Origin of the sequence: Streptomyces sp. NPDC059718 (genome assembly GCF_042733315.1) — a bacterium.
GTDB lineage: Bacteria > Actinomycetota > Actinomycetes > Streptomycetales > Streptomycetaceae > Actinacidiphila.
The window spans coordinates 1-50260 of record NZ_JBHWGA010000014.1 but is presented as its reverse complement, the minus strand read 5'-3'; the positions used below and the strand labels follow the sequence as shown (position 1 = coordinate 50260).

Annotated in this window: 48 protein-coding genes, 5 tRNA genes and 1 pseudogene; 12 read left to right on the top strand and 42 right to left on the bottom strand. The window is 72.4% G+C overall.

The window, feature by feature from the left end; genetic code table 11:
- Nucleotides 1–73: 73 nt before the first annotated feature.
- Together ACFV3E_RS17820 and proS are read right to left on the bottom strand one after the other, a co-directional pair.
- Complete coding sequence (locus ACFV3E_RS17820) at nucleotides 74–697, bottom strand: hypothetical protein (RefSeq protein WP_500535477.1); 624 nt, start codon at nucleotides 695–697, stop codon at nucleotides 74–76.
- 190 nt (nucleotides 698–887) lie between these two features.
- Nucleotides 888–2300, bottom strand: coding sequence for a proline--tRNA ligase (gene proS, locus ACFV3E_RS17815; RefSeq protein WP_500535476.1), 1413 nt, complete (start codon nucleotides 2298–2300; stop codon nucleotides 888–890).
- 216 nt (nucleotides 2301–2516) lie between these two features.
- On the opposite strand from proS, the gene ACFV3E_RS17810 reads away from it, so the two are divergent.
- Nucleotides 2517–3347: a methyltransferase domain-containing protein gene (locus ACFV3E_RS17810; RefSeq protein WP_500535475.1), complete on the top strand. Its 831-nt coding sequence runs from the start codon at nucleotides 2517–2519 to the stop codon at nucleotides 3345–3347.
- 30 nt (nucleotides 3348–3377) lie between these two features.
- On the opposite strand, the gene ftsH is transcribed toward ACFV3E_RS17810, so the two are convergent.
- The 7 genes from ftsH to nsdA all read right to left on the bottom strand — a co-directional run bounded on the left by ftsH (nucleotide 3378) and on the right by nsdA (nucleotide 13739).
- On the bottom strand, nucleotides 3378–5312 hold the full coding sequence (gene ftsH, locus ACFV3E_RS17805) for an ATP-dependent zinc metalloprotease FtsH (RefSeq protein ID WP_500535474.1): 1935 nt from the start codon (nucleotides 5310–5312) through the stop codon (nucleotides 3378–3380).
- 36 nt (nucleotides 5313–5348) lie between these two features.
- Nucleotides 5349–5864 (bottom strand): GNAT family N-acetyltransferase, encoded by a 516-nt coding sequence (locus ACFV3E_RS17800; protein WP_500333387.1) that lies wholly within the window; start codon nucleotides 5862–5864, stop codon nucleotides 5349–5351.
- 74 nt (nucleotides 5865–5938) lie between these two features.
- Nucleotides 5939–7480 (bottom strand): signal recognition particle protein, encoded by a 1542-nt coding sequence (gene ffh / locus ACFV3E_RS17795; RefSeq protein ID WP_500366016.1) that lies wholly within the window; start codon nucleotides 7478–7480, stop codon nucleotides 5939–5941.
- A gap of 84 nt (nucleotides 7481–7564) precedes the next feature.
- Entirely contained in the window at nucleotides 7565–10045 is a 2481-nt protein-coding gene (locus ACFV3E_RS17790; protein ID WP_500535473.1) for a [protein-PII] uridylyltransferase, read from the bottom strand.
- Between the two features lie 92 nt (nucleotides 10046–10137).
- Nucleotides 10138–10476 (bottom strand): P-II family nitrogen regulator, encoded by a 339-nt coding sequence (locus tag ACFV3E_RS17785; protein ID WP_018562967.1) that lies wholly within the window; start codon nucleotides 10474–10476, stop codon nucleotides 10138–10140.
- Nucleotides 10473–11831 carry an ammonium transporter gene (locus ACFV3E_RS17780; RefSeq protein WP_499514217.1) on the bottom strand — a complete coding sequence of 453 codons (1359 nt, stop codon included), beginning with the start codon at nucleotides 11829–11831 and terminating at the stop codon, nucleotides 10473–10475. The genes ACFV3E_RS17785 and ACFV3E_RS17780 overlap by 4 nt, the downstream gene beginning before the upstream one ends.
- 393 nt (nucleotides 11832–12224) lie before the next feature.
- Nucleotides 12225–13739: a transcriptional repressor NsdA gene (gene nsdA / locus ACFV3E_RS17775; RefSeq protein ID WP_500535472.1), complete on the bottom strand. Its 1515-nt coding sequence runs from the start codon at nucleotides 13737–13739 to the stop codon at nucleotides 12225–12227.
- A 233-nt stretch (nucleotides 13740–13972) separates the two neighbouring features.
- On the opposite strand from nsdA, the gene ACFV3E_RS17770 reads away from it, so the two are divergent.
- Nucleotides 13973–14647 (top strand): bifunctional DNA primase/polymerase, encoded by a 675-nt coding sequence (locus ACFV3E_RS17770; protein ID WP_500535471.1) that lies wholly within the window; start codon nucleotides 13973–13975, stop codon nucleotides 14645–14647.
- Between the two features lie 73 nt (nucleotides 14648–14720).
- Here ACFV3E_RS17770 and ftsY read toward each other — a convergent pair whose 3' ends face one another.
- Nucleotides 14721–15947 carry a signal recognition particle-docking protein FtsY gene (gene ftsY, locus ACFV3E_RS17765; RefSeq protein WP_500366021.1) on the bottom strand — a complete coding sequence of 409 codons (1227 nt, stop codon included), beginning with the start codon at nucleotides 15945–15947 and terminating at the stop codon, nucleotides 14721–14723.
- 100 nt (nucleotides 15948–16047) lie between these two features.
- Here ftsY and ACFV3E_RS17760 point away from each other — a divergent pair, with 100 nt between their 5' ends.
- Nucleotides 16048–17037, top strand: coding sequence for an LLM class flavin-dependent oxidoreductase (locus ACFV3E_RS17760; RefSeq protein ID WP_500535470.1), 990 nt, complete (start codon nucleotides 16048–16050; stop codon nucleotides 17035–17037).
- 246 nt (nucleotides 17038–17283) lie between these two features.
- Here ACFV3E_RS17760 and smc read toward each other — a convergent pair whose 3' ends face one another.
- The 3 genes from smc to ACFV3E_RS17745 all read right to left on the bottom strand — a co-directional run bounded on the left by smc (nucleotide 17284) and on the right by ACFV3E_RS17745 (nucleotide 21899).
- On the bottom strand, nucleotides 17284–20841 hold the full coding sequence (gene smc / locus ACFV3E_RS17755; RefSeq protein WP_500535469.1) for a chromosome segregation protein SMC: 3558 nt from the start codon (nucleotides 20839–20841) through the stop codon (nucleotides 17284–17286).
- Nucleotides 20842–21016: 175 nt separating this feature from the next.
- Nucleotides 21017–21205: a hypothetical protein gene (locus ACFV3E_RS17750; RefSeq protein ID WP_319131640.1), complete on the bottom strand. Its 189-nt coding sequence runs from the start codon at nucleotides 21203–21205 to the stop codon at nucleotides 21017–21019.
- A 412-nt stretch (nucleotides 21206–21617) separates the two neighbouring features.
- Nucleotides 21618–21899: an acylphosphatase gene (locus tag ACFV3E_RS17745; protein WP_500325655.1), complete on the bottom strand. Its 282-nt coding sequence runs from the start codon at nucleotides 21897–21899 to the stop codon at nucleotides 21618–21620.
- Between the two features lie 124 nt (nucleotides 21900–22023).
- On the opposite strand from ACFV3E_RS17745, the gene ACFV3E_RS17740 reads away from it, so the two are divergent.
- The gene (locus ACFV3E_RS17740; RefSeq protein ID WP_500535468.1) at nucleotides 22024–22932 is read left to right on the top strand and encodes a CAP domain-containing protein; all 909 of its coding nucleotides are present in this window, start codon (nucleotides 22024–22026) and stop codon (nucleotides 22930–22932) included.
- Nucleotides 22933–23138: 206 nt separating this feature from the next.
- On the opposite strand, the gene ACFV3E_RS17735 is transcribed toward ACFV3E_RS17740, so the two are convergent.
- Entirely contained in the window at nucleotides 23139–24017 is an 879-nt protein-coding gene (locus ACFV3E_RS17735) for a phosphotransferase (protein WP_500535467.1), read from the bottom strand.
- A 111-nt stretch (nucleotides 24018–24128) separates the two neighbouring features.
- Here ACFV3E_RS17735 and ACFV3E_RS17730 point away from each other — a divergent pair, with 111 nt between their 5' ends.
- Nucleotides 24129–24587, top strand: a complete 459-nt coding sequence (locus tag ACFV3E_RS17730) for a winged helix-turn-helix transcriptional regulator (protein WP_500535466.1) — start codon at nucleotides 24129–24131, stop codon at nucleotides 24585–24587.
- Here the strand turns inward: ACFV3E_RS17730 and mutM are convergent.
- From mutM to ACFV3E_RS17680, 10 genes are all read right to left on the bottom strand, one after another.
- Nucleotides 24530–25429 (bottom strand): bifunctional DNA-formamidopyrimidine glycosylase/DNA-(apurinic or apyrimidinic site) lyase, encoded by a 900-nt coding sequence (gene mutM, locus ACFV3E_RS17725; protein ID WP_500535465.1) that lies wholly within the window; start codon nucleotides 25427–25429, stop codon nucleotides 24530–24532. The genes ACFV3E_RS17730 and mutM overlap by 58 nt on opposite strands.
- A gap of 94 nt (nucleotides 25430–25523) precedes the next feature.
- Nucleotides 25524–26273 carry a ribonuclease III family protein gene (rnc, locus tag ACFV3E_RS17720; RefSeq protein ID WP_499514205.1) on the bottom strand — a complete coding sequence of 250 codons (750 nt, stop codon included), beginning with the start codon at nucleotides 26271–26273 and terminating at the stop codon, nucleotides 25524–25526.
- A 19-nt stretch (nucleotides 26274–26292) separates the two neighbouring features.
- Nucleotides 26293–26466, bottom strand: a complete 174-nt coding sequence (rpmF, locus tag ACFV3E_RS17715; RefSeq protein ID WP_026251550.1) for a 50S ribosomal protein L32 — start codon at nucleotides 26464–26466, stop codon at nucleotides 26293–26295.
- Nucleotides 26467–26468: 2 nt separating this feature from the next.
- Nucleotides 26469–27047 carry a YceD family protein gene (locus ACFV3E_RS17710; RefSeq protein WP_500535464.1) on the bottom strand — a complete coding sequence of 193 codons (579 nt, stop codon included), beginning with the start codon at nucleotides 27045–27047 and terminating at the stop codon, nucleotides 26469–26471.
- Between the two features lie 139 nt (nucleotides 27048–27186).
- Nucleotides 27187–28284 carry an ATP synthase subunit B family protein gene (locus ACFV3E_RS17705; RefSeq protein ID WP_500535463.1) on the bottom strand — a complete coding sequence of 366 codons (1098 nt, stop codon included), beginning with the start codon at nucleotides 28282–28284 and terminating at the stop codon, nucleotides 27187–27189.
- Between the two features lie 10 nt (nucleotides 28285–28294).
- Nucleotides 28295–28774 carry a pantetheine-phosphate adenylyltransferase gene (gene coaD / locus ACFV3E_RS17700; RefSeq protein ID WP_499514202.1) on the bottom strand — a complete coding sequence of 160 codons (480 nt, stop codon included), beginning with the start codon at nucleotides 28772–28774 and terminating at the stop codon, nucleotides 28295–28297.
- Between the two features lie 35 nt (nucleotides 28775–28809).
- Nucleotides 28810–29391, bottom strand: a complete 582-nt coding sequence (gene rsmD, locus ACFV3E_RS17695) for a 16S rRNA (guanine(966)-N(2))-methyltransferase RsmD (RefSeq protein ID WP_500535462.1) — start codon at nucleotides 29389–29391, stop codon at nucleotides 28810–28812.
- Nucleotides 29392–29460: 69 nt separating this feature from the next.
- Complete coding sequence (locus tag ACFV3E_RS17690; protein WP_500366037.1) at nucleotides 29461–29979, bottom strand: hypothetical protein; 519 nt, start codon at nucleotides 29977–29979, stop codon at nucleotides 29461–29463.
- Between the two features lie 95 nt (nucleotides 29980–30074).
- Nucleotides 30075–32273, bottom strand: coding sequence for an ATP-dependent DNA helicase RecG (gene recG, locus ACFV3E_RS17685; RefSeq protein WP_500535461.1), 2199 nt, complete (start codon nucleotides 32271–32273; stop codon nucleotides 30075–30077).
- Nucleotides 32274–32954: 681 nt separating this feature from the next.
- Entirely contained in the window at nucleotides 32955–34631 is a 1677-nt protein-coding gene (locus ACFV3E_RS17680) for a DAK2 domain-containing protein (protein WP_500535460.1), read from the bottom strand.
- Nucleotides 34632–34900: 269 nt separating this feature from the next.
- On the opposite strand from ACFV3E_RS17680, the gene rpmB reads away from it, so the two are divergent.
- Nucleotides 34901–35086: a 50S ribosomal protein L28 gene (gene rpmB / locus ACFV3E_RS17675; RefSeq protein ID WP_014628431.1), complete on the top strand. Its 186-nt coding sequence runs from the start codon at nucleotides 34901–34903 to the stop codon at nucleotides 35084–35086.
- A gap of 94 nt (nucleotides 35087–35180) precedes the next feature.
- Here the strand turns inward: rpmB and thiD are convergent, their stop codons facing one another.
- Both thiD and ACFV3E_RS17665 read right to left on the bottom strand, forming a co-directional pair.
- Nucleotides 35181–35969, bottom strand: coding sequence for a bifunctional hydroxymethylpyrimidine kinase/phosphomethylpyrimidine kinase (gene thiD, locus ACFV3E_RS17670; protein ID WP_500535459.1), 789 nt, complete (start codon nucleotides 35967–35969; stop codon nucleotides 35181–35183).
- A 23-nt stretch (nucleotides 35970–35992) separates the two neighbouring features.
- A complete protein-coding gene (locus ACFV3E_RS17665) occupies nucleotides 35993–36952 on the bottom strand; it encodes a thiamine-phosphate kinase (protein WP_500535458.1) in 960 nt (319 codons plus the stop codon).
- A 155-nt stretch (nucleotides 36953–37107) separates the two neighbouring features.
- Here ACFV3E_RS17665 and ACFV3E_RS17660 point away from each other — a divergent pair, with 155 nt between their 5' ends.
- Both ACFV3E_RS17660 and ACFV3E_RS17655 read left to right on the top strand, forming a co-directional pair.
- Nucleotides 37108–37341 carry an Lrp/AsnC family transcriptional regulator gene (locus ACFV3E_RS17660; RefSeq protein WP_018562083.1) on the top strand — a complete coding sequence of 78 codons (234 nt, stop codon included), beginning with the start codon at nucleotides 37108–37110 and terminating at the stop codon, nucleotides 37339–37341.
- 23 nt (nucleotides 37342–37364) lie between these two features.
- Nucleotides 37365–37856 (top strand): DUF3515 domain-containing protein, encoded by a 492-nt coding sequence (locus ACFV3E_RS17655; protein ID WP_500535564.1) that lies wholly within the window; start codon nucleotides 37365–37367, stop codon nucleotides 37854–37856.
- Between the two features lie 24 nt (nucleotides 37857–37880).
- Here ACFV3E_RS17655 and ACFV3E_RS17650 read toward each other — a convergent pair whose 3' ends face one another.
- Genes ACFV3E_RS17650 through ACFV3E_RS17640 form a run of 3 tightly spaced genes read right to left on the bottom strand, consistent with a single transcriptional unit; the run spans nucleotide 37881 to nucleotide 40768 of the window.
- On the bottom strand, nucleotides 37881–39017 hold the full coding sequence (locus ACFV3E_RS17650) for a D-alanine--D-alanine ligase family protein (RefSeq protein ID WP_500333379.1): 1137 nt from the start codon (nucleotides 39015–39017) through the stop codon (nucleotides 37881–37883).
- 27 nt (nucleotides 39018–39044) lie between these two features.
- Nucleotides 39045–39992: an NAD(P)H-dependent glycerol-3-phosphate dehydrogenase gene (locus ACFV3E_RS17645; protein ID WP_500535563.1), complete on the bottom strand. Its 948-nt coding sequence runs from the start codon at nucleotides 39990–39992 to the stop codon at nucleotides 39045–39047.
- 50 nt (nucleotides 39993–40042) lie between these two features.
- On the bottom strand, nucleotides 40043–40768 hold the full coding sequence (locus ACFV3E_RS17640) for a lysophospholipid acyltransferase family protein (RefSeq protein WP_500325632.1): 726 nt from the start codon (nucleotides 40766–40768) through the stop codon (nucleotides 40043–40045).
- A 289-nt stretch (nucleotides 40769–41057) separates the two neighbouring features.
- Between ACFV3E_RS17640 and cofC the strand changes: the two genes are divergently transcribed.
- Together cofC and ACFV3E_RS17630 are read left to right on the top strand one after the other, a co-directional pair.
- A complete protein-coding gene (gene cofC, locus ACFV3E_RS17635; RefSeq protein WP_500535562.1) occupies nucleotides 41058–41771 on the top strand; it encodes a 2-phospho-L-lactate guanylyltransferase in 714 nt (237 codons plus the stop codon).
- Nucleotides 41772–41781: 10 nt separating this feature from the next.
- Nucleotides 41782–42000 (top strand): hypothetical protein, encoded by a 219-nt coding sequence (locus tag ACFV3E_RS17630; protein WP_018562077.1) that lies wholly within the window; start codon nucleotides 41782–41784, stop codon nucleotides 41998–42000.
- A gap of 76 nt (nucleotides 42001–42076) precedes the next feature.
- On the opposite strand, the gene ACFV3E_RS17625 is transcribed toward ACFV3E_RS17630, so the two are convergent.
- The 4 genes from ACFV3E_RS17625 to leuC form a co-directional block, all read right to left on the bottom strand.
- The gene (locus ACFV3E_RS17625; protein WP_500366044.1) at nucleotides 42077–42688 is read right to left on the bottom strand and encodes an HU family DNA-binding protein; all 612 of its coding nucleotides are present in this window, start codon (nucleotides 42686–42688) and stop codon (nucleotides 42077–42079) included.
- Between the two features lie 123 nt (nucleotides 42689–42811).
- On the bottom strand, nucleotides 42812–43045 hold the full coding sequence (locus ACFV3E_RS17620) for an SCO5555 family protein (RefSeq protein ID WP_018562075.1): 234 nt from the start codon (nucleotides 43043–43045) through the stop codon (nucleotides 42812–42814).
- A gap of 132 nt (nucleotides 43046–43177) precedes the next feature.
- Nucleotides 43178–43771: a 3-isopropylmalate dehydratase small subunit gene (gene leuD / locus ACFV3E_RS17615; protein ID WP_500535457.1), complete on the bottom strand. Its 594-nt coding sequence runs from the start codon at nucleotides 43769–43771 to the stop codon at nucleotides 43178–43180.
- Between the two features lie 5 nt (nucleotides 43772–43776).
- A complete protein-coding gene (leuC, locus tag ACFV3E_RS17610; RefSeq protein WP_500366047.1) occupies nucleotides 43777–45198 on the bottom strand; it encodes a 3-isopropylmalate dehydratase large subunit in 1422 nt (473 codons plus the stop codon).
- A gap of 161 nt (nucleotides 45199–45359) precedes the next feature.
- Between leuC and ndgR the strand changes: the two genes are divergently transcribed.
- A complete protein-coding gene (gene ndgR, locus ACFV3E_RS17605; protein ID WP_499514189.1) occupies nucleotides 45360–46076 on the top strand; it encodes an IclR family transcriptional regulator in 717 nt (238 codons plus the stop codon).
- 16 nt (nucleotides 46077–46092) lie between these two features.
- Here ndgR and ACFV3E_RS17600 read toward each other — a convergent pair whose 3' ends face one another.
- The gene (locus tag ACFV3E_RS17600) at nucleotides 46093–46593 is read right to left on the bottom strand and encodes a DUF4188 domain-containing protein (RefSeq protein WP_500535456.1); all 501 of its coding nucleotides are present in this window, start codon (nucleotides 46591–46593) and stop codon (nucleotides 46093–46095) included.
- A gap of 82 nt (nucleotides 46594–46675) precedes the next feature.
- On the opposite strand from ACFV3E_RS17600, the gene ACFV3E_RS17595 reads away from it, so the two are divergent.
- Nucleotides 46676–47320 carry a MerR family transcriptional regulator gene (locus tag ACFV3E_RS17595; protein WP_500366051.1) on the top strand — a complete coding sequence of 215 codons (645 nt, stop codon included), beginning with the start codon at nucleotides 46676–46678 and terminating at the stop codon, nucleotides 47318–47320.
- 76 nt (nucleotides 47321–47396) lie between these two features.
- Here the strand turns inward: ACFV3E_RS17595 and ACFV3E_RS17590 are convergent.
- From ACFV3E_RS17590 to ACFV3E_RS17555, 8 genes and pseudogenes are all read right to left on the bottom strand, one after another.
- Nucleotides 47397–47469, bottom strand: a tRNA-Glu gene (locus tag ACFV3E_RS17590).
- Between the two features lie 18 nt (nucleotides 47470–47487).
- A tRNA-Gln gene (locus ACFV3E_RS17585) sits at nucleotides 47488–47559 on the bottom strand.
- Between the two features lie 12 nt (nucleotides 47560–47571).
- Nucleotides 47572–47644 (bottom strand) — tRNA-Glu (locus ACFV3E_RS17580).
- Between the two features lie 27 nt (nucleotides 47645–47671).
- Nucleotides 47672–47744 (bottom strand) — tRNA-Glu (locus ACFV3E_RS17575).
- 17 nt (nucleotides 47745–47761) lie between these two features.
- Nucleotides 47762–47833 (bottom strand) — tRNA-Gln (locus ACFV3E_RS17570).
- Between the two features lie 88 nt (nucleotides 47834–47921).
- Nucleotides 47922–48641 carry an HAD family hydrolase gene (locus ACFV3E_RS17565; protein ID WP_500535455.1) on the bottom strand — a complete coding sequence of 240 codons (720 nt, stop codon included), beginning with the start codon at nucleotides 48639–48641 and terminating at the stop codon, nucleotides 47922–47924.
- A 9-nt stretch (nucleotides 48642–48650) separates the two neighbouring features.
- Entirely contained in the window at nucleotides 48651–49610 is a 960-nt protein-coding gene (locus ACFV3E_RS17560; RefSeq protein ID WP_500535454.1) for a pseudouridine synthase, read from the bottom strand.
- 69 nt (nucleotides 49611–49679) lie between these two features.
- Nucleotides 49680–50260 (bottom strand): annotated as a pseudogene (locus tag ACFV3E_RS17555) (glutamate--tRNA ligase); the annotation flags it as partial.

The following is a 50260-nucleotide window of genomic DNA, read 5'->3' as shown; positions in this document are numbered from 1 at the left end:
TGTGATACGTTTACATTTGGCCCTTCGGGGGGGCAGGCCGCCGCCCGCGGGTGCCCCCACGGGCCCCGCCCCCCTACCGGGCCCCCCCCGGGGCCGGGGGGGGCGCACCCGCCCCCGCCGCGGCCTCCGGAATCCGGAACGGCGTACCGCACGCCCCGCAGACGATCGGCGCCTGCGCGAGGACGGACGGCACGACCCGGACGTTGCGTCCGCAGTCGCAGACCGCCTTCACCCGTACGCCTCCGCCCGAGGACCCGTGCCGGGCGGCGGGCCCGCGGAAACTGCGGGCGGTGTCGGCGGCGGTCGCCACGGTGTGCGCTCTGAGCGCGCGCTGCAGGCGGTCGATCGTCGCCCGGTAGCGCTTCTTGGTGTCCGGGCGCAGCTGGACCAGGGAGAAGCCGCTGCTGGGGTGCGGCTCCTCGGAGTGGTCCAGGCCGAGCTCGTCGGCGATGGCCAGGAATCGACGGTTGTGGTAGCGCCCTGCCCGTGAGGTGTCCCGGACGCCGCGCGCGGCGGCGACTCCGTGGACGGCCTCGTGCAGCAGGCGCTCGAAGGAGAGCTCCGTGCCGCACGCGGACGAGGACTCTCCGATCAGGGACTCGGGGGCGGCCAGGTCGGGCAGTTCGGGATGGTGCCGTTGAATGTCGGCCCATGCGACTGCCAGCTCGGCGGCGAGGACTGGTGGTGTCGTGCTCACGTCGTGACAACGAGCCGGGGGCGCCCTGTGTTCCGATACCGGGCCATCCCAAATATTTTGCACGTACTAGTCAGTTCCGGATGATGCGTACGGCTGAGGGCGGGTGCGGAGGACAGTGGAGAAGTCACGCACCCGCCTCAAGCGTGGACGTACTGCCGATTACGTACGTCGCTTTTCAGTCAGTTGACGGTCAGTATGCCCGCGCGACGATCGCCGCGGTACCCGGCGCGTCGTCCGTTTCCGGAACCTGGCCGTCCTCGGTCAGCAGGCAGCGCACGGACACGCCCTGCTCGGCCAGCCTGGCCTCGCCCTCCGGGCCGAGGTCGGCCCAGGGGATGCGGGCCCAGCCGGTGGCCGAGGCCTCGGCGGCCTCGGCGATCGTCTTGACGTCCACGGTGCGGGACTCGCGGCGCTCCCGGGACTGGCGCAGCAGCGTGGCCTGGTCCTCCTCCAGCGCCTTGGGCACCAGCGCGGTCAGCTCGTCGATCGCCACCGGCTCCTTGCCCCCGGGGATGCGGCGGGCGAGCATCGCGGTGCCGTTCTGCAGGTCGCGCGGGCCGACCTCCACGCGGACGGGGACGCCCTTGAGCTCCCAGTCCACGGCGCGGCGGCCGAACGGGGTGTCGGTGCGCACGTCGACCTGGACGCGCACGCCGGCGGCCTTGAGCCGGTCGCCGATCTCGCGGACCTTGGCGACGACCGCGTCGTCGCCCTTGATCGCCAGGACGACGGCCTGCACCGGCGCCAGCCGCGGCGGCACACGCAGTCCGTTGTCGTCGCCGTGGGACATGATCAGGCCGCCGACCATGCGGGTCGACACGCCCCAGGAGGTCTGCCAGACCAGCTCCTGCTGCCCCTCCTTCGACAGGTAGGAGGTGTTGAAGGCCTTGGCGAAGTTGGTGCCCAGCTCGTGGCTGGTGCCCAGCTGCAGCGCCTTGCCGTCGCCCATCATGCCCTCGAGGGTGAGGGTGTTGATGGCGCCGGCGAAGCGCTCGCGGGCGGTCTTGCGGCCGAGGACCACGTCGATGCCGAGGACGTCGGTCATGAAGTCGCCGTACACGTCGCGGTGGATCATCGCGGCGTAGTCGCGGGCGTCCTCGTAGGTGGCGTGCGCGGTGTGGCCCTCCTGCCACAGGAACTCACTCGTACGGAGGAAGAGCCGCGAGCGCATCTCCCAACGGACCACGTTGGCCCACTGGTTGATGAGCAGGGGCAGGTCGCGGTAGCTCTGCACCCACTTGGAGAAGTACTCGTTGATGATCGTCTCGGAGGTGGGCCGGACGACGACCGGCTCCTCCAGCTCCTTGCCGCCGCCGTGGGTGACCACGGCCAGCTCCGGCGCGAAGCCCTCGACGTGCTCGGCCTCCCGGGTCAGGTAGGACTGCGGGATGAAGAGCGGGAAGTACGCGTTCTGGGCGCCCGCCTCCTTGATCCGCGCGTCCATCTCCTGCTGCATCCGCTCCCACAGCGAGTACCCGTACGGCCGGATGACCATGGTGCCGCGCACCGGGCCGTTGTCGGCCAGCTCGGCCTTGTTGATCAGGTCCTGGTACCAGCGCGGGAAATCGTCCGCCTGGGGTGTGAGTACGGGAGCCTTTGCCATGCCGCAGATGGTACGGGGACAGCGGCACCGGACGTGAATCGGCGGGGTCGGGAATCGGCCCAATCCTCACCTTCAAACCTCTGGACTACGGCCCGGAAGGGGAGTTGGCTGGCTCGGGGGGCATGCGCGGCGTGACGATGACGGTGCGTGGCGTAACCGGGGGGCGTACGAGGAAGGCTTTCGGCGAGACGGCGACGCGGCTGATTGGGGCGCTCGATGACACCTACGCTCGCACGGCACCCACGGACACACCGGACCGACGGCAGGGCGCGTGACTGGGCGGAGATCCAGGAGCGGATGCTCGTACCGCTCTACGAGGCGGTGCACGAGCGGTTGGAGGTCGGCCCCCGCACCCGGCTGCTCGGCATCGGGTGCGGATCGGGACTCGCGCTGCTCATGGCCTCGGCCCGGGGCGCGGCGGTCACGGGTTGCGATCCGGACGAACGGCGCCTCGAACTGGCCCGGCAGCGGCTGCTGCCCGAGCCGCAGTGGGGCGCGCCGGCCCGGTCGCGCGGCGGGCGCACCCGGCTCGTGCCGGGCGGCCCGGAGGAGGTCCGCGTACCGGAGGGGGCGCCGTTCACGATGATCACCGCCCTCGACCCGGGGACGGCACCGGCGGCGCTGGTCCCCGCACTCGGCGCCGCGGCGGGCCTGGCCGAGCGGGGCACCCCGGTCGTGCTGGCCGGCTGGGGGCCGCCCGAGCGCTGCGCCACCGGGCGGGTGCTGCGGGTCGCGGCCCGGCTGGCCGAGCCGCGCGGCACCACCGCCGCGGTCCGGCTCAGCGGCCGGGACGACCTGGAGGAGCTGGCGCGGGAGGCGGGGCTGCGTCCGGACGGCTCGGGGCGGGTGTCCTGCCCGTTCGGCTACCCCGACATGGACAGCGCGGTGCGCGGCCTGGTGTCGACCGGGCTCTTCGACGCCGCCGTGGCGGCCACCGACGAGGACCAGGTGCGCAAGGAGCTGCGCGAGGCGCTGCACGCGTACCGGCGCGGCGACGGTACGGTCCGGATGGAGAACGTGTTCCGTTACCTGGTGGCCCGGGTGTAGCCGCAGCGTTCCCGCGCGGCCGCACGGCGGCTACTCGGCGGCCTTCGCGAGCCGTGGGATGCCCGCCGCCTCGTAGGCCTCGTCCTCCTCCAGCGTCTCGGCCTCCAGCAGCCGCTCCGCGAGGGCGTCCAGTTGCTCGCGGTGCCGGCCCAGCAGCCGGCAGGCCGTCCCGTAGCACTCGTCCACGATCCTGCGCATCTCGGCGTCGATCACGTCGAGGGTGGCGGGGGCCGCGGACAGTCCGTAGGGCTGCTGGGAGTCGGCCGGGATCGCGGAGAGCGGGCCAACCTTCTCGCTCATGCCCCAGCGGCCGACCATGCCCCGGACGACGTTGGTGACCTGCTCCAGGTCGTTCTCGGCGCCGGTGGTGATCACCCCGAAGACGACGTGCTCGGCGGCCATGCCGCCGAGCGCGCCGATGATCCGGCCGCGCAGGTACTCCTCGGTGTACGCGTAGCGGTCGGAGTCGGGGGTGGAGAGGGTGACCCCGAGGGCGCGGCCGCGCGGGACGATGGTGATCTTGCGTACCGGGTCGGCGCCCGGGTGCAGCATCCCGAGCAGGGCGTGCCCGGACTCGTGGTAGGCGGTACGGCGACGCTCCTCGATGGGGATCACGAGCGGGCGTGCCGCACCCAGCTGCACCTTCTCCAGGGCGTCGGAGAGCTCGCCCTGCCCGACGGCGCCCTTGCCGCGCTTGACGGCGAGCAGCGCCGCCTCGTTGGCGAGGTTGGCGAGTTCCGCGCCCGTCATCCCCGGCGTCGCACGGGCCACGGCGGTCAGGTCGATGCCGCCCTCCAGGGGGACCTGGCGCAGGTGGATGCGGAGGATCGCCTCACGGCCCGTACGGTCGGGCGGGCTGACGTGGACGACGCGGTCGAAGCGGCCGGGCCGGGTCAGGGCGGGGTCGAGGACGTCGGGCCGGTTGGTGGCGGCCGTGACGACGACGCCCTCGGAGCCGGAGAAGCCGTCCATCTCGGTGAGGATCTGGTTGAGGGTCTGCTCCCGCTCGTCGTGGCCGCCGATGCCGCCCGCCGCGCCGCGGGCGCGGCCGATGGTGTCGATCTCGTCGATGAAGATGATCGCCGGGGCGACCTTGCGGGCCTCGGCGAACAGCTCGCGCACCCGGCCGGCGCCGACGCCGACGATCATCTCGATGAACTCGGAGGCGGAGGCGGAGAAGAACGGCACGTCGGCCTCGCCGGCCACGGCCCGGGCGAGCAGGGTCTTGCCCGTGCCGGGCGGTCCGGCGAGCAGCACGCCGCGCGGCATCCGCGCCCCGAGCGCCCGGTAGGCCTGCGGGCGCTTGAGGAAGTCGACGACCTCGTTGAGCTCGGCCTCCACCTCGTCGATGCCCGCCACGTCGGCGAAGGTGGTGCGGCGGCCCGCCTCCGGGACGACCGGCGTCGGCGGGGCCCTGCGGCCGAGGCCGCCCAGGCCGCCGAGCCCGCCCGCGAGCTTGCTCATCCGGCGGGAGACGTAGAGCCAGAGCAGGACCAGCAGCAGCACCGGGGCGAGCGAGAGCAGCAGGTTGTAGAGCAGGCCGCGCTGCTGGACCACGGGTTCGGCGGTGACGGTGACCTTGTTCTTCGTCAGGGTCGCCCACAGGTCGTCGTCGGCGAAGACCGGCCGCTGGGTCTTGAACTGCATGTACGTGCCCTCGTCCGCCCCCGGCACGTCCTGCTTCTTCTTGAGCTGCCCCTCGATGGAGTCGCCCTTGGAGTAGATCTTCGAGATGTTGTCCGTGGCCAGCTGCCGGTTGAACTCGGTGTACGAGATCGTGGTCGGCCGGGACCCGGTGAAGAACGAGAGCACCAGGTCGGTGATGAGGAAGACGACGAGCGCCGTCAGGATCATGCCGCCCCAGCCGCCCATGCGGCGCCGTCGCCGGGTGGGCGGCGAGGCTGGCGCGCCCTCCGTCCGCCATGGGTCGTCCGGATTCTGCCGGGGCGGTACGGGATTGCCCATATCCCGACAATAAGGACACTGCCGCTCCGGCGCCCCTCAGACCCCGGGCCACTCCTCGGCGGTGAGCGCGAAGCGCTCGTGGTCGCGCCAGGCGTCGTTCAGGTAGAGCATCCGGGGCGTGAAGCCCTCGTGGCGGAAACCGAGGCGCTTGGCCATGGCGACGGACCGTTCGTTCTCCGGCTGCACGTTGATCTCCAGCCGGTGCAGGCCCAGGCCCCGGGGTTCGGGGGCGAAGCAGCGGTCGACGACCAGCCGCAGGCCCTCGCTCATCCGCCCGGTCCCGGCGAAGGGCACGTAGCTGTCGTAGCCCAGGCTGCCGTTGCGGAAGCGCCCCATGACGATGTTGGCCACGTTGCACTTCCCGACGATCCCGCCGCTCTCCTCGTCGAGGATCAGGAACGTCCGCAGCACGGGCCCCTGGCGCCGCAGCAGTTCGGGCAGCCCGTCCGGTTCGACCGGGTTCCACCGGCCGACGTGCTCGGCGGAGCGCAGCACCGCCTCCCGGTAGGCGGGGGCGTCGGCCGGCTCCGGGGGACGGATGTGTACGCGCATGGGTCCATGATGCACGCGCGGCGGCGGCGCCCCCTGCGCAGGGGACGCCGCCGCCGTACGGACGCGGACCTGGGTCAGCCCATGAACTTCTTGAACTCGTCGGGCAGTTCGAAGTTCTGGCCCTCCTGGCCGGCCGGCAGGCCGAAGGCGCCACCGGCCTGCTGCTGCTCGCGACGGGCGGCGTCGGCCTTCTCCTGCTCGGCGCGCTTGAGCGGGTTGCCGCTCTGCCGCTTGCCCTTGGCCTTCTTCTGCTGCTTCTTCTGACGTGCGCCGCCGCCCATGCCCGGCATGCCGGGCATCCCCGGGATACCGCCCTGGGCCATCCGCGACATCATCTTGCGGGCCTCGAAGAACCGCTCCACCAGGCTCTTCACGGCGCTGACGTCCACACCGGAACCGCGGGCGATGCGGGCGCGGCGGGAGCCGTTGATGATCGTGGGGTCCTGGCGCTCACCCGGGGTCATCGACTTGATGATCGCGGCCGTGCGGTCCACGTCGCGCTCGTCGAGGTTGTTGATCTGGTCCTTGATCTGGCCCATGCCCGGGAGCATGCCGAGCAGCTTGGAGATCGAGCCCATCTTGCGGACCTGCTCCATCTGCTGGAGGAAGTCGTCGAGGGTGAACTCCTTGGGACCCTTGGCCAGCTTCTCGGCCATCTTCTGGGCCTCGGCCTGGCTGAAGGTCTGCTCGGCCTTCTCGATCAGGCTGAGGACGTCACCCATGCCCAGGATGCGCGAGGCCATCCGGTCGGGGTGGAAGGCGTCGAAGTCGTCCAGCTTCTCGCCGTTGGAGGCGAACATGATCTGGCGGCCGGTGACGTGCGCGATGGAGAGCGCCGCACCACCGCGGGCGTCGCCGTCGAGCTTGGAGAGCACCACGCCGTCGAAGCCGACGCCGTCGCGGAAGGCCTCGGCGGTGTTGACCGCGTCCTGGCCGATCATGGCGTCGACGACGAAGAGGATCTCGTCGGGCTGCACGGCGTCGCGGATGTCCGCGGCCTGCTGCATCATCTCGGCGTCGATGCCGAGGCGGCCGGCGGTGTCGACGATGACGACGTCGTACTGCTTGGTACGGGCGTGGTCGAGGGAGTCCTTGGCGACCTGGACCGGATCGCCCACGCCGTTGCCGGGCTCCGGCGCGAAGACCGCGACGCCCGCCCGCTCCGCGACGACCTGGAGCTGGTTGACGGCGTTGGGACGCTGGAGGTCCGCGGCGACCAGCAGCGGGGCGTGGCCCTGGCCCTGCAGCCAGCGGCCGAGCTTGCCGGCCAGCGTCGTCTTGCCGGCACCCTGCAGACCGGCGAGCATGATCACGGTCGGCGGCTGCTTGGCGAACCGCAGCCGGCGGGTCTCACCGCCGAGGATGCCGACGAGCTCGTCGTTGACGATCTTGATGACCTGCTGGGCGGGGTTCAGCGCCTGGGAGACCTCGGCCCCGGACGCCCGCTCCTTGACCTGCTTGATGAAGGCGCGCACCACCGGCAGCGCGACGTCCGCCTCCAGCAGCGCGATGCGGATCTCGCGCGCGGTGGCGTCGATGTCCGCCTCGGAAAGGCGGCCCTTGCCCCGGAGGTTCTTGAACGTCGCTGCGAGGCGGTCGGAAAGGGTGTCGAACACGTCGGTCGCGGATCCTCAGGTCGGGGGCGGGTGATAGGTCGTCCTCAAGGGTATCCGCCCGGGCCGCGAATGGTCTCCACCGCGTCAGCGCAGGGCCCGCTCCACCTCGTCGGCGACCTCGGCCGCCCGTACGTCGGGAAGCGGATCGCCCGCGGTGTCCGTGACGTAGAACGCGTCGACCGCGTTGGCGCCGAGCGTACTGATCCGGGCGGACCTGACGTTCACGCCGGTGGACTCCAGGGCCCGGCCGATGCGGTGCAGCAGCCCCGGGGCGTCGTGGGCGCGGACCTCGATGACGGTCGCGGCGCTGGAGCTGCCGGGGGCGACGGTGACACGGGGCGGAGGGGGCGTGACCCCGCGACGGCGGGGGTACGCGGACTCCCGCTCCGCCAGCCGTGCCTCGATGTCGAGGGAGCCCGCGAAGGCCCGGGCGAAGTCGTTGCGCAGCCGTGCCGCCTCGGGCAGCGAGCCGTACTCGGCGGCCACCCGCCAGCGCAGGAGGGTCACCGGGCCCTGGTGGACGGGGTCGACCGCGCGCAGGTCGGCGGCCCGGACGGTGAGCCGGTGCAGGGCGAGCACGCCCGCCGCCGCCGCCAGCAGCCCGGGCCGGTCGGGGACGGCGAGCAGCAGCTCCACGCCGACGGGCTCGGGTTCGTCGTCCGCGGTCCGCGGGGCGGCCCCGTCGGGGTCGGGCTCGGCGTGGGCGTGCAGCGCGATGACCGGGCCCCCGGTGCGCGCCGCCTCGACCGCCAGACGCTCCTCCTCGGCGGTGGGCTCGGGGTCGGCGGGCCCGGGCACCGCCCCGCTCACCAGCACGGCGGCGACCCGCTTGACCAGGTCGCCGACGAGTGAGGACCGCCAGGCGCTCCAGGCGGCCGGACCGGTGGCGAGGGCGTCCGCCTCGGTCAGCGCGTGGAGCAGCTCCAGCGTCTCGGAGTCGCGGACGGCCTCGGCGACGCTCTGCACGGTGGCGGGGTCGTCCAGGTCGCGCCGGGTCGCGGTCTCGATCAGCAGCAGGTGGTGGCGGACCAGCAGGGCCAGCGTCTCCACGTCGGCGCGGCCGAAGCCGAAGCGGGCCGCGACGTCGCGGGCGATGACCTCGCCGGCCTCGGAGTGGTCGCCGGGCCAGCCCTTGCCGATGTCGTGCAGCAGGGCGGCGATGAGCAGCAGGTCGGGGCGGCCCACCCGGCGGGTCAGGCGCGAGGCGCGCACCGCGCATTCGATGAGGTGCCGGTCGACGGTCCAGATGTGCACGGCGTTGCGCTGCGGGCGGCAGCGGACCCGTTCCCAGTCGGGGAGCAGCCGCGTGATCATGCCCGCGGCCTCCAGTGCCTCCCACACCTGCACGGTGGACTCCCCTGCGCCGAGCAGCGTCACGAGCTGTTCGCGGGCCTCGGCGGGCCACGGCACCGGCAGCGGCCGGGTGGCCTGGGCCACGCTCAGCCGGCGGACCGCGTGCAGCGACAGCGGTACACCGTGCTCGGCGGCGGCCGCGGCGGCGCGCAGCGGCAGCACCGGGTCGCGCTCGGGCCTGGCCGTGAGCGCGAGGACGGCCTCGCCCTCGTGCTCCACGACGCCGTCGGCGAGCGGGGTGCGCTCGGGCGCGTTCGCGCCCTGCTCCGGGCGGGAGCGGCCGAGCAGCCCGCGGCGGCGGGGCCGCATCTGGCGGGAGCGCAGGACCCGCCCGACCTCGCGCCAGGTGACGTCGAAGGCGTAGCCGACGGTCCGGGCGGCCTCGTACACCTGGCGCAGCAGCGCGTCGGCGTCGAGCAGGCCGAGTGCGCCGGCCACCTGGTCCTGCTCCTGAAGGGCCAGCCGGTCGGTGGCGCGGCCGGTCACCAGGTGGAGGGCGTCCCGGGCGTCGAGCAGCCGGGTCCGGGCGTCCTCCAGGCCCTCGCGGGGCGCGTCGGCGAGCCAGGAGGCGGCGACGGCGCGCAGGGCGGTGGCGTCGCGCAGCCCGCCGCGGGCCTCCTTGAGGTCGGGCTCCAGCAGGTACGAGAGCTCGCCGTGGCGCTCGGCGCGCTCCAGGCACAGCTCGTGGAGCGCGGGGAGCCGCTTGGGCGCCTGGTTGCGCCAGTCGGCGAGGACCGCGGTGCGCAGGGAGGCCGTGAGGGCGGCGTCGCCCGCGATGTGGCGGGCGTCGAGGAGGCCGAGCTGGACCTTGAGGTCCTCGGCGGCGGTCTTGCGGGCCTCCGCCGGGGTGCGGACGGAGTGGTCGAGGGCGACGCCCAGGTCCCAGACCGGGTACCAGATCCCGTCGGCGAGGCCGGCGACGTCCGCGGGCCCGGCGGAGCCGTCGTGGAGCAGCAGCAGGTCGAGGTCGCTGCGCGGGGAGAGCTCCCCCCTGCCGTAGCCGCCGACGGCGACCAGCGACCAGCCCCGCGTCCCGGTCCGGTCGGCCGCACCGCGGGCGAGGTCGGCGAGCCAGGCGTCGGTCAGGGAGGCCAGCGCCTTGCGCCGCGGCGGCCCGGACGGACCCTCGCCGTTCAGGAGGGCCAGCCGGGCCGCCGCATAGCCTGCAGGGGCGTGTCCGTCGTGGGCTTTCGCGTCGACGTTCTCCGTCACACTGTCTCCAGTCGCAGGCCGTGCGGTGGAACTGCTCGGGTTCGGTGGTGCGAAAGGGCGCGGCCGGATCACCGGCCGCGCCCCCGCGTCCTTTAGAGCGCGTCCGGGCCGCGCTCCCCGGTCCTGACCCGTACGGCGGTCTCGACCGGGATGCTCCAGACCTTGCCGTCACCGATCTTGCCGGTGCGGGCGGCCTTGACGATGACGTCGATCAGCTGGTCGGCGTCGCCGTCCTCGACGAGCACCTCGATGCGGATCTTGGGCACCAGGTCCACGGTGTACTCGGCACCACGGTAGACCTCGGTGTGGCCCCGCTGACGGCCGTAGCCACTGGCCTCGGTGACCGTCAGGCCCTGGACGCCGAAGGCCTGCAGCGCCTCCTTGATCTCGTCCAGCCGGTGCGGCTTCACGACCGCGGTGATGAGCTTCACGCGTCCACCTTCTTCGACGGGGCGTCGGTCACCTGGGTGCCGCTGCCACTGCTGCTGTCCAGGGAGGAGAGGGCGGAGCGGACCGCGCCGGCCACGCCCGCGAAGTCGTAGCCGGTCTCCGCGTGCTCGGCCTGGTCGATGCCCGCGACCTCGGTGTCCTCGCTGACGGTGAATCCGATCACCAGGTCGATGAGCTTGGCAAGGATCGCCGAGGCGATCAGCGAGTAGAACAGGACCACGCCGACGCCCAGGAACTGCTTCCACAGCTGGTCGAAGCCGCCGCCGTAGAAGACGCCCTTGGCGGTCTGGCCGACCCCGCCGGTGGCGAAGAAGCCGATGAGCAGGGAGCCGACGATGCCGCCGACCATGTGGACGCCGACCACGTCGAGGGAGTCGTCGTAGCCGAACTTGTACTTCAGGCCGACCGCCGCGGCGCAGGCCACACCGGCGATGACACCGACCGCGATCGCGCCGAGCGGGCTGACCGAGCCGCAGGCCGGGGTGATGGCGACCAGACCGGCGACCGCGCCGGAGGCGGCGCCCAGGGTGGTGAAGGAGCCGTGCTTGATCTTCTCGTAGGCGAGCCAGCCGAGCATCGCGGAGGCGGTGGCGACCTGGGTGTTGGTGAAGGCCACGGCCGCGACGCCGTCGGAGGCGAGCCAGGAGCCGGCGTTGAACCCGAACCAGCCGAACCACAGCAGGCCGGCGCCGAGCATGACCAGCGGCAGGTTGTGCGGGCGGAACGGGTCCTTCTTGAAGCCCACGCGCTTGCGGATGACGAGGATCACGCCGAGCGCCGCGGCACCGGCGTTGATGTGCACCGCCGTACCGCCGGCGAAGTCGATCACGCCGCGGGTGAAGAGGAAGCCGTCCGACGCCCAGACCATGTGGGCGACCGGGAAGTACACGACCGTCGCCCACAGGGCCACGAAGAGCGACCAGGCGGTGAACTTCACCCGGTCCGCCAGGGCGCCGCTGATCAGGGCGGGCGTGATGATCGCGAACATCAGCTGGAAGACGGCGAAGACGTAGACCGGGATGGTGTAGCCGTCCCACAGCTGGGAGATCCCGATGTTGCGCATGCCGGCCCAGTCGAAGCCGCCGAAGAAGGCGTTGCCGGAGTCGAATGCGACGGTGAAGCCGTAGAGCGTCCACAGCACGGTGACGATGCCGATGGCGATGAAGCTCATCATCAGCATGTTCAGCACGCTCTTGACCCGCACCATGCCGCCGTAGAAGAAGGCGAGGCCGGGGGTCATCACGAGCACCAACGCTGCGCTCAGCAGCATGAACGCCGTGCTACCGCTGTCGAGCGTGGGCGTATCTGCGGCAAGCGTCAAGAAGCCTGCTGCCATCGGCGTCTCCTCGTCATCCGAACGGCCCGTGCGGGAAGCGGGCTCGATGGGCCGGTTTTCGCCATGAGGTTGTCCCAGCCGGGTTTCCGTCGACGCCATCGGGTGTTTCGGAACCGTGACGAAGAAGTCGTCCGTGTTACGTCGCGATGAACCGCCACCCCAGCGGGCGCCGCCATGACGACGCCGTCACGACTCCATGACCCCTCGGGCGGGCCGACGAGCTGTATACGTGCCGCGCGGGCCGGGGTGTACAAACCTCGCCACGCCGTCGAACGGACGCGTCGGTGAACGAGGACCGGCCGCGGCGGGCCACCCGGTTGACCTGGCATGGGGGAGCCGAGTCGGGCTGTCGGGATGGCCGGCCGCGGCCGGGGTGCGGGGTGGACCGCCGGGTCAGGCGGTCCCGGCGACCTCGGGGAGGTCGGACGCCAGGCGCTCACTGAGCTGGGCGACCTCGGCGACCTTGCCGTAGTCGCGCAGCGCGGTGTCGGCGGTCTTGCGGATGCGGGTGTTCACCCGCTCGGAGCGCACGTGCTTGGCGACGTCGATGGCCTGGACGGTGAGGCCCGCGGCCTCCTCCGGGCTGCGCTGGAGCAGGTGCACGGTGGCCATGCCGATCAGGTTGAGGGCGTAGGCGCGCTGGTGGACGGTGTCCTTGGAGAAGAGCTCGACGGCCCGCTGCATCACCGGGTGGGCCAGCGAGGCGTACGTGGGGCTGCGGCCGGCCACGTACGCGAGGTCGCGGTAGGAGTGGGCGTTCTCGGCGTTGAGCTCGGCCTCGTTGAAGAAGCTGATCCAGTCCGGGTCCTCGGTGGGGCGCGAGTCGGTGTAGGAGTCCTCGGCCATCCGCACGGCGCGGTGGCACTTGCTGACCTGGCCCATGTTGGCGTAGGCGCGGGCCTCCATCGCGTACAGCATCGCCTGGGTGGTGGCGGTCGCGCTGTCCCTGCTGCCGTACTGCGCCAGGTGGATGAGTTCCAGTGCGTCGTCGGGCCGGTCCAGGTGGATCATCTGGCGGCTCATGCTGGACAGGACGAAGGCACCCAGCGGGCGGTCGTCCGCCTCCTTGGCCGCGTGCAGGGCCAGGACCAGGTACTTCTGCGCCGTGGGGTGCAGGCCGACGTCGTACGACATCCAGCCGGCGAGTGCGGCGAGCTCGGCGGTGACGCGGTAGAGCCGCTTGGCGACGGACTGCGGATGGGACTCCTGGAGCAGGTCGGTGACCTCGTGCAGCTGACCCACCACGGCCTTGCGGCGCAGGCCGCCGCCGCACTGGTTGTCCCACTGCCGGAACATCACCGTGGTGGCCTCCAGCAGCTCCAGCTCGGGCTCGGAGAGCCGGACCCTGCCCCCGGACTCGCGCGGCGGGGGGACGTCGGCACCGGACGCGGGGGTGGGCACCAGCCAGCGCTGCATCGGCTCGACGAGGGCGGGGCCGGCGGCCAGCGCCAGGGAGGTCCCGAGGAAGCCGCGGCGGCCGAGCATCAGGTCGCTGCGGGAGAACTCGTTGATCAGCTGGACCGTCTGCGGCCCGGCCCACGGCAGGTCCACGCCGGTCGCGGCGGGCGGCTGGTGGACGGGGCGCAGGCCGAGGTCCTCCACCGGGACGACGGTGCCGAAGCGTTCGGAGAACAGCTCGGACAGGATGCGCGGGATGGGTTCGCGCGGCTGCTCGCCGTCCAGCCAGCGGCGCACCCGTGAGGTGTCCGTGCTGACGTGCAGCGCGCCCATCTGGCGTGCTTTGCGGTTCACCTGCCGGGCGAGTTCGCCCTTGGACCAGCCGCTGCGCACAAACCAAGAGGTCAACTGCGCGTTGGGCTGCTTGTCCTGTGTGCCGCCCACCGTGACGCCCCCATTCCGTCGCCCAACACCTCCGGGGATGAGGGCCGTTGCCTGCCTGGCCCCCATGTGCCTCAGTGTCCTACGAGTCTTGCCTCCGGCATACCCGCCGGCCCGCACACTTCCGGGGCTTGCGAACCGAAAGTAATCCTACGATCACCCATCCGGCGATGCCTCCAGCGAAAACGCCACCATTCGCCACCCCTTCGAATGAACTACATGTGCACACGGCGCGATTCACTTGACACATGCCGATCAGGCACGGGCGTAACCATCGGCAACTACGACCCGTTGGGGGTGTCATGGGCTTCACGATCGGCAGCATGCGGGAGATGCGACACATCCGCTCCGGCGCGCGCCGCCGGACGCACGCCTCGGCGTGCACCACCGTGGCGGAGTACACCGGGTTGTGCGGATGGGCGGTGGCGCCGGGCGCGCGCGCCACGCGCGGGGGCGGGCAGTGCTCCTGCGGTGACCCGGGGTGCAAGGCACCGGGCGCCCACGCACTGGAGTTCGCCGGCGAGGTGCCGGCCGGGGCCACCCTCGAGGAGGCCGTGGCCGCCTGGGAGCGCGTGCCGGGCGCGGCGCTGATGCTCCCCGTGGGCCGCGCCTTCGACGTGATCGACGTGGCGGAACGATCCGGCGTACGCGCCCTGGTGCGCCTGGAGCGCATGGGGCTGCGTCTCGGGCCGGTCATCGCCACCCCGGACGGCAGGGCGCAGTTCTTCGTCGCACCGGGTGCCGCCGCCGAGCTCCCGCACCTGCTGTACCGCATGGGCTGGGACGACGCCGACCTCGACCTGCGCTGCCTCGGGCCGGGCGACCACGTGACCGCCCCGCCCTCCGACCTCGGCGGCCTCGGCCCGGTCCGCTGGCTGCGGCCGCCGGCGCTGGACGCCTCCCGCCAGCCGCCGGAGGCCCGGCTGCTGCTCGGCACGCTGGCGTACGTCTGCCACCGGGACCGCGCGTACGCGTGAACGACGAGCAAGGGGCGCACTCCCACGAGTGCGCCCCTTGTCCACGTGTCCGCTTGTCCACGGACGCCGCCGGCTACGAGCCGATCAGCGCGTCCACGAAGGCCTCGGGCTCGAACGGGGCGAGGTCGTCCGCCCCCTCGCCCAGGCCGATCAGCTTGACCGGAACGCCCAGCTCGCGTTGGACGGCGACGACGATGCCGCCCTTGGCGGTGCCGTCGAGCTTGGTGAGCACGATGCCGGTGATGTCGACGACCTCGGCGAAGACCCGGGCCTGGACCAGTCCGTTCTGACCCGTCGTGGCGTCCAGGACCAGCAGGACCTCGTCCACCGGGCCGTGCTTCTCCACGACGCGCTTGACCTTGCCGAGCTCGTCCATCAGGCCGGTCTTGGTGTGCAGCCGGCCCGCGGTGTCGATGAGCACGACGTCCGCACCCTCGGCGATGCCCTCCTTCACCGCGTCGAAGGCGACCGACGCCGGGTCGCCGCCCTCGGGACCGCGCACGGTGCGGGCGCCGACCCGCTCGCCCCAGGTCTGCAGCTGGTCCGCGGCGGCGGCACGGAAGGTGTCGGCGGCGCCCAGCACGACGCTGCGGCCGTCGGCCACCAGGACACGGGCGAGCTTGCCGGTGGTGGTGGTCTTGCCGGTGCCGTTGACGCCGACGACCATCAGCACGGCCGGCTGGTCGGCCCCGTCCCCGTTCGGCAGCCCGTCCGTGTGGAGCGTGCGGTCCAGATCCGTGCCGATCAGGGCCAGGAGTTCCTCGCGCAGCAGCTGCCGCAGGTCGGCGGGGGTGCGGGTGCCGAGCACCTTCACCCGGGTGCGCAGCCGCTCCACGAGTTCCTGGGTGGGGGCGACCCCGACGTCCGCGGTGAGCAGGGTGTCCTCGACCTCCTCCCACGTGTCCTCGTCGAGGTGCTCGCGCGCGAGCAGCGTGAGCAGCCCCTTGCCGAGCGCGTTCTGCGAGCGCGACAGCCGGGAGCGCAGCCGCACCAGACGGCCGGCGGTGGGCTCGGGCCGCTCGATCTCGGGGGCGGCCGGGCGCTCCTCGACGAGGACGCCGCCGGCGGAGGCGTCTTCCGACTCGGGGAGCTCGACCTCTTCGATGGTCCGGCGGGGTTCGTCCCGCGGGGCCTCCGCCTCGTCGCCGATCTGCGGTTCGGCGGGGGGCGCGGTGATCGTCGGCTGCTCGGTGGGCGGTGCGGGGGGCAGCTGCTTCCTGCGGCGGCTGCCCACCACCAGCCCGCCGGCCGCCAGGATCACGACCAGGGCGATGACTACGGCAAGAATGACGGTTTCCATAACCCGTCCAGTATCGGTCACGCGGCGCGCCCTCCCGGGAGCCACCCGGCCGGCGTCCGCGACTCTGTCCATCTGACGGTTCGTCAGCTAACGTCGGCGCATGCCTGCCACTGTCGTACGTTTCAACCTCGTCGACCCCGCGGCCGCGCCCGGGGCGCTGAGCCACCGCTACCGGGCCGCCCTGGAGATGGCCGCGTACGCCGACGGACACGGCGTCGCCACCCTCCAGACCGAGGAGCACCACGGCTCCCCCGACGGCTGGCTGCCCTCGCCCCTGACCTTCGCGGGGGCCGTCCTCGGCGCGACCCGCCGCATCGCGGTCACCGTCTCCGCGCTGATCGGGCCCCTGTACGACCCGCTGCGGCTGGCGGAGGACCTCGCGGTGCTCGACCACGTCGGCGGCGGCCGGCTGGTCACCGTCGCCGGCATCGGCTACCGCCCGGAGGAGTACGAGGCCCTCGGGGTGGACTGGCACCGGCGCGGCGCCCTCCAGGACGAGCTGCTGGAGACGCTGCTCACGGCGTGGACCGGTGAGCCCTTCGTCTTCCGCGGCCGGACCGTCCGGGTCACGCCCCGTCCCCACAGCTCCCCGCACCCGCTGCTGATCGTCGGCGGCAGCTCGCGCGCCGCGGCGCGCCGGGCGGCGCGGTTCGGCCTGCCGTTCTTCCCCAGCGCCCACCTCCCGGAACTGGAGACGTACTACCGGGAGCAGCTCGCCGAGCACGGCACCGAGGGCTGGTGCCTGATGCCTCCGCCGCAGGTGCCGCTGCTCCACCTGTCGAAGGACCCCGACCGCACCTGGGCCGAGTACGGGCGGCACCTGTTCCACGAGGCCGCCACCTACGCCTCCTGGCAGTCCGCCGGCATCCGCTCGGCGGTGCGCTCCGGCGCGGCCTCCCCGGAGGAACTGCGCCGCGAGGGCGTCTACCGCGTGGTCACCCCCGACGAGTGCGTCGCCTTCGCGGAGGCGAGCACCGACCCGGCCGCCGCCCTCGTGCTGCACCCGTTGTGCGGGGGCATGCCGGTCGAGGAGGGCTGGCGGAGCCTGCGCCTGTTCGCGGAGCAGGTGCTGCCCCGGCTCAAGGACTGACCGGGCCCGGCCGCGAGCGGCCCGGCGCACGACGCCGCCCCGGGCCCGCAGGGGCACCACGGGGGCGGCGCCGCGGAAGCGGGTGGGGCCGGTCAGCCCATCTCCTCCAGGGTCTTGCCCTCCGTCTCCGGGACGAACTTGACGACGAAGGGGATGGAGAGCGCGGCGAAGGCCGCCGGAGCGGCCGTTGGCGCACCGAAGCAGAGGATCCCCCAGGGATCCCCTCTATGCGTTCACAACTTGAAGTCAGTCCTTGAGGCGCTGGCTGATGACCTTCGACACACCGTCGCCCTGCATGGACACGCCGTACAGCGCGTCGGCGACCTCCATGGTCCGCTTCTGGTGGGTGATGACGATCAGCTGCGAGCTCTCCTGCAGCTCACGCATGATGCGGATGAGCCGCTGCAGGTTGGTGTCGTCCAGCGCGGCCTCGACCTCGTCCATCACGTAGAACGGGCTCGGCCGGGCCTTGAAGATCGACACCAGCATCGCCACGGCGGTCAGCGAGCGCTCGCCGCCCGACAGCAGCGACAGCCGCTTGACCTTCTTGCCCGGCGGCCGGGCCTCCACCTCCACACCGGTGGTGAGCATGTTCTCGGGGTCGGTGAGGATCAGCCGGCCCTCGCCGCCGGGGAAGAGCCGGGAGAACACGCCCTCGAACTCGCGCGCCGTGTCGTGGTACGCGGAGGTGAAGACCTGCTCGACCCGCTCGTCCACCTCCTTCACCACCTGGAGCAGGTCGGCCCGGGTCTTCCTCAGGTCCTCCAGCTGTTCCGAGAGGAACTTGTGCCGCTCCTCCAGCGCCGCGAACTCCTCCAGCGCCAGCGGGTTGACCTTGCCCAGCTGCTGGTACGCCCTCTCCGCCGCCTTCAGCCGCTTCTCCTGCTCGCCCCGGTGGTACGGGCGCGGCGTGTTGCGCGGGTGCTCCGGGTCCTCCGGCAGCACCTCGCCCTCGGCGGGCGGGGACGGCGGCACGAGCTGGTCCGGCCCGTACTCCGCGACCAGGCCCTCGGGCTCGACGCCGTACTCCTCCAGCGCCTTGCCCTCCAGCTGCTCGACCCTCATCCGCTTCTCGGCGCCCAGCACCTCGCCCTTGTGGACGGAGTCGGTCAGCCGGTCCCGTTCGGACTTCAGTTCCCGGCCCTGGCGGCGCGCGGTGTCCAGCTCCGCCTCGCGCTCGGCCTTGGCGCGCTCGGCCGCGCCGCGTTCCTCGTCCGCGCGCCCCAGCGAGACCTGGACGCAGGCCAGCAGGCCGTGCGCGCCCTTCAGCACCGCCGAGGCGACCTGCGCCTCGTACTCCAGACGTGCCTTGCGCCGGGCGGCCCGCTGTCTGGCCTCGCGCTCGGCGCGGGCGGCGCGGTCCAGGCCGTCGGCGCGCCCGGCCAGGCCCTTGACCCGCTCCTCGTGGGTACGGACCTGGAGCCGCGCCTCCATCTCGGTCTGACGGGCGTTGGCGCCGTCGGCGGCCAGCCGGTCCCGCACGGAGGTGTCCGGCTCCTCCTCGGCGGGGGCGGCCTCCGCCTCGCTCAGCCGGAACGAGAGCTCCTCGAACTCCTCTATGGCGGCCGCCAGGGACTCCTCGGCGCGGCCCACGGCGGCGGCAGAACGTTCCGCCTCCCCCGCCGCGGCGCGTGCCTGGCCGCCCAGCCGGCCCAGCTGCTGGGCCACGGCCGACTTCTCCTTCTCCGCGGCCCGCCGACGCTGCGTCAGCTCGTCGACCACCCGGGCGGCGGCCGACCGGCGCTCCCTGGCGGCGGCCTGCTCCTCCGCCAGCGCCTCGCAGCGCCCGGCCAGTGCCTCCAGCTCCGCGGCGGCCTCGTCGACGGCGGCCTGCACCTCCAGCAGGCTGGGGGCACCGGCCGAGCCGCCGTGGGCGAAGTGGGCGCCGAGGACGTCGCCTTCCGCGGTCACCGCGGTCAACCGCGGGTGGGCGGCGACCACTGACTCGGCGTCGGCGAGGCTCTCCACGACGACGTAGTCCCGAAGCAGACGGCGCACGGCCGGGAGCAGTTCGTCGGGGCCGCCGACGAGCGCGGCCGCCGCACGCGCGCCCGGGGGCACCTCGGCGGTCTCCTGCGGGGCGGCGTCACCGGCGACCAGCAGCGCCGCGCGTCCCGCGTCGTCCTTGCGCAGCAGCCGCAGCGCCTCGGCGGCGGCGGACGGGCCCGAGACGGCGACCGCGTCGGCGGCGGCGCCCAGCGCGGCCGCGACCGGCACCTCGTGGCCCTGGGCGACGGTGAGGAGTTCGGCGGCGGGGCCGAGCAGCCCGGCCAGGCGGTCGCCCGCGGCGAGCAGGGCACCGGTGCCGTCCTTGCGGCGCAGGCCGAGGGCGAGTGCGTCGTGGCGCGCGGCGAGGGCGGCCCGCCGGCGTTCGGCGGTGGTGGCGGCCTCGCGGGCGGCGGAGTGGGCCTCGTCGGCGCGGGCCTGCTCGTCCTTGGCCGCTTCGAGGCGCTCGTCGAGCTCGGAGTCGTCGGCGTCCAGGTCCTCGACCCGGGCGCGGAGTTCCTCGTACTCCTCCTGCGCGGACTCGGCACGCTCGCGCGCCTCGTCGCGGGCGGCGGTCAGCCGGCCGATCTCGGCCTCGGCGGATCCGGCCTTGGAGCGGGCGGCGTTGACCTGACCCTGCAGCCTGGCCAGGCCCTCGCGGCGGTCGGCGATGGCACGGGCGGCGGCCTTGAGTGCCTTGTCCTCCTCCGCGAGGCGGCGTTCCAGCTCGGCCCGGTGGTCGACCGTGTCGTCCAGGGCGCGCTGGGCGGCCTCCAGGGCGTCGGTGAGCTCCGCCTCCTGTTCGCGGATGCGGGCGGCCTCGCGCTCCATGTCCTCCGGGTCGCGGCCGCGCCGCTCCTCGGCGGGCTGCGCGGTGGCATGACGTACGCGCTGCTCGGCCAGGCCGATGGTGCCGCGCACCCGCTCGGCCAGTTGCGACAGCCCGTACCAGGTGGCCCGGGCGTCGGCGAGCCGCGGCGCGAGGGCCCTGACCTGCTCCTCCAGGCGCGCCTCGCGTTGTACCGCGGCCGCCAGCTCCGACTCGACGGCGTCGCGGCGCTCCTTGAGCGCGGCCTCGTCGGCGACCTCGGCGTGCAACGCCTTCCGCAGGGTGACCAGGTCGTCGGCGAGCAGTCGCAGCCGGGCGTCGCGCAGGTCGGCCTGGATGACCACCGCCCGGCGGGCGACTTGTGCCTGCCGGCCCAGCGGTTTGAGCTGACGGCGCAGCTCACCGGTCAGGTCCTGGACGCGGGCCAGGTTCGCCTGCATGGCGTCCAGCTTGCGCAGCGCCTTTTCCTTGCGCTTGCGGTGCTTGAGGACCCCGGCCGCCTCCTCGATGAAGGCGCGGCGGCCCATCGGATCGGCGTGCAGCACCGAATCCAGTTGTCCCTGGCCGACGATGACGTGCATTTCACGGCCGATACCGGAGTCGGAGAGCAGTTCCTGGATGTCCAGCAACCGGCAGGTGTCGCCGTTGATCTGGTATTCGCTGCCGCCGTTGCGGAACATGATCCGCGTGATGGTGACCTCGGCGTAATCGATCGGGAGGGCACCGTCGCTGTTGTCGATCGTGAGCGACACCTCGGCCCGGCCGAGCGGCGGCCGTCCCGTCGTGCCGGCGAAGATGACGTCCTCCATCTTGCCGCCGCGCAGCGACTTGGCACCCTGTTCGCCCATGACCCAGGACAGCGCGTCCACGACGTTGGACTTGCCGGAACCGTTCGGGCCGACGACACAGGTGATTCCGGGTTCGAATCGCAGGGTCGTCGCCGAGGCGAATGACTTGAACCCGCGCAGGGTCAGGCTCTTGAGGTGCACGCCGCTGGACTCTACCTCCCGCTCCCGGTTTCACCGAGGAATGCGGGGGGCACATGCAATGCAAGGGCGGAGATCATGGGAGGGCGAACGGGGCGGCAAACGACGAAGGGACGCCGGGGCGTCCCTTGCACATTCCCAAACGGAGTCGTTTCCACTGACCGGCCGAAAGGCCGGGTCAGGCGAGAACCGGCTCCGCGTGAGGTACGTCGACGAGCTCGTGCGAGGCAGCGGCCAGCGCATCGTTCTCGGCCTGGATCCGTACGAGCTCGGTTTCCAGGTCCTGGACACGCTGCTGCAGCCTTCGCATCTCGGCGAGGAGTCGAGGGTCGGGGCCGCCGACGTAACCGAGAAGCGCCTTTGCCATGATGGATGGTCCTCCACGCTGAGTGACCGACCGGGGAGCGGTGTGGGTCGTGAGTGAGGGGTTATAGGCACCCGCGCCGTGTGCGCCGAAGCTGCCCTTTGCCATGCCTACAGCTGCGGTGCGCGGGGCTTCCAGCGTCTCACCAAATAGTTAGACGGTCAACACGATCACAGCCCGGTCGTCGGGTGCGCCTAAGAAAACACGGCGCGAGAGGGCGCCGCGGGCGTCCCGCGTGGCGTGGAGGACGGGGCCGTCGACCGCTCCCCGAAGATCACCGCGTCCTCGATGTCGGCAGCCTCGCACGCGGTGCGCGAAATGGCAACCTCCTTGTCGCTCTTGCCAGGTGAGATTGCCGTTGATCTGTCACCTCACCCCTCACCTGCGAGGACGGGGCGGTGTGCGGGTCGGTGGGTCAGCGGATCGCGAAGCCGTCGTAACCGCCGCGCGGCTCGCCCCAGATTTCGGTGACGCCGTCGACGCGTCCGGGCGTGTCGCCGGTCCGCAGCCAGTCGAGCAGACCGTCGCAGCGCGACCGCTCGCCTTCGGCCACGATCTGCACGCGGCCGTCCGAGAGATTGCTCACATACCCGTCGAGTCCGCCGATCTCCAGTGCGTTCACCCGCGTCCACCAGCGGAAACCCACTTGGTGCACACGGCCTCGCACCCAGGCGGTGAGTCGGACAGCGTCGTTCATGAAAGCACGCTAACCCGTCAGTTGCCCAGGGTTCACACCTGCCCCGCCTGTCTTTCGGTACAGTCGCGCCGCAACAGGACTCACCCGTTCGGGTGAACACCGTCGACATAAAGGACTGCACCGGATGGGCCGCCACAGCCGTAAAGCCTTTGAGCCGGCGCCGTTCTCGGAGGAGGCGCCGCGCCACCGCGGGCAGAGCAGCAGGGCCCGGCGGCGCAAGCAGAACCCGGTGCGCACCGGGCTGCTGGCCTCGTCCGCCGCGCTGGCCGTGGGTGCGATCGGCGTCTCCAGCGGGCTGCTGCCCTCGCCGGACGGCTCCGGCGGGTTCTCGTACCACGACGACGCTCCCGGCCAGGTCCAGGCCGCCGGGCTGCCGAACACCGCGAGCCCCCAGGACGTCGGCGCCATCCCCGCAGACCGGGACACCTCCGCACCCGCCAGCCGCGGCAACGCCCGTACGACCGCACCCCCCGCGGCCCCGTCGGCACCGGCGACCATCGCGACGCCGACCCCCTCCGCCTCCACCTCCGCCCCGGACGACGGCGCTGCGACCCCCACCGCTCCGCAGCCCTCCGCGTCCTCCGCGCCGGCCACCGTCCCCTCCCCGCCCGCGGCCACCCTCGTGCCGGGCGGCGGCGACAAGGCTCAGGACGGCGACAGCGTCGCCGAGGTCTCCGTCCTCGCCCTGGTGAACACCGTCCGGGCCACCGCCGGCTGCAAGCCGCTGCGCGACGACAAGAAGCTCTCCGAGCTCGCCTCCGACTTCAGCGCCGACATGGCCGCCCGGGCCTTCTTCGACCACACCGACCCCGACGGCGACGACCCCTGGGACCGCGCCGCGCAGGCCGGCGTCAAGGACCTCGGCGGCGAGAACATCGCCCGCGGCCAGGCCACGGCCCAGGAGGTCATGGACGCCTGGATGAACAGCGAGGGACACCGCGCCAACATCCTCAACTGCGACTACAAGACGATCGGTGTCGGCGCCGTCTTCGGCGACGGCGGCCCCTGGTGGACGCAGGACTTCGGCTACTGAGCCGGCCACCGTCCATCGGCGCTCCGTTGAGCGCCGACGGCTCCGGGCACGTACAGGTGGGCGTGGTCGAGAAGGACACGCCGCCGGAGGGCGGCCCGGCAGCCTCCCGGAGCAGGCAAAACCCGCGATTCACGCGCGGTGCGCGTCCTGCCCGGCCGCAAGCGGGGGCCGGGGGGCGGGAAGGACCGGGCAGCGCTCCCCCCGTCCTAAGGAGCGGTGAGTGCCCCCTCGATCGAGGAGCCGTGGCGCTCCAGCCAGGCCTCGCGGCGTTTGATCTGGTCGCCGACCCCCTCGTGCCACATGCGGGCCCAGCCGCCGCCCTCGGTCTCGGCCATCCCCTTCATGGAGAACCACGCACGGCGGGCCCGGAGCACGGCGACCTCCAGCAGGCGGCCGCGGTCCGTGCCGGACATGCCGTACGCGTCGGCGAGGAGGCGGCAGCGCCGGGGGACGTCCACGTCGCGCAGGTGGGGGTCGGCGTCGGCGGGGTCGCCGATGGGGGCCCAGTAGAGCATCGCGTTGTGGATCTCCTCGACCCTGGGGACCGGCCTGGCCAGGTCGAAGTCGATGAGCGCGGCGGCCCGGCCGGCCCGGAAGACGATGTTGTCGGGCGTGAAGTCCATGTGCCCGATCACCTCGGCGGGATGCGCCGGCGCGGGAGGCATGTCCGGATGCGGGGCGGGACCGGCAGGGGCCCGGACACCGTCGGGTGGGCTGAAGCCGGCGACCGCGTCGTCGTAGGCGCGGACCAGGCGGCCGACCGAGACGAGGCGGTCCTCGTCCGCGATCCAGGCGGGCCGCGGCCGTCCGGCGACCTCCCCCGCCACGTAGGTCAGCACCTCCCGGCCGGCGGCGTCGATGCCGAGGAGGCGCGGCGCACCGGGGAAACCGACGTCCTCCAGGTGACGGAGCAGGGCGTGCACCAGGGGGCTGTGGGCGCCGGCCGGACGGCGGACCGTGTCGCCGACGCGGACGACGCCCTCGGTCACGTCACCGCCGATCAGGGGGATCTCCGGCTGCGGCTCGGCGGTCTCGGCGTACGTGGCGGCGGGGGCGGGCGGAGCGGGCGGGCCGTCGGGAAGCATCCGCCCATTGTGCGCCGTACGGGCCCGGCCACGCCGGGGGTTCGGGGCCATAACTCACCGAGGGAAAGCGCAACCCCACGGGTGGCGCTGTGGACGAGTACGCTCACGCCCATGGAGACGTCCGCCCGTGCCGGCGACGCCACCGGCGGCACCGTTGGTGCCGGGGCGGCGACCCGGGAGTTCGACGTGTTCGCCCGCTCGTGCCCGTCGCGCCCCACGCTGGAGCACGTGACCGGCCGCTGGGGCTCGCTGACGCTGGGCGCGCTGGTCGACGGGGCACTGCGGTTCAACGAGCTGCGCCGCCGCGTCGACGGAGTGAGCGAGAAGATGCTCTCCCAGACCCTGCACGCGCTGGAACGGGACGGGCTGGTGCACCGCGAGGCGCGGCCCACCAACCCGCCGCGGGTGGACTACAGCCTCACACCGCTGGGCCGGGACACGGCCGAACGGCTGCTCGCCCTGATCGGGCTCGTGGAGTCGCGGATGCCGGAGGTACTGGCGGCGCAGCGACGCTACGACGAGCGGACGGTGACGGCGGACGTGCCGCCCGGCCCGCGCGGCGGTCGCTGACAGCGCGGGCAGAAGTAGCTCGACCGGTTCATCCAGGGACGGCGGCGGATCGGGGTGCCGCAGCGGCGGCAGGGCTCGTCCTCGCGGCCGTAGGCGTCCAGGGAGCGGTCGAAGTAGCCGGACTCCCCGTTGACGTTGACGTACAGGCTGTCGAAGCTCGTGCCGCCGGCGGCGAGGGCGTCGGTCATGACCTCGCGGATGTGGGTGAGCAGTTCGGTGGTGACCGGCCGGGTCAGGGTCGCGGTCGGCCGCTCGTAGTGCAGCCTGGTGCGCCACAGCGCCTCGTCCGCGTAGATGTTGCCGACCCCGCTGATCAGCGACTGGTCGAGCAGTGCCCGCTTGATCGTGGTGCGGCGGCGGCGCAGCGCGGTGTGGAAGGCCGCGTCGTCGAAGCGGGGGTCGAGCGGATCGCGGGCGATGTGCGACAGGGGTACCGGCAGCCGCTCGGGGTCGCCGGGCACGCACTCGTGCAGCGACAGGCCGCCGAAGGTGCGCTGGTCGACGAAGCGCAGCTCCGTGCCGAGGTCGTCCTCGAAGCGGATCCGGATCCGCAGGTGGGTCTCGGCGGGCGCGTCCTCCGGCTGGACGAGCAGCTGGCCGCTCATGCCGAGGTGCCCGAGGAGCGCGAGCGGGGAGTCCTGGAGCGGCAGCCACAGGTACTTGCCGCGGCGCAGGGCGGGACCGAAGGTCTGCGCCTCCAGCCGGTCGGCGAAGTCCGCGCCGCCGGCGAGGTGGCGGCGCACGGCACGGGCGTGCAGTACCTCGGCCCGGGCGACGGTGCGGCCGCTGACCCAGCGGTCCAGACCGCGGCGTACGACTTCGACCTCGGGCAGCTCCGGCACGCGGTGCGCTCCTCTCGGAAGGCGGTCCCCCGCCCGGGGAACCGGAAGGCCCGCCCGGTCGGCCTCGGGGGCCGGCCGGACGGGCCTGACGGGTTCAGCTCGCGACAGTGCCGTTCGCGTCGCGCTTGGCGCGGATCCCGCGCCAAGCGGCCTCGGCGGCCTGCTGCTCTGCTTCCTTCTTGCTGCGGCCGGTGCCGGTGCCGTACTCGACACCACCGACGCGGGCGGCAGCCGTGAAGGTCTTCTCGTGGTCCGGTCCGGTCTCGGAGACCACGTACTCCGGGACACCGAGGCCCTCGCCCGCGGTGAGTTCCTGGAGGCTGGTCTTCCAGTCCAGTCCCGCCCCGAGGTTGGAGGACTTCTCGATCAGTGGATCGAAGAGCCGGTGCACCAGCTCCGACGCGGCGTCCAGGCCCTGGTCCAGGTAGACCGCCCCGATCACCGCCTCGAGGGTGTCCGCGAGGATCGACGCCTTGTCCCGGCCTCCCGTGCCCTCCTCGCCCCGGCCGAGGCGGACGAAGCTGCCCAGGTCGAGGCCACGGCCGACGTCGGCCAGGGCTCGGGAGTTGACCACCGCGGCCCGCAGCTTGGCGAGCGTGCCCTCCGGGAGGTCCGGGTGGGTGCGGTAGAGCGTGTCCGTGACCACCAGGCCGAGCACGGAGTCCCCGAGGAACTCCAGACGCTCGTTGGTGGGCAGACCGCCGTTCTCGTACGCGTACGAGCGATGGGTCAGCGCACGCACCAGAAGGGCGGGTTCGAGTGTGTACCCGAGCCGCCCTTCCAGAACCGCGGGGGACGAGGCTGCCTTACCGGCGTCCGTCGACGTTGCGCCGTCTGACGACATGGAGCCCCTCACCCGCCGATCAGACCTCGAGGACCTGACGACGGTTGTAGGTGCCGCAGCTCGGGCACGCGATGTGCTGCTGCTTCGGCTCGTGGCAGCGCTCGCACGCCACCAGGCTCACGGGCGCAGCCTTCCACTGCGAACGGCGGTGGCGCGTGTTGCTGCGCGACATCTTCCGCTTGGGAACAGCCACGGCTACTTCTCCTGGTTCTCGTCGGCGCCGTCCTCGGCACCGCTCAGCTGGATTTCCTGCAGGGCCGCCCAACGGATGTCGGTGACCTCGTGGTGGTGGTCCGGGTCGTCCGCCAGCCGCGCCCCGCAATCGGAGCACAGACCGGGACAGTCGTCCTGGCACACCGGCTGCAGCGGCAGTTCGAGAACCACCGCGTCGCGCAGCACGGGCTCGAGGTCGAACAAGTCGCCCTCGAGGAAGAGAGTGTCCTCCTCCTCGGCGTCGTCACCGGCGTCGGCGGCACCGTGGTGCCCACCGGTCCGGGTGTCGGCGTCGGGGTAGGAGTACAACTCCTGGAACTCCGTCTCGAGCTCGCGCTCGAGCGGCTCCAGACACCTTACGCACTCCCCCGAGAGCGGTGCGCGGGCGGTGCCCGTGACGAGCACCCCCTCCATCACCGACTCCAGGCGGAGGTCCAGCTCGATCTCCGTGCCCTCGCGGACACCGATGACCTCGATGCCCATGTCCTTGGGAGCCGGCACCGAACGGGAGACCTTCTTCATCGCCCCAGGACGACGACCCAGCTCGTGCGTGTCGAACACGAGCGGGTTGCGGTGGTCGAGGCGGGTGTTCAGGGCTCCTGCTTTCTTCGGTTCGGCGCGTGCCCGTCGCCACGACGGCGGGCACGCCAAAGCGCCGGGGATCACACGGCTGAGGGATCAGGATACCGGTCCCCCGGGCTCAGCCCAAACCGCGCTCCTGCTCCAGCTCACGCAGCCGGTTCAGGTCGATCATGCTGGTGTCGAAGAAGCTCGTCTCGTCCAGCGCCGCGCCCTGACCCTGCTGGTGCTGCTGCGGGATGTACTGCTGCTGCTCGTAACCGGTCTGCTGCGGCTGCTGCCAGCCGTAGTTCGGGTCGTAGTACGCCTGCTGCGGCTGGGCGGCGTACGGGTCGGCGTACTGGCCCTGCTGCTGGTACGGATCAGGTTGCCGGCCCTGCTGCTGGTACGGATCGGGTTGCTGGCCCTGCTGCTGGTACGGATCCGGCTGCTGGTAGCCGTAGTCGGGCTGCTGGACAGCGTTCGGGTCGTACTGGTAGTCGCCGGGGGCCACGGGGGCGGCCAGCCCCGCGAGGTACTCGGCGTCGGACTGCCCGGGGACCTGGCCCTCGGGGTCCGCGTCGTGGGCGCCCAGCTCGTCCATGGGGCGGTGGCCGGTCAGCTTCAGGCGGCCCCGTCCGACGGCCTCCAGGGTCTTGCTGAGCACCGCCTCGAAGGCGCCCAGCTTGGCGTCCACGTACTCGTCCGCGCGGCGGCGCAGCGTCTCGGGGTCGGCGCTGCGCTCCGGCGCGTCGTCCTCGTCCGCGTACGGGTAGCCGTTCTCGTCGAGGGCCGGGCCGTGGCCCAGCAGCTTCTCGCGGCCGCGGTCCACCGAGCCGATGGTCTTGGTCAGCACGACCTCGAAGTTGGCGAGCTTGCTGTCGACGTAGTCGTCGGCCTCGGCCCGGATCTCGGTGGCCTCGCGCTGCGCCTCCGTGACGATGCGCTCGGCCTCCTGCTGCGAGCGGCGGGCGATCTCGGTGTCGGAGATCAGCGAACCGCGTTCCGCGTGCGCGGCGCCGATGATCCGGCCGGCCTCGGCCCGGGCCTCCTCGACCATCTGCTCCCGCCCGCCCAGCAGCTGCTGGGCCTGGGAGAGCGAGTCGGGCAGCGCCGACCGTACGTCTTCGAGCATGGCGAGCAACTCGGCACGGTTGACCACGCAGGAGGCCGACATCGGCATGGACCGGGCGGCCTCCACGGCGGCCACGATCTCGTCGAGCTTCTTCTGGACGTCCACGTTCCAGACTCTACTGCTGCGCGAGCTTCTTCTTGAGGGCCTCCAGCACGACGGGGGGCAGCAAGTGCGCGACGTCGCCGCCCCATTGCGCCACCTCCTTGACGAGGCTGGAGGACAGGAAGCTGTAGGTGGGGTTGGTGGGGACGAAAAGGGTCTCCACGCCGGACAGCCCGTTGTTCATCTGGGCCATCTGCAGCTCGTAGTCGAAGTCGCTGACCGCGCGCAGGCCCTTCACGATGGCGGGGATGTCGCGCTGCTTGCAGAAGTCCACCAGCAGGCCGTGGAAGGCCTCCACGCGCACGTTGCCGTACCCGGCGGTGACCTCCTCGATGAGGGCGATGCGCTCCTCGATCGAGAAGAGGCCCTTCTTCGACTTGTTGATCATCACGGCCACGTAGACCTCGTCGTACAGGCGCGAGGCTCGGGCGATGATGTCGAGGTGTCCATTGGTGACGGGGTCGAAGGACCCCGGACAGACTGCGCGGCGCAACGGTGACTCCTCGCTCTGAGGGTTCTGCGGGTGGTTCATGACGCGTCGGTGACGTCGGCGGCGCGACCGTACCAAAGCGTCCCTTCGCCGTACCGCCGGGCCCTGATCCCTTCGTACCCCTCGGGCCAGCGGAATTCCCCGCCTCGGGTGCTCCTCTCCACGGTGGCGACGGCGTCCGCGTCGAGCCAGCCCTGCGTACGGAGTGTGAGCAGGATCTCGCACAGCTCGTCGTCGGTGACGGCGTACGGCGGGTCCAGGAACACCAGGTCGTACGGTTCCGCCGGAGGCGGTCCGGCGACCACCTTCTCGGCCTTTCCGGCCCGCACCTCGGCGCCGGGCAGCCCGAGCACGCGGACGTTCTCCCGGATGACGCGGGCGGCGCGGGGGTCGGACTCGACCAGCAGCACGTGCGCCGCGCCGCGTGAGAGCGCCTCCAGGCCGACGGCGCCCGATCCCCCGTACAGGTCGATGACCCGCGCCCCGTGCAGAACGCCGCGCAGCGACTCCCAGGTGGAGAACAGCCCCTCCTTCGCCCGGTCCGAGGTGGGTCGGGTTCCGTTGCCCGGCGGCACGGCCAGGCGACGGCCACCGGCGGCTCCGGCGATCACGCGGGTCATCTGCGGCTCATTCGTCTCGTGGGCGGGGGAACGGCGCCGGCGCGGCGCCGCTCCCCCACGATACGTAGGTCAGTCCCGGCCCTGCTCTTCCACGGCCCCGACGAGCGCCGGCGAGGCGTAGCGCGACCAGGACAGGCAGCCGTCGGGCGGGCAGAACTCGGGGCGGCGCGGGTCGTGACCGAGCTCACGCAGCTTCGTCCGGACGGAGTCGGGCGTGCGGCCGAAGCGCGCGGCCACGCGGGCGATGGACTCGCCGTCGTGGAACCGGCGGACCAGTTCCTCCTCGTGCTGCGGCACCCAGGGCGCGCCGTGCCCCGGGAACAGCTCGCGCAGCACGTCGCGGTCGGGTATGGGCTCGGCCACGTCGGCCACGAGGGCGAGGGCGCGCAGGGCGCGGTTGAGGGCGATGCGCAGGGACGGGACGTCGGTCAGCGGCAGCGTGAGCGTGCCGGAGGCGAGGAGGGTGTCCGGGTCGTCCTCGGACCAGCCGGCCAGGGTCAGGGTGACGGTGGTGTCGTCGTCGCTGGAGAGCTCGATCCGGAAGACCTTCTCACCGAGCGGCAGTTCGTTGAGATGACGGAACGACATGAAATCAGCCCCCAAAGGTCCAACTACGCCTATTCCCGAGCGGATCGGCGCGGACTGTGTCCATTCTCCCAGGGGGCACTGACAATGACGGTCCGTCAGCCCTTGTCGAGGTACTGCTCGCGGTCCGCGTCGACCAGGCTCTCCAGCGCGCTGCGCAGGTCCGGCTGACCCTCCAGTCCGGGGTCCGCGGCGACCAGCGAGGTGGCCTCCTCCCGGGCCGCCGCGATCACGTCCTCGTCGTCGATCACCGTCAGCATGCGCAGCGACGAACGCGTCCCGGACTGGGCCTGTCCCAGGACGTCGCCCTCACGCCGCTGTTCCAGGTCGATGCGGGACAGCTCGAAGCCGTCCAGCGTCCCGGCCACGGCGTCCAGCCGGGCGCGGGCCGAGGTCGCCTCCGGCATCTCGGACACCAGCAGGCACAGACCGGCCGCCGCACCACGCCCGACCCGGCCGCGCAACTGGTGCAGCTGCGAGACGCCGAAGCGGTCCGCGTCCATGATCACCATGGCGGTGGCGTTCGGCACGTTGACGCCGACCTCGATCACCGTGGTCGCCACCAGCACGTCGACCTCGCCGGCGGCGAAGCGGCGCATCACGTCGTCCTTCGCCTCCGCCTGCATCCGCCCGTGCAGCACCTCCACGCGCAGCCCCGCCAGCGGCCCCTTGACCAGCTGCTCGGCGATCTCCAGCACCGCCAGCGGCGGCCGCCGCTCCGCCTCGTCCTCCGCGGACTTCTTCTTCGGGTCCGGCTCCTCGTCGCCGATCCGCGGGCACACCACGTACGCCTGGTGCCCGTTCTCGACCTCCTCGCGCACCCGCTCCCAGGCGCGCGACAGGAAGTGCGGCTTGTCCTTCGCCGGCACGACGTGCGTGGCGATCGGTGAACGGCCGGCCGGCAACTGGTCCAGCACGGAGGTCTCCAGGTCGCCGAAGACCGTCATCGCGACGGTGCGCGGGATCGGCGTCGCCGTCATCACCAGCAGGTGCGGCGGCTGCTTGGCCTTGCCCCGCAGCGCGTCGCGCTGCTCGACACCGAAGCGGTGCTGCTCGTCGACCACGACCAGCCCCAGGTCGTGGAAGCCCACCTTGTCCTCGATCAGCGCGTGCGTGCCCACGACGATCCCGGCCTCGCCGGTCACCAGGTCCAGCAGCGCCTGGCGGCGGGCGGCGGCCCCCATGGAACCCGTCAGCAGCACGACCTTCGTGCCCAGGTCCGAGCCACCGAGCATGCCGCCCTCGGCGAGGTCGCCCATCATCTCCGTGATCGACCGGTGGTGCTGCTGCGCCAGCACCTCCGTCGGCGCCAGCATCGCGGCCTGGCCGCCCGTGTCGACCACGCCGAGCATGGCGCGCAGCGCCACCATCGTCTTGCCGGAACCCACCTCGCCCTGGAGCAGCCGGTGCATCGGGTGGTCCGTCGCCAGGTCCGCGAAGATCTCGGCCGAGACATGCTCCTGGCCCTCGGTGAGCGTGAACGGCAGCCGCGCGTCGAAGGCCTTCAGCAGTCCGTCCTCCGCCGGCACACGCGGCACGGCGGGCAGCGCGTCGTCCGCCGCCCGGCGCCGCGCGAGGGCCACCTGCAGCACGAACGCCTCGTCCCACTTCAGGCGCTCCTTGGCGATCATGATGTCGGCCTTGGACCTCGGGCGGTGGATCTTCTCCAGCGCCTCCGGCAGCGCCACGAGCCCGCGCGACTCCCGCAGCGCGGCGGGCAGCGGCTCACCCGTGCCGGACCACTGCGTGGCACCGAGGGAGGTCAGCACGGTGTCCACGGTCTTGGCGATCGTCCAGGAGTTGACCTGCTTGCACGCCGGGTAGATCGGGATCAGCCGGCCGGCGAAGGCGTCCACGGCCTCCTTGCCGCCCTCGGCGTCCAGCAACTGGTACTCGGGGTGCGCCAACTGCAGCGCCCGGTTGAACACGGACACCTTGCCGGCGAACATGCCGCGGCGGCCCGGGAGGAGGTCGTGCTCCGGCTTGAACACCCCCCGGCCGAAGAAGACCAGGGTCAGCGAGCCGCTGCCGTCCGTGACGACCACCTCGAGGCGCGACTTGCCCGGGCCGTAGGTCTTCTTCGTCGCCTTGGCGACGCGCGCGACGACGGTGACGTGTTCGTCCAGCGGGAGGTCGGACAGGCGCGTCAGCTCGCCGCGTTCCGCGTAGCGGCGGGGGTAGTGGTGCAGCAGGTCGCCGACGGTGCGCAGGTCGAGGTGGTCGGCGAACACCTTTGCGGTGCGGCCGCCGACGGATTTTGCGAGCGGTTCGTCAAGGGCAGCAGACATCGCGTCCATCTTTGCGCACGGGGCCGACAAAGTTTGTGTTGCGGCCCGGGGTGCGGCGGCTGCGCCGGGCTGCCCGGGTGTTTGTGTGCCGGTTGTTCGCGCCTGCGGCGGGCGGTTTCCCCGCCGCCCGCCCGATTGCCCGGCGCGGTAAGTGACCGCCTCGCTGCGTTCGCTGTGGGGTCGGTGCCGCGCCGGCGCACCTCCTCGGCGCTCGCGGCGCTGCCTTACATTGTTCGGCGCCCGGGTCCGCCGCTCGTCGCCTGTGGGGGCACCCCGCCACACCCCCTCCGGTCGTGTGGGCGGCTGACGGCCGGACTGGGTTCAGAGAGCGGTCCGGGGTTGCCGCAAGTGCCTTACTCACCCCCACCGGCCGTCAGTCGCCCCAACTCGTGGGAGGGGGTGTGGCGGGGTGCGCCCATGGGGGTCCCCCCGGCCGAAGGTTGGGGGAGACGAGCGGCGAACCCGGCGCCCAACGATGTGGGGGTAAACCGCGAGCGCTGAGGACGTGCGCCGGCGCGGCCCCGACCCAGGCACACGTTGCGCAGGCCCGCACTGACCGCGCCGGGCAATCGGGCGGGAGGGCGGGGGATGCCCGCCGCAGGCGCAGACAACCCGCACACAAACACCCGGGCAGCCCGGCGCAGCCGCCCGCACACGACAACGGCGCCGCACGCGGCGACACGGGGTCGGCTACTCGACGCCGATGAGGAGGGGGCACGTTTCCTGGCCGCCGTCGTAGACGACCGTGTCGACCGCGAGGTGGCTGTCACGGACGTGCGCCTCGAGCCGGTCCGCCAGGTCCGCGGGCGCGTCGGACCCGATGACGAGCGTGACCATCTCCCCGCCCGCGGCGAGCATGCGGTCCAGGACGATGATCCCGGTCTCGACGAGGTTGCCGCCGATCACCGCGACGTCCCCGTCGATGAGGCCGAGGACGTCCCCGGCCTGGCAGACGCCGGCCATGGTCCAGGACTGGGCCTCCGCGACGGCGAGCTCGGCGTAGCGCGTGGCGCCGGCCGCGGAGGTCATGGCGACGACGTCCTCGTCGAAGCGCCGGGTGGGCTCGTGGACGGCGAGGGCGGCGATGCCCTGCACCGCGGACCGGGTGGGGATGAGCGCCACGCGGACGCCCTCCGTGCGCGCCTGTTCGGCCGCGGCGCCCACCGCGTGCCGCAGTTCGACGTCGTTGGGCAGCAGGACGACCTCGCGGGCGTGCGCACGGCGGATGGCCTCCGCGATGTCGCCGCTCGCGGGCGGCTCCCCGGGCCGTACGGCGACCACGGTGGCCCCGGCCTGGGCGCACAGCTCGGCGAGGCCGTCGCCGCGCACCACGGCGACGACGGCCCGGAGCGTGCGCTCGCCCCGCCCGCCGATGGCCCCGCGGCGGCCCTGCTCGAGCGCGCGGGCCTGGTCGCCGAAGTGCGTCACCTTGATGCGGTACGGCCGTCCCGCCTCGATCCCGGCCTCGATGGCGGCGCCCACGTCGTCGACGTGGACGTGGACGTTCCACAGCCCGTCCCCGCCGACGACGACGAGGGAGTCGCCGAGCCGGTCGAGCCGGGTGCGCAGCGCGGGGACGGCGCGGTCGGGTGCCTCCAGGAGGTAGATGACCTCGAAGTCCGGCCCGCCGGGCACCGCGTGCGGGTCCGCGCCGTCCCCGCCGGTCGTCGCGCAGCCGTACGGCACGACCTGGGACGCGCCCCTGGGCAACGGCACCCGCAGGGCGTCGTCGAGCGGGCCCATCGGGGCCTGCCCGGAGACCGCGTCCGCGAGGGCGCCCAGGACGGCGACCAGGCCGCGGCCGCCGGCGTCGACGACACCTGCGTCGCCGAGGACGGCCAGCTGCCGCGGAGTTGCCGCCAGCGCGAGGCGGGCGGCCTCGTACGCGGCCCGGGAGACCTCGTGGACGTCGCCGGTCACGGCGGCGGCCGCCTCCGCGGCGGCCGTGGCGACGGTGAGCATCGTGCCCTCGACCGGATGCGCGACGGCCTGGTAGGCGGACTCCGCGGCCCGGCGCAGGGCCGGCCGCAGGTCGCCGGCGTCCTCGGCGAGGACCTCGGCCATGCCGCGCAGCAGTTGGGCGAGGATCGTCCCGGAGTTGCCGCGTGCTCCTATGAGCGCGCCGTGCGCCATGGAGCGCAGGCACGAGGTGAGGTCCGGGATGCCGCCCGAGGCGGCGTGGCCCTCGAAGACGGCGTCCACGGACTGGGCGGCGGACTCCACGGTCAGGAACAGGTTCGTGCCGGTGTCCCCGTCGGCGACGGGGTAGACGTTGATCGCGTCGATCTCCTCGCGTGCCCGCCCGAGCGCCTGGAGGGACAGCCGGCACCATGCGCGCACCGCGGGAGGGTCGAGCGTCGGCGGCACGTGTTTCCTCCTGCGGGGGCGGCCGGGGACCTGGGGTGGGGAGGTGTCCGCACGCAGCGTACTGAGCGCCGGGGCCCTCCGGGCGACCGCCCGTACCGCTGACCATGGTAATTTCGAGGGACAGGAGCGGACGTAGTATGCTGCTCCGGTTGCCTGGGGCTGTCCCGGGCCGTCCCTCGGCATCACTGGTCTTCCTTCAATCATTTTGACGGACGCCGGATGCCGTCGGGATTTATCCGTTAGTGCATCTGAAGTCTTTGGAGTGACCCGTGGCTGCCAACTGCGACGTCTGCGGCAAGGGGCCGGGCTTCGGCAACAACATCTCGCACTCGCACCGCCGTACTCGCCGTCGTTGGAACCCCAACATCCAGACGGTGCGTGCTGTGGTCGGTCGGACGCCGAAGCGCCTCAACGTCTGCACCTCGTGCATCAAGGCCGGCAAGGTCGCGCGCTGACGCATAGGACGTCGTAGCGCAGCCTTGCGGCTACCGGAGCCGGTCCACCCTCGTGGTGGACCGGCTTTCTGCTGTGCCCTCCCGCCGGTTCACCTCAGCGCTGCCGCCAGGCGTGGTCCACGGGGCCGATGCCGCCGCCCAGGGGGAAGCCCGCCGCGATGGCGCCGGTGACGTACTCCTTGGCGGCGTGGGCCGCCTCGGGGACGTCCAGACCCCGCGCCAGGAACGAGGCGACGGCGGACGCCAGGGTGCAGCCGGTGCCGTGGGTGTGCCGGTTGTCGAGGCGCGTGGCGCGCAGCCAGTGCTCGCGGCTGCCGTCGGTGAGCAGGTCGACGGCGGCGCCGCTGAGGTGCCCGCCCTTGATCAGGACCCAGCGGGGGCCGCACTTGAGGACGGCCGCCGCGGCCTCGCGCATGGCGGGCTCGCCGTCCACGACGACTCCTGTGATCTGGCGCACCTCGTCCAGGTTGGGGGTGGCGACGGTGGCGAGCGGCAGCAGGCGGGTCCGTACGACGTCGACGGCGCCGGCGGCGAGCAGCGGGTCGCCGTGCTTGGAGACACCGACGGGGTCGACGACCACGGGGACGTCGAGCGGGGCGAGGAGTTCGGCGACGGCGGTGACGAGTTCCGCCGAGGAAAGCATCCCGGTCTTGACCGCCTGGACGCCGATGTCGTCCACGACGCTGCGGAACTGGGCCCGTACGGCGTCCACCGGCAGGTCCCAGGCGCCCTGGACACCCAGTGAGTTCTGCGCCGTGACGGCCGTGACCACGCTCATCCCGTGGACGCCGAGGGCGAGCATGGTCTTCAGGTCGGCCTGGATGCCCGCGCCGCCGCCGGAGTCGGAGCCGGCGACGGTGAGCACACGCGGTGGGATCGTCATACGGCGAATCTAGTCGCCGTCCGCTACTCGGATCCGAAGTGGTCCCAGCCGCCCGCCTTGTCCCAGGGGGCGCCGTCCACGGTGACCTGGGGTGCCGTGGTGGCCTTCACCACCCGGCCGATGACCCGCCAGCGGGCGGGCAGCTTCGTGTCCGGGGGGAAGGCGGCGACTATCGCGTGGTCCTCTCCCCCGGTCAGCACCCAGTGCAGCGGGTCGACCCCGACGGCCTGGCCGATGTCGGCCATCTGCGCGGGGATGTCGATGTCGGCGGAGGACAGGTCAATGGCGACGCCACTGGCGGTGGCGATGTGGCCGAGGTCGGCGACGAGCCCGTCGCTCACGTCGGTCATGGCCGTCGCACCGAGTTCCGCGGCGGCGGGACCGGCGTGGTACGGCGGTTCGGGACGGCGGTGGGCCTCGACGAAGGCCCGCGGGGAGCGGAATCCCCGGGAGAGGACGGCGAGTCCCGCCGCGGACCAGCCCAGCCAGCCGGTGACGGCGACGACGTCGCCGGGGCGGGCACCGGATCGGGTGACGGGTTCGCGGTCGCGCAGGTCACCCAGTGCGGTGATGGAGACCATGATCGTGTCACCGCGGACGACGTCGCCGCCGACCACGGCCGCGCCGGCCACCTGGCACTCGTCCCGGATGCCGTCCATCAGCTCGACCGGCCAGGTCACCGGCAGGTCGGCCGGGACGACCAGGGCGAGCAGCACCGCGGTCGGGACGGCACCCATGGCGGCGATGTCGGCGAGGTTCTGCGCGGCGGCCTTGCGGCCCACGTCGTAGGCGGTGGACCAGTCACGGCGGAAGTGCCGCCCCTCCACGAGCGCGTCGGTGGTGGCCACCACCCGCCGGTCCGGGGCGGCGACCACGGCGGCGTCGTCACCCGGTCCGAGCCGGACGGCGGGGCTGGAGGTGAGCCGGGCGGTCAACTCCCTGATGAGCCCGAACTCCCCCAGTTCGCCCACGGTGCCCTTCATCTGACTGTCCCCTTCACCTGGCCGGTCCCCTTCTGTGTGCGCTTGCGCGACGGCTTCGGCGCGGCCGGTACCGCGCGGGTCTCCCCGCGGCATACCGCGACGCGGTACCGTGACGTTCCCTCCCACATGATCCTCGTAGCCGCCCTGGAGGTTCCGTGGTACAGGCGTACATTCTGATCCAGACCGAGGTCGGGAAGGCCTCGGCAGTAGCGGAGGTGATCTCCAAGATTTCCGGGGTCATCCAGGCCGAGGACGTCACCGGTCCGTACGACGTGATCGTGCGTGCCCAGGCCGACACGGTCGACGACCTGGGGCGCCTCGTGGTGGCGAAGGTGCAGCAGGTGGAGGGCATCACCCGCACCCTGACCTGTCCGGTCGTCCATCTGTAGGCCCCCTGTAGGCTCGGCGGGTGATGTACCGCCGGGTCGCGCTCGTCTCCCTGTCCGCCGTCGCGTGCTTGTCCGCGGCGGCGGTCTGGATTTCCGCTTCCGGCGGTGCCGCGGGCGGGGTCGCCGTCCCGTCGCCCTCCGCCTCCGCCGCCCGGATGTGCGGCGCCCTCCACGACGCGCTGCCGCGGAAGGTCGACGGCCTGTCGAAGCGCTCGGTGAGCCCCGTATCCGACCTCACCGCCGGATGGGGGGATCCTACGGTGGTGCTGCGCTGCGGCGTGCCGCGACCCGAGATGCTGACCCCGGGCAGCGCGGTGTACAACCCCACCGCGGACGCGGTGGAGGTCAACGGCGTGAGCTGGCTCATCGAGAAGACCGGCGACGGCTACCGCTTCACGACGACCGGCCGCAGGACCTTCGTCGAGGTGACGGTGCCGGCCGATTACGCGCCCGAGGTCGATCCGCTGACCGACCTCGGACGCGCCGTGGAGACGACGATCCCCTCCGAACTCTGACGCGCCCGGCGGACCGCTCGCGGCTCAGCGCAGGCCGGTGGAGCGCCGCAGCGCGGCCTGGATCAGCCGGTCCACCAGTTCCGCGTAGCCGACGCCGCTCTCCTGCCACATGCGCGGGTACATGGAGATCGGAGTGAAGCCGGGCATCGTGTTGATCTCGTTGATCACGAACTCGCCGTCGTCCTGCAGGAAGAAGTCCGCACGGACCAGGCCCTCGCAGGAGGCCGCGTCGAAGGCGGCCACGGCGAGCCGCTGCACCTGCGCGGTCTGCTCCGCGGTCAGCGGCGCGGGGACGACGCCCTCGGCGGAGTCGATGTACTTCGCCTCGAAGTCGTAGAAGTCGTGCGCGGTGACCGGGGGGATCTCCGCGGGGACCGAGGCGCGCGGGCCGTCCTCGAACTCCAGGACGCCGCATTCGATCTCGCGGCCCCGCAGCAGCGACTCCACGAGCACCTTGGGGTCGTGCCGGCGGGCCTCCTCGATCGCCTCGTCCAGGCCGGCGAGGTCGTCCACCTTGCTGATGCCCATGGAGGACCCGGCACGGGCGGGCTTCACGAAGACCGGCCAGCCGTGGTCGGCGGCGAAGTCCACGACCTTCTTGCGGGCCGCGGCCGGGTCGTTCTCCCACTCGCGCGGGCGGATCACGACGTACGGGCCGACGGGCAGGCCGAAGGAGGTGAAGACCCGCTTCATGTACTCCTTGTCCATGCCCACGGCCGAGGAGAGCACTCCGGAGCCGACGTAGGGCACGCCGGAGAGCTCCAGCAGGCCCTGGAGGGTGCCGTCCTCGCCGTACGGGCCGTGCAGCATGGGGAAGACGACGTCGACGTCGCCCAGGACCTTGGGCACCGAGCCGGGCTCGCTGTAGACGACCTCACGGCTGGCCGGGTCCACCGGCAGCAGCACCGTGCCGTCGGAGGACTCGGTGAGCTGCGCGACGCTCGGCAGCGTGCGGTCGGCGATCGCCATCCGGGACGGGTCGTCGGCGGTGAGCGCCCAACGGCCGTCGGTGGTGATGCCGATCGGCAGCACGTCGTACTTGTCGCGGTCGATCGCGCTCAGCACCGCGCCTGCGGTGACGACCGAGATGGCGTGCTCGGAGCTGCGTCCGCCGAAGACGACGGCGACGCGCGGCTTGCGGGAAGAAGGCTGAATGCTCATGTCGCGTTGACCTTACCGTTCCGGACGTCAGCGTTCCGACTTCGCGGAGCGCGACATCAGCTCCTTGACCGCGACGACGGGCTGCTTCCCGTTGTGCACGATGTCGACGACGGTCTCGGTGATGGGCATGTCGACGCCGTGCCGGCGGGCCAGGTCGAGCACCGACTCGCAGGACTTGACGCCCTCGGCGGTCTGCCGGGTGACCGCGATGGTCTCCTCCAGCGTCATGCCCTTGCCCAGGTTGAAGCCGAAGGTGTGGTTGCGCGACAGCGGCGAGGAGCAGGTCGCGACCAGGTCGCCCAGACCCGCCAGGCCGGAGAAGGTCAGCGGGTCGGCGCCGAGCGCGATGCCGAGCCGGGTGGTCTCCGCCAGTCCGCGCGTGATCAGCGAGCCCTTGGTGTTGTCGCCCAGGCCCATGCCGTCGGCGATGCCCACCGCCAGGCCGATCACGTTCTTCACCGCGCCGCCGAGTTCGCAACCGACGACGTCGGTGTTGGTGTACGGGCGGAAGTACGCGGTGTGGCTGGCGGCCTGCAGCCGCTTGGCGACGGACTCGTCACGGCAGGCGACCACGCTCGCGGCGGGCTGCCGCGCGGCGATCTCCTTGGCCAGGTTGGGGCCGGACAGCACGGCGACGCGCTCCGGGCCCGCCTTGGCGACCTCCTCGATGACCTCGCTCATCCGCTTGGCCGTGCCGAGTTCGACGCCCTTCATCAGGCTGACCAGCACGGAGTCGCGGGGCAGCAGCGACTGCCACTTGGCCAGGTTGCCGCGCAGCGTCTGCGACGGTACGGCGAGGATCACGAACTCCGCGTCCCGGGCGGCCTCGGCGGGGTCGGTGGTGGCCCGGATCGACTCCGGCAGCTCGGTCCCGGGCAGGTAGTACGGGTTGCTGCGCGTGCTGTTGACGGCCTCGATCACCTCGGGGCGGCGGCCCCACATGGTGACCTGGGCACCCGCGTCGGCGAGGACCATCGCGAAGGCGGTGCCCCAGGAGCCCGTGCCGTAGACCGCGCAGCGCGTCGTCACTTGGTGCTGCCCTTCTGCTTGCGCGGGTCGAAGCGCTCGGCGGGCGGCGTCTGACCGCGCAGTTCGCCCAGCAGCTCGCTGACCGCGGCCATGATGGTGTCGGTGGCGTCCTTGAGCACCTCGACGCTGGCCTCCTGTCCGTAGAAGGCCGACAGGTCCACCGGCGGCCCGGCGACGACCCGCAGCGTCTTGCGCGGGAAGAGGCGGAGCTTCTTCTCCTTGGCGTACGGCGGCATGACCTCGTTGGCGCCCCACTGGGCGACCGGGATCACGGGGGCCTTGGTCATCAGCGCGACCCGGGCGACGCCCGTCTTGCCCACCATCGGCCACATCTCGGGGTCGCGGGTCAGCGTGCCCTCCGGGTAGAAGGCGACGCACTCGCCGGAGTTGATGGCGTCCACCGCGGCCCGGAAGGCGTTGGCGGCGTCGGTGCTCTCCCGGTAGACGGGGATCTGGCCGGTGCCGCGCAGGATCGCGCCGACGAAGGCGGGCTTGAACAGCGGCGCCTTCGCGAGGAAGCGGGGGACCCGCCCGCTGTTGTACTGGAAATGCGCGTACGACAGCGGGTCGAGGTACGAGTTGTGGTTGACCGCCGTGATGAATCCGCCCTCGACCGGAATGTGGTCCATTCCGCGCCAGTCCCGCTTGAAGAGAACGACCAGCGGCGGTTTGGCGATGACGGCTGCGAGCCGGTACCAGAAGCCGATTCTGCGGCGGGACACCAGAACTCCTCCTCGTTCCGCCGCCGACCCGGGATCACCGGATCGCGGCCTGCTGTGGTCGGCGGCACCGTACGGCCGGTGCGGCCGCACAAGTGTCGCCGGTAGGGCCACCGTAACGCCAGGGCGAAAGGCCCTCGGGGTGCTCCCCGGCGGAAGCACCGAGGCCAGGAGGCCCGGGCACGTACCAGGGAGATCGTGCACCCGGAGACGGGCCGCCGGGAAGGGGGGTTGGGGGCAGGGTGGCGGTGGGCCCGGGGGACCCGAGCACAATAGTTCGGTGTCACCACCCGTGGAATGGTCGCTCGTCGTCCCGCTGAAGCCGCTGGCCGCCGCCAAGAGCCGCCTCGCGGAGGCCGTCGGCCCCGTGCGGCCCGGGCTGGCACTGGCCTTCGCGCAGGACACGGTGGCCGCCGCCCTCTCCTGCGAGGCGGTACGAAATGTGACGGTCGTCACCGATGATCCGCTCGCCGGGGCCGCGCTGTCGGCCCTCGGGGCGCGCGTCCAGGCGGACTCCCCGGCGGCCGGGCTCAACGCCGCGCTGCGGCACGGCGCCGAGGTGGTCCGCAGGCGCCACCCCACGGCGGCCGTGGCGGCCCTGAACGCCGATCTCCCGGCCTTGCGGCCCGCCGAACTGGCAGCGGTGCTCCGCGCGGCCGCGCGGCGCCCAGGACGGTCGTTTCTGGCCGACGCGGCCGGAATCGGCACCACGCTGCTGGCGGCCACCGCCGGGACCGCCCTCGCGCCGGCCTTCGGGGGACCCTCACGGGCCCGCCACCGGGCTTCCGGCGCCCATGAGATCGTCCTGCCGGACGTGGACTCCGTGCGCCGGGACGTGGATACGGGCGAGGACCTGGCCGCCGCCCTGGTGCTGGGGGTCGGGCCGCACACGCGGGCGCTGCTGCGGCCCGGACTTCGGGCGGCTTCGCAGGAGGGTCCCGCGGTGCCCGGGCCCGCCGGGTGCCCGGCCGCGGGCGCACCGGCCCCGGGAAGCGGTGCCCGATAGGCTGAGGCCCATGCAGGCCACCGCGTACACCTACGACCCCGAGACCCGCGCCGGCAGCGTGCTGCTGGACGACGGGACGCCGCTGCCGTTCGACGCGGCGGCGTTCGACGCCGGGGGCTTGCGGCTGCTGCGGCCCGGTCAGCGGGTGCGGATCCGCACCGAGGGCAGCGGGGACGGGCGCCGGGTGGTGTTCGTGACGCTGCAGACCTTCCCCGACCCGGGGGCCTGAGCACATGACGGCACGGGCCGGGTGCCCCTGAATCAGGGGTACCCGGCCCGTCGGCGTGTGCGGGTCCGCGGAATCGTTACCGCTTCGCGGTCCGCTTGGTGGCGGTCTTCCGGGCCGCCGACTTGGCGGGCGCTTTCTTGGCCGGGGCGGTCTTCTTGGCGGTCGCCTTCTTCGCCGTGGTCTTCTTGGCGGCCGCCTTCTTCGCCGTCGTCGCCTTGGCGGTGGTGGCCTTCTTGGCCGTGGCCTTGGCGGCGGTGGTCTTCTTGGCCGTGGCCGCCTTGGCAGCGGTGGCCTTCTTCGCCGTCGTCTTCTTCGCGGCGGCCTTCTTGGTGGTGGCCTTGGCGGTGACGCCTCCGCTCAGGCTGCCCTTGGGCGCCTTCTTGACGGAGACCTCTCCGACCTTGGGGAGCTTCTTCGACCCGCTGACCAGGTCCTTGAAGCCCTGACCGGCGCGGAAGCGCGGGACGGAGGTCTTCTTGACCCGGACCCGCTCCCCGGTCTGGGGGTTGCGGGCGTAGCGGGCGGGACGCTCCACCTTCTCGAACGAGCCGAAGCCGGTGACCGAGACCCGGTCCCCGCTCACCGTCGCGCGGACGATCGCGTCCAGGACGGCGTCGACCGCGTCCGCGGCCTGCTGACGGCCGCCGAGCTTGTCGGCAATCGCTTCAACGAGCTGCGCCTTGTTCACGTCTTCCCCTTCGGAAACTTGCCCGGCGATGAAGTTCGGGCTTTTTCGCACGCTAGGCGGATATATACCGCAAATCAAATACGAAACGGGCGAATCACCCTTGTGCCGCAACGAACTCGGGGCTCAGGAAGACCTTTGATCGGGGAATCGGCCTTCGTCGAGGTCCTTCATCAGTTCCTCCAGACGCCTTGCCGCACCTGCGAGATCGTGCTTCGCGGCCGCGGTGATGACGAGCAGCCGCCGGGTCAACTGCATCCTGACGTCCTCCGGCACTTGCAGACCCGCCACCCGGGTGTGGGCCTGCTTCAACCTGGCAGCGAGGAACCCGTACAGCTCGAGTTGGCCATCGTGTTCCATGTGCCGATTGTGTCATCTGCGGTGAGTTGTCACGAGGTGTGGAGCCGAACACGCCGCAGCGCCCCCCGCCCGGTGGGGGCGGGGGGCGCTGCGGAGGTGGGACGACGGCGGCCGCGGGGGCCGCCGGACCGCTCAGACCTGCAGGGTCTGCGGCTTGAAGGAGGGGCGCTTGGTCTCGTAGGCGGTGATGTCGGCCTCGTTCTGCAGGGTGAGGCTGATGTCGTCCAGGCCGTTGAGCAGCCGCCAGCGGGCGTTGTCGTCCAGCTCGAAGGGGGCGGTGATCCCCTCGGCGCGGACCTCGCGGGCCTCCAGGTCGACGGTGATCTCGGCTGTCGGGTCGGACTCGGTCAGCTTCCAGAGCTCCTCGACCGTCTCCTGCGGCAGGATCACGGTGAGCAGGCCGTTCTTCAACGAGTTGCCGCGGAAGATGTCGGCGAAGCGCGCGGAGATGACCGCCTTGAAACCGTAGTTCTGCAGGGCCCACACCGCGTGCTCGCGGGAGGAGCCGGTGCCGAAGTCCGGGCCCGCGACCAGGACGGTCGCCCCCTGGCGCTCGGGCCGGTTGAGGACGAACTCGGGATCCTTGCGCCAGGCCTCGAACAGGCCGTCCTCGAAGCCGTTGCGGGTGACCTTCTTCAGCCAGTGGGCCGGGATGATCTGGTCCGTGTCGGCGTTGCTGCGGCGCAGCGGGACGGCGCGGCCGGTGTGCGTGGTGAAAGCTTCCATCGTTCTCAGGCCTCCAGGACGGCTGCGCCGGGCAGATCGGCGGGGGACGAGAGGTGGCCGGTGACCGCGGTCGCGGCCGCGACCTGCGGCGACACCAGGTGGGTGCGGCCGCCCTTGCCCTGCCGTCCCTCGAAGTTGCGGTTGGAGGTGGACGCGGAGCGCTCACCGGGGGCCAGTTGGTCGGGGTTCATGCCCAGGCACATCGAGCAGCCCGCGTGCCGCCACTCGGCGCCGGCCTCCTTGAAGACCTTGTCCAGGCCCTCCTCCACGGCCTGCAGGGCGACCCGGACCGAACCGGGCACGACCAGCATCCGCACACCGTCGGCGATCTTGCGGCCCTTGACGACGGAGGCGGCGGAGCGCAGGTCCTCGATGCGGCCGTTGGTGCAGGAGCCGACGAAGACGGTGTCGACCTTCACCTCGCGCAGCGGCGTACCGGGCTCCAGGGCCATGTACTCCAGGGCCTTCTCGGCGGCCAGGCGGTCGCTGGGGTCCTCGAAGCCGGCCGGGTCCGGCACGGAGGCGCTCAGCGGGGCGCCCTGGCCGGGGTTGGTGCCCCAGGTGACGAACGGGGACAGGGAGGCGGCGTCGATGACGACCTCGTGGTCGAAGACGGCGTCCTCGTCGGTCCTGAGCGTGCTCCAGTACGCGACCGCGGCGTCCCAGTCCTCGCCCTGCGGGGCGTGCGGACGGCCCTGCAGGTAGTCGAAGGTGGTCCGGTCGGGGGCGATCATGCCGGCCCGAGCGCCCGCCTCGATCGACATGTTGCAGATGGTCATCCGGGCCTCCATCGAGAGCTTCTCGATGGCCGAGCCGCGGTACTCGATGACGTAGCCCTGACCGCCGCCGGTGCCGATCCTGGCGATGATCGCCAGAATCAGGTCCTTGGCGCTGACGCCGTCGGGCAGCTCGCCGTCGACGGTGATCGCCATGGTCCTGAACGGGGCCAGCGGCAGGGTCTGGGTGGCCAGCACGTGCTCGACCTGGCTGGTGCCGATGCCGAACGCCAGCGCGCCGAAGGCGCCGTGGGTGGAGGTGTGGCTGTCGCCGCAGACGACCGTCATGCCCGGCTGCGTCAGGCCCAGCTGCGGGCCGACGACGTGCACCACGCCCTGCTCGACGTCGCCCAGCGGGTGCAGCCGCACCCCGAACTCGGCGCAGTTCTTGCGCAGCGTCTCCAGCTGCGTGCGCGACACCGGGTCGGCGATCGGCTTGTCGATGTCGAGGGTGGGTGTGTTGTGGTCCTCGGTCGCGATGGTGAGGTCCAGCCGGCGCACCGGGCGGCCGTTCATCCGCAGACCGTCGAAGGCCTGCGGGCTGGTGACCTCGTGGAGCAGGTGCAGGTCGATGAAGAGGAGGTCGGGCTCGCCCTCGGCGCGCCGTACGACGTGATCCTCCCAGACCTTTTCCGCGAGTGTCCGTGCCATCGCATTCCCTCCGACCGGCCGCTCTGCCGGCCTGTTCGTCGTTGCCCTGCGTGTCCGCCCCCTTGTGGGGAGTGGCCGCAGCGGCCCTGTGCATTCCAGCGTGCCGCGTCCGCCGGAAAATTGAACTTGCGTTTCACAGAGTGAGACGCGAGTATCGTTGCATGGACAACAGTAGTGGCGTCGGCGTTCTCGACAAGGCGGCTCTGGTGCTGAGCGCACTGGAGTCCGGCCCGGCCACCCTGGCCGGGCTCGTGGGCGCCACGGGTCTCGCCCGCCCCACCGCACACCGTCTTGCCGTCGCCCTGGAGCACCACCGGATGGTGGCGCGCGACATGCAGGGGCGCTTCATCCTCGGCCCGCGGCTGTCCGAACTGGCCGCCGCGGCGGGCGAGGACCGCCTGCTGGCCACGGCCGGGCCGGTGCTCACGCATCTGCGCGACATGACCGGCGAGAGCGCCCAGCTCTACCGCCGCCAGGGCGACATGCGCATCTGCGTGGCCGCCGCCGAGCGGCTGTCCGGACTGCGGGACACCGTCCCGGTCGGCTCCACGCTGCCGATGAAGGCCGGCTCCGCCGCCCAGGTCCTGCTCGCGTGGGAGGAGCCGGAGCGGCTCCACCGCGGGCTGCAGGGGGCCCGCTTCACCGCCACCGCACTCTCCGGCGTACGGCGCCGCGGCTGGGCCCAGTCGATCGGCGAGCGCGAACCGGGCGTGGCGTCCGTCTCGGCCCCGGTGCGCGGCCCGTCCAACCGCGTCGTGGCGGCGGTCTCCGTCTCCGGCCCGATCGAGCGGCTCACCCGGCACCCCGGGCGCATGCACGCCCAGTCCGTCGTCGACGCCGCCGCCCGCCTGTCCGAGTCCCTGCGCCGCAGCGGCTGAGCCCGGGGCACCGGCCTCAGGCCGCCCGCCCCTCGCCCGCCTTCAGCCGCTGGGCCGCCGTCTCACCACGGCGGCCCACCGGGACGACCCCGGTCGCGGCGCCCAGTCCGAAGGCGGGCATGTCGACGTACACGGACTCGTAGCCGCCCGCCGGCACGGCGTACGTCTCGTGCCAGAAGCCCACCCGGCCCTTGCCGGCCCGCGCGCGGCGGTTGAACGCCGCCCACGCGGGCCGGTGCTGCTTGTCCTGCTGGGAGGCGTAGGCGAAGAGCTGCTCCGTGGACTTCCAGTACTGGACGACGTAGATCACACGGGGTCCCCCGAACAGCAGCCGGTACGCGAGGAACCCGCTCCCGTCGTCCTGCGACAGCTCCCGCAGCATGCGCGGCATGGCCCGGAACACCGGGAGCCAGCTGCCCAGGGACCGGAAGCGGTTGATCCGCATCCCGATGAGGAACACGACGATGCCGCCCTCGGCGGCGGCGGTGTTGCGGCCCGGAATCAGCTGCGCGGACATGAGGATCCCCCTGTCGGTCGTCTTGGATAGTGGCACTATCCATGCTTGGATAGTGCCACTATCCAATGGAGGGCGCAAGGGAATGCGACTGGCGGAGCTGAGTGAACGCAGCGGCGTGGCGACGGCCACGATCAAGTACTACCTGCGCGAGGGACTGCTGCAGCCCGGCCGTCGCGTCACGGCCACGCAGGCCGAGTACGGGGAGGAGCACCTGCGCCGGCTGCGGTTCGTCCGGGCGCTGATCCAGATCGGCAAGGTGCCGGTGGCCACCGCACGGGAGGTGCTCGCCGCGGTGGAGGACGAGTCGCTCAACCAGCACCTGCGGCTCGGCGCCGCCACCTTCGTCCTGCCGCACGGCCCGGAGCCCGACGAGGACGACCCGGCGACGGAGACCGCCCGCCGCGAGGTGGACGGGCTGATGGCCGAACTCGGCTGGCGGTACGGCGGCGAGGAGCACGGCCCCTCCCCCGCGTACCGGATGCTCGTCACGGCGGTCGCCGCCCTGACCCGCCTCGGATACCCCAGCGGCGCACGGCACTTGGCGCCCTACGCGCGGCTGGCCGCCCAACAGGCCGTCCACGACCTGGATCTGGTCGAGACGTACGACACCCCGCTGGAACAGGCGGCCGCCGCCGTGACGCTCACGGTGCTCTACGAGCCCGTGCTGCTGAGCCTGCGCCGGCTCGCCGAGGCCGAGGAGTCCCGGCGCCGCTTCGGAGTTGGGTGAGGCGGGCCGCCAGGAACGGCCGCGGACGGGGAAACAGGAGAGGCCCCCCGCCGAAGCGGGGGGCCTCTCCTCGATGTACCCCCGACCGGATTCGAACCGGCGCTACCGCCTTGAGAGGGCGGCGTGCTAGGCCGCTACACAACGGGGGCAAGTCTTGTGGAAATGTGCTGGGGTACCAGGACTCGAACCTAGACTAAATGAACCAGAATCACTCGTGCTGCCAATTACACCATACCCCATGGTGTGTCAAGTACCCCCGACCGGATTCGAACCGGCGCTACCGCCTTGAGAGGGCGGCGTGCTAGGCCGCTACACAACGGGGGCCCTAGCGATCCCTGCCAGAGAGATCAGTACCCCCGACCGGATTCGAACCGGCGCTACTGCCTTGAGAGGGCAGCGTGCTAGGCCGCTACACAACGGGGGCTTTGCAGAAGATCTGCGCTGGGGTACCAGGACTCGAACCTAGACTAACTGAACCAGAATCAGTCGTGCTGCCAATTACACCATACCCCACCAAAACTCAACCCCCCGTGGGGGGTTTTGTTTGGCCGCGCTTCCCGCGCTGGCCTTTTCGGCCCGCCCGGGCGGCGCAGGAAGAACATTACCCGATCGGTGACGGGGCTCCAAAACGAGTATCCGCCGCCAGAAGTGCGGGCAGCTCCGCGAGCCCCGTGATCCGCCGCAGGTCCGGCGCGGTGACGGAACCCGTACGGTCCAGCCACACCCCGTACAGGCCCGCCGCGTCCGCGCCGCGCGCGTCGGTGTCGGCCTTGTCGCCCACGTAGGCGACCTCCGCCGGCGGTAGTCCCAGCGCCCGGCACGCTCCCAGGAAGGCCGCCGGCGCGGGCTTGGCGTGCCCCAGTTCCTGCGAGCACACCAGGCACTCGAAGCGGTCGCGCAGGCCCAGCCGGGCCAGCTTGCGCTCCTGGTGGGCGGTGCTGGAGTTGGACAGCAGGCCGTGCCGGTAGCCGGGGGTGAGGGCCTCCAGGGCCGGTACGACGTCGGGGAAGACCGCCCAGGCGGCCTCGAAATGGACGTAGTAGGCCGCGAACCAGGCGTCGGCCGCGGCGTCGCCGACGGTCGGCCCCAGCAAGGCCCTGACCCGCTCCCTGCGGTGCTCGGTGAAGGTCAGCTCGCCGGTGAGGAAGCGCGCGTAGTGCGTCTCCATGACCTCGCGCCACGTCCGCAGCGCCCGCTCCTCGCCGCCGAACGCGCCGAGCAGACCCTCGGCCTCCAGGTGACGCAGCGCTCCGGCCCGCTCGGCGCCCGAGTAGTCGAAGATCGTGTCGTCGATGTCCCAGAGCACGGCGCGGATCGGCATATGCCGACTCTAGCCCTGTGCTCCGTCCGGGGTACCGGCACGTGGCGCACACCGGGTGAACAGCGTCCGGCTGCTCTCGAAACGGTGGCGCTCGCCCGTCACGGGGTCGTCGAACTCCAGCACCCGGGCCAGCAGCCGCAGCGGGCGGGAGAAGTCGCCGGGTGCGGCGGGCGGCAGGACGTGCGGGTAGACGGGGTCGCCGAGGATCGGCACCCCCAGGGCGTTCATGTGCACCCGCAACTGATGGGTACGGCCGGTCTCGGGGCGGAGCCGGTAGCGGGCCAGCCCGTCGCGGTGGTCCAGCAGTTCCACGTGGCTGCGGGCGTTGGGCTCGCCGGGGACCTCCCGGGCCGCCATCTCACCGCGCTCCTTCACGATCCGGCTCTCCACCGTGCGCGGCAGCGCCAGGGCGGGGTCGTGCCGGGCCACCGCCTCGTACTCCTTGCGGGCCAGCCGGTCCCGGAAGATCGTCTGGTAGGCACCGCGCAGCTCGGGGCGGATCACGAACATCACCACGCCCGCCGTGAGCCGGTCGAGGCGGTGGGCCGGGCTCAACTCGGGCAGCGCGAGGTCGTGGCGCAACCGGGTGAGCGCCGTCTCCACGACGTGGCCGCCGCGCGGCATGGTGGCGAGGAAGTGGGGCTTGTCGACGACGAGCAGCCGGTCGTCCCGGTGGAGCACCTCGATGCCGAAGGGCACCGGGACCTCCTCCGGCAGCTCCCGGTGGAACCAGACGTAGCCGCCCGGACGGTAGGCGGCGTCAGAGGCGAGCGGGCCGTCGGCGCCGTGCACCTCCCCGGCCGCGAACATGGCGTCCACCCGCTCCGGGGAGACCGCGGCGCCGAACCGGTCCACGAGGTGGTCGCGGACCGTCGCCCAGGTCCCGGTGCCGGGCAGCCGCACGCGCACGGGGTCGACCCCGCGGCGCTGGGGCAGCGGGGGGATCGGGGGCCTGGTCCTGCGGCGCATGGCGTGGTCCGGGAAGCGTGCCGCCCCGGGCTCCTGGGGAAGGGCCCGGGGCGGATCGGCGTACCGCGGTCAGCCGGCGAGCTTCGCCAGGGCGGCGTCGACGCGGGCCAGGGTGCGCTCGCGGCCGAGCACTTCGAGGGACTCGAAGAGCGGCAGCCCGACGGTGCGGCCGGTGACGGCGACCCGGACCGGCGCCTGGGCCTTGCCGAGCTTGAGGCCGTGGGTCTCGCCGGCGGTGAGCACGGCGTCCTTCAGGGCCTCGGCGTTCCAGTCGGCGGCCGCCAGGTTCTCGCGGGCGGTGGTGAGCAGCGCCGAGGCGGCGGCCGCGTCCTTCATCGCCTTCTGCCAGGACGCCTCGTCCTCCACCGGCGTGTCGAGGAAGAGGAAGTCGACGTTGTCGGTGATGTCGGAGAGCACGGTCAGACGGGTCTGCGCGTGCGGCGCGATCGCCTCGAAGGCGGCCTGGTCGAACGCCTCGGGCGCCCAGGGGGCGAACGGGGCCTTCAGCCACGGGCCGCAGGCCTCGGCGAACGCCTTCACGTCCAGCATGCGGACGTGGTCGGCGTTGATCGCCTCGGCCTTCTTGAGGTCGAAGCGCGCCGGGTTGGCGTTGACCGCGTCGATGTCGAAGGCGGCCACCATCTCCTCGA

Bases quoted from the DNA above. Each gene is read 5' to 3' on its own strand.
- ftsH (WP_500535474.1), bottom strand. From the start codon at position 5,312: ATGGGCAATCCCGTACCGCCCCGGCAGAATCCGGACGACCCATGGCGG.
- leuD (WP_500535457.1), bottom strand. From the start codon at position 43,771: ATGGAAGCTTTCACCACGCACACCGGCCGCGCCGTCCCGCTGCGCCGC.
- ACFV3E_RS17810 (WP_500535475.1), top strand. From the start codon at position 2,517: ATGACACCTACGCTCGCACGGCACCCACGGACACACCGGACCGACGGC.
- ACFV3E_RS17740 (WP_500535468.1), top strand. From the start codon at position 22,024: ATGGGCCGCCACAGCCGTAAAGCCTTTGAGCCGGCGCCGTTCTCGGAG.
- ndgR (WP_499514189.1), top strand. From the start codon at position 45,360: ATGGACAACAGTAGTGGCGTCGGCGTTCTCGACAAGGCGGCTCTGGTG.
- thiD (WP_500535459.1), bottom strand. From the start codon at position 35,969: ATGACGATCCCACCGCGTGTGCTCACCGTCGCCGGCTCCGACTCCGGC.
- proS (WP_500535476.1), bottom strand. From the start codon at position 2,300: ATGGCAAAGGCTCCCGTACTCACACCCCAGGCGGACGATTTCCCGCGC.
- ACFV3E_RS17620 (WP_018562075.1), bottom strand. From the start codon at position 43,045: ATGGAACACGATGGCCAACTCGAGCTGTACGGGTTCCTCGCTGCCAGG.
- ACFV3E_RS17735 (WP_500535467.1), bottom strand. From the start codon at position 24,017: ATGCTTCCCGACGGCCCGCCCGCTCCGCCCGCCCCCGCCGCCACGTAC.
- ACFV3E_RS17770 (WP_500535471.1), top strand. From the start codon at position 13,973: ATGGGCTTCACGATCGGCAGCATGCGGGAGATGCGACACATCCGCTCC.
- ACFV3E_RS17645 (WP_500535563.1), bottom strand. From the start codon at position 39,992: ATGGTCCTCGCCGACGCGGGTGCCCAGGTCACCATGTGGGGCCGCCGC.
- ACFV3E_RS17690 (WP_500366037.1), bottom strand. From the start codon at position 29,979: ATGTCGTTCCGTCATCTCAACGAACTGCCGCTCGGTGAGAAGGTCTTC.
- rsmD (WP_500535462.1), bottom strand. From the start codon at position 29,391: ATGACCCGCGTGATCGCCGGAGCCGCCGGTGGCCGTCGCCTGGCCGTG.
- nsdA (WP_500535472.1), bottom strand. From the start codon at position 13,739: ATGGGGGCCAGGCAGGCAACGGCCCTCATCCCCGGAGGTGTTGGGCGA.
- ACFV3E_RS17600 (WP_500535456.1), bottom strand. From the start codon at position 46,593: ATGTCCGCGCAGCTGATTCCGGGCCGCAACACCGCCGCCGCCGAGGGC.
- ACFV3E_RS17595 (WP_500366051.1), top strand. From the start codon at position 46,676: ATGCGACTGGCGGAGCTGAGTGAACGCAGCGGCGTGGCGACGGCCACG.
- ACFV3E_RS17565 (WP_500535455.1), bottom strand. From the start codon at position 48,641: ATGCCGATCCGCGCCGTGCTCTGGGACATCGACGACACGATCTTCGAC.
- ACFV3E_RS17730 (WP_500535466.1), top strand. From the start codon at position 24,129: ATGGAGACGTCCGCCCGTGCCGGCGACGCCACCGGCGGCACCGTTGGT.
- ACFV3E_RS17800 (WP_500333387.1), bottom strand. From the start codon at position 5,864: ATGCGCGTACACATCCGTCCCCCGGAGCCGGCCGACGCCCCCGCCTAC.
- ACFV3E_RS17560 (WP_500535454.1), bottom strand. From the start codon at position 49,610: ATGCGCCGCAGGACCAGGCCCCCGATCCCCCCGCTGCCCCAGCGCCGC.
- leuC (WP_500366047.1), bottom strand. From the start codon at position 45,198: ATGGCACGGACACTCGCGGAAAAGGTCTGGGAGGATCACGTCGTACGG.
- ACFV3E_RS17780 (WP_499514217.1), bottom strand. From the start codon at position 11,831: ATGGCAGCAGGCTTCTTGACGCTTGCCGCAGATACGCCCACGCTCGAC.
- ACFV3E_RS17650 (WP_500333379.1), bottom strand. From the start codon at position 39,017: ATGAGCATTCAGCCTTCTTCCCGCAAGCCGCGCGTCGCCGTCGTCTTC.
- ACFV3E_RS17750 (WP_319131640.1), bottom strand. From the start codon at position 21,205: ATGGCAAAGGCGCTTCTCGGTTACGTCGGCGGCCCCGACCCTCGACTC.
- ACFV3E_RS17760 (WP_500535470.1), top strand. From the start codon at position 16,048: ATGCCTGCCACTGTCGTACGTTTCAACCTCGTCGACCCCGCGGCCGCG.
- ACFV3E_RS17665 (WP_500535458.1), bottom strand. From the start codon at position 36,952: ATGAAGGGCACCGTGGGCGAACTGGGGGAGTTCGGGCTCATCAGGGAG.
- ACFV3E_RS17655 (WP_500535564.1), top strand. From the start codon at position 37,365: ATGTACCGCCGGGTCGCGCTCGTCTCCCTGTCCGCCGTCGCGTGCTTG.
- ftsY (WP_500366021.1), bottom strand. From the start codon at position 15,947: ATGGAAACCGTCATTCTTGCCGTAGTCATCGCCCTGGTCGTGATCCTG.
- ACFV3E_RS17630 (WP_018562077.1), top strand. From the start codon at position 41,782: ATGCAGGCCACCGCGTACACCTACGACCCCGAGACCCGCGCCGGCAGC.
- ACFV3E_RS17745 (WP_500325655.1), bottom strand. From the start codon at position 21,899: ATGAACGACGCTGTCCGACTCACCGCCTGGGTGCGAGGCCGTGTGCAC.
- rnc (WP_499514205.1), bottom strand. From the start codon at position 26,273: ATGTCGTCAGACGGCGCAACGTCGACGGACGCCGGTAAGGCAGCCTCG.
- recG (WP_500535461.1), bottom strand. From the start codon at position 32,273: ATGGACGCGATGTCTGCTGCCCTTGACGAACCGCTCGCAAAATCCGTC.